Here is a 57,671-nt window from a genome sequence, read left to right on the forward strand (position 1 = left end):
CAAAGATCTTGTTGGTGACTATTGGCCTGGTGTTCACCTCTTCCCATCCCGAACAGAGAAGTTAAGCCCAGAACCGCCGATGATACTTGGGTCAAACCTGGTAAAGTAGGTAGTCGCCACAATACCACTCAAAAGACCATCCCAAAAGGATGGTCTTTTTTGCGTTTGAAGCATGGTATCAACTCCCCAAGGATTGCTGGCATTGCACAGCTGATCCTGAATACTTAATAGGAGCAGAGCAGGCAAGTGGGTTGAGCAGGTTCTAGCCTAAGGCCCAGGGCAGTCCAAGTCGTGCTAATCAAAATCTATAAAGTAAGTGTAGCGGCGCAGGTACTTGCCGGACGATATTCAAGCTGGAAGGGACCTCCACCTTGAAGAATCGTTCCTTTTCAGTATGTCGTAACAGTTATAAGGCTTTCAGCCTTGAATTGCACTGCAAAATCCGTCAAGCAGTAGCTAGAAATATAATCTCTCTCAAAAGAGAGATTATTCATGCACATACCTAGATGCAATTCTCCTCCTTTTCATGCAAGTGTATGCAAGCGAAAGTTTGTATCAAGCCAGTCAAGTTCCTAGGAGCAGCAACCTCCTCCAAAATTAAACGATAATCTCTCACAACTATTTAATCGAAATAATTCTGACTAAATAAGAAATATTAAAAAATTGTGTAAATATGAGGTTCAACTTCAAACTCAACGATACAGATGAAAAAAAGGGAGTTCTTAAAAGTTGCAGGTATGAGCGGACTCGGTATTACAGGACCTGCCAGAGTGTTAGGTAGCGATAACAAGCAACATTTAGTATCGGAAGATAGAAAGCAGATCTTTAATATGAGTGGTTATGCCGCTCCTAAACTTAACACTGTCCGAATTGGCTACATTGGTTTGGGAAACCGCGGCAGTGGAGCTATCAAGAGGATAGTGCACCTCGAGAATATAGAAGTAGTAGGAGTTGCAGATATCTTGCCAGATAAAGCGGCCGGTGCTAAAAAAGAATTAGAAAAGTCAGGACAACATCCGGAAATCTATTCAGGATCAGCAGATGCTTGGAAGAAGTTATGCGACAGAAAGGATGTAGACCTCATCTATATTTGCACTCCATGGGCTTTGCATACTCCTATGGCACTATATGCAATGGAGCAAGGCAAACATGTGGCAGTGGAAATTCCGGCCGCGCTTACCGTAGATGAATGCTGGAAACTTGTTGAAACGTCGGAAAAGACAAAAAAGCATTGTATGATGCTTGAAAATTGCTGCTATGATTTCTTTGAATTACTCACGTTGAATATGACGCGGCAAGGATTTTTCGGTGAAATTATTCACGTGGAAGGGGCTTATATTCATGATATTTTTGACTCTCTATTTCAGAAAGACAAACGGTTCGAATTGTGGAGACTGAAGGAGAATCTTCGTAACGGAAATCTATATCCTACCCACGGACTCGGACCTGTCGCGCAAATACTTGACATTAATCGCGGGGATAAAATGGACTATCTGGTGTCCGTGAGTAGTAATGATTTTATGATGCAATCGAAGGCAAGAGAATTAGCTGCAACTGATTCATACTTCGAAAAATACGCCCAGAAGAGCTTCCGCGGCAATATGAATACCACTACTATTAAAACCAATAAAGGGAAAACTATCATGTTACAGCATGATGTGTCTTCGCCGAGACCATACTCCAGATTGCACACCTTAAGCGGAACAAAAGGGTCAGCTCAAAAATATCCATTACCGGAAGACGGTACGCAAGGCAGAATCTCGCAAGGACATGAATGGCTAAATGCTACCGAGTTCAAGAAACTTGAAGCCAGGTATCAGCCGGAAATTATCAAACGAGTTGGAGAACTTGCGAAAAAAGTGGGTGGTCATGGAGGAATGGATTTTCTAATGGATTGGAGATTAATTGATTGTTTGCGAAATGGGCTTCCGCTCGATCAGGACGTATACGACGCTGCGGCATGGAGTGTTATATCTCCTTTAAGCGAATGGTCAGTGGCCAATAGGTCAAATTCAATTGATATACCCGATTTCACAAATGGGGCGTGGAAAAAGAACAGGCCGGTTGACATTACTTTGAAGGGCGGCGGCAATACGGGTGTAAAACCATAGAATTATGAAGATTGAGATTTTTGATACAAAAGAGGAATTAGGAACGACAGCTGGTGGGTATGTAGCCGAGTTACTTCGGGGGGTTATCTCTGAGAAAGGTTTCGCAAACATTATCCTCGCAACTGGGACAAGTCAATTTGATACGATCGATCAATTGATCAAGGAAAATAACATTGATTGGTCAGTAGTTACCATGTTTCACCTGGATGAATATATTGGCTTGCCCGTCAGTCACCCGGCTAGTTTTAGAAAATACGTGCAGGAGCGTTTCATGGCACACGTACCTGCATTAAAAGAAGCGCATTTAATCAATGGTGAAAATGATGCCAATATAGAAGTGGCCAGGGTTAGCGAGCTGATCACGCAATGTCCTATTGACATCGCTTTGGTAGGTGTTGGCGAGAATGGACATTTGGCATTCAACGATCCGCCGGCAGATTTTGACACTGAGGAGCCGTACCTGATTGTCGATCTGGACGACGCGTGCCGGCGTCAGCAAATGGGTGAAGGGTGGTTTCAGACATTTGATGAAGTTCCAAGACAAGCAATCAGCATGTCAATAAGGCAAATCATGAAATCGGATCATATTATCTGTTCCGTTCCGGATGCCCGGAAAGCTACGGCTGTGAAAAACAGTATTGAAAATGAAGTAAGCAACATATTTCCAGCCAGCATTTTGCAGCAACACAACAACTGTACATTCTTTTTAGACAAACATTCAGCCGATTCACTTTCTGAAAAGTCAAGATCAATTGGCCGGGATTAATAGGTACACAGGTACTTAGGGTAAAATATAGTGTCGCTGTTACTTTCTTAAAGAAAATTGACAAGCAATGGAAGCTACTTCCCTGTCCGAAGCAACTAAGGATCAAAAGGAATATCCGATCTCATCCTCGCGACTGGCGTCCATTGATGCATTGCGCGGATTTGATATGCTGATGATCGCCGGTGGGGGAGCATTTATTTTCTTGTTGGGAGGTAAAACTGGAATTGCATTTATTGATGCAGTAGCCGCTCAGTTTGAACATCCCGAGTGGAACGGTTTCACATTCTTCGACTTTATATTTCCGCTGTTTTTGTTTTTAGCCGGTACATCTTTGGCATTCAGTGTCTCGCGCGGGTTATCCAAAGAGATGAAGCAATCTGAAATCAGGAATAAAACTTTCTTGCGGATGCTGGTCCTAATCGCACTGGGTATTCTGGATAAAAATGCGCCTATTGACATTTTCGATCCCGCACATATTCGGTATGGGAGTGTCTTGGGCAGAATCGGATTGGCAACTTTTGTGGTCGCTATTCTTTACATGAACTTCAACTGGGGGCAAAGGTTGTGTATTGCGCTCGCCACGCTCGCCTTCTACTATCTCGCATTAATATTAATTCCGGTACCCGGCTTCGGCCAGGGCGATCTGACTTTTGAAGGTAACCTGGTAGGATGGTTTGACAGAACATTCATGCCGGGCAAGTTAAGACAGGGATCTTATGACGAACTCGCATTACTAACGCAGTTCCCCGCCATCTGTCTGACACTTTTCGGCTCTCTTGCCGGAGATATTCTATTGAAACCGACAAATGCAAAAAACAAAGTCTTGAATATGCTATTACTGGGAATCTCAGGAATAGTCCTGGGCCTGCTTTGGAATTTTGTTTTTCCAATAAATAAACACCTGTGGTCCAGCTCATTTATTATGCTGACTGGCGGAATGGCGTTTGCCTTTCTGGCAATATTTTACTGGATCATCGATGTGAAAGGATATGTCGGATGGTCGTTTTTCTTTCGGGTAATTGGGATGAATTCACTCGTTATTTATTTGGCAGTCAGGTTTGTTGATTTCAATAATTCTTCACAACTGCTCTTCGGAGGACTTTATAAATATGCGCCAGAAAAATGGCATGAGGTATATAATGCACTGGGCGGCTTCTTGTTAGTCTGGTTTTTCCTTTATTTTTTATATCGAAATAAAATCTTTGTCAAAGTCTAGTATGGAATCGGGACCATTGGAAGAGTCATTTGGAAAAATAAAACGAAGGGAATTCGTGAAAGCTGCAATTCAAACTGCCGCACTTCCTGTATTCCTGGATTTGCCCGATCCTGATTCTGCATATTTGAAACAATCACATATTAACAACCCGTCTCGAAATATGTCGCCCGAAAAAAGTGTAATAGGTCACTACGGTTCCTGGGCCAATTCTCTGCTTCCTAAAACACCTCCGTTGTCTTTCAGAAATGAAAAGCACACGGATTTGAAAAAGTGGCAAGCAGAAGCACTGGCCAAAACGAAAGAATTAATAGCAGCGCCGGAGCGAATCAAAACTCCAACAGTAACTGTCGAAAAGAAATACATTTTCGACGGACTTGAAATCGAGGAATTGTCCTGGGATTTAGGATACGGACGACCGACGAAGGCAGTCTTTATGAAACCGCAGGGGGCTAGTAAACCGCTACCGGCTGTATTGGGACTTCACGACCACGCGGGTATGAAATATTTCGGCTTGCGTAAAATCGTAAAAACGTCGGAGGATCAGCATCCAATTTTGAAGGAGCATCAGGAAAGTGACTACGGCGGAAAACCCTGGGCAAACGAACTGGCTAAATTAGGCTATGCAGTTTTAGTGCACGACACTTTTGCATTTGGAAGCAGGCGCGTCCATTTTGACGATGTGGAAGGGTTGAATTGGGGATATGTGGATACGACAGGAAAACATGATCAGGAGCCGGAGAAGACCGAAAATATAAACACATATAATGCCTGGTCTTCGGAACATGAGCATGTAATGTCGAAGTCGCTGTTTTGTGCAGGTACCACGTGGCCGGGTGTTTTCTTGTCGGAAGATCAGGTGGCACTTGATATTCTCAGCAGCAGAAAGGATGTTGATCCGGAACGTATAGGCTGTGGCGGTCTTTCGGGAGGCGGCCTCCGAACCGTTTATCTGGGCGGGCTGGATCCGAGGATCAAGTGCGCTGTATGTGTAGGTTTCATGACAACGTGGACGGATTTAATCCTCAACCGATCCTTTAATCACACTTGGATGACGTACACGCCGCTTCTCCCGCAATTCTTGGATTTTCCCGAAATATTAGGCTTACGCGTTCCATTGCCCACATTGGTTCAGAATAATAATCAGGATCAACTATATACTTTGCCTGAAATGAAAAAGGCGGACGAAGTTTTAAAGGAAGTATATAAAAAAGCGAAAGCGCCAGAAAAATACGCTGCGAAGTTCTACGATGGCCCACATAAATTCGATCTGGAAATGCAGAAAAATGCATTCGAATGGTTTGGGAAATGGCTTTCGTAAGATAGCTATAACCAGTTTACCTGAGAAACCGCCTTACCTGAATACTGGGCGAACAGCTCGGCCTGCTTTTCAACGCGCCGCTTTTTGATCTGAGTAAGTTTGCCGAAAGGATACATATCTATTTGCAGCTTATCCTTCTTCACAGCTTTTTTCCAGGTCCCTTCCACTTTTCCATCTATCACAATCGTAGGCATAAACATTCCGTTATTACCAGGGACAATTTTTTCGGCGTGCGACTTGTCAAGTATGATGGATCTGTCCGTATAACCGAGCATATATTCATCGAATCCAGGTAATAAAAAAGTGTTGTTTCCGGGACTTAGATCAGAATCCATCGGCGAATACCAGTAGGTTGTTCCGGCCAGATCAAAAGAGTCCAGCTTACTGGTAACTTCATTCAACCCTTTTCTTGCATCGGAGATTTTCAGGCCTGTCCACCAAACGAAATCATTTAAGCTGGCGGGGCCGTGGCTGGTGAAATAGCAGAGTGAAATTTCGGCCAGACTTTCCGTTTCGTCCAGTTTTCTTGGATTCTCAACCCACTCATCGAGTAGTGCATAGGTAGGTTGCTTCTCACTATGTGTGCCGTGACAAAGGACCTTTTTCATTGCCAAATAGCCGATAATATGGATTCCTCGCTGCCCGGAAGTTGCTATTCCTGCATTTTCAAGTAAAGCATAAATTTCTGCGCGGGTCAGTTGCTTGCCTCCTTGGAGGGCCGACGTCAGCAATTCAAAACTTTGGTCAAATACCTTTTCATTCAGTTCCAATTGCCTGTGACGACCTGCCGCCCCGGCGATAATTCTGGGAGCAAGCAAGCTCAGCATCCAATGTGCATCTTGGGCTGCAACAAAGTGTAGGGTGCCCCGCATCGGCCAGGTTCTGAGGATCGTTTTCTCACTTATAGCTTTCTCAATCTTCGCTTCACTGCTTCCTGCGGTCCTGAGCGCCAGAGACCATTTGGCACCTGTATAATCCTGCGCCTGCACAGCACCCAACCAATGTACCGTTTCGGAGATTGTCTTAAAACGCCGATTTGAAATTAGCAGATTGTGTAGCCTGAGATATCTGATTTCGCTGTGTTTCATCGCAATTGGAGATTAAGACAGGAAAAGATAACAAACTATAAGGCCAGGTAGGTTTCAGCCCATTTGAGATCTTCCGGAGTGGTGATCTTGATGTTTTCGTATGCGCCGTCAATCAGCTGAATTGGATACCCTTTCTCTTCCAAAACACTCGCGCAGTCTGTGAAATGTTCCTGATAGTCTACCGAGAATGCATCCAGCATCCAGGGGAGCCTGAAAGTTTGCGGTGTTTGAACGAGCCGGAAATGTGTCCTGTCGAGCGCCCTGTTTCCCAAATTCGGATCAATGCTCCGGATCGATTCTTTCAATGGTACGCTTGCCACTGCGGAGCCAAATTCAGCCGCTGTGAAAAAGCTTGCAGCAATAACTTCCTTTGATATTACCGGCCGCACACCGTCATGAACTGCAACATATCCTTCGACAGCATCGATACTACTTAGTCCATTTTTGACAGAATGAAAACGCGTACTTCCACCTGAAACCAGCTGATATCGCTCTTTGAACTGGTATGTATCACACAAATTTTCCCAAAAAAGAAACTGTATTTCGGGGAGCACTAAAATAATATGAAGGTCCGCAGAATAGTTTCGGAATGCCCGGATCGTATGCATGATTACAGGAAGTCCATTCACCGTGTGAAACTGCTTGGGAATATCACTTTTCATGCGGCTTCCACTTCCCCCTGCTACTATTACAGCGTATTCTTGCATAAAATCGGTCTGTTAAAAAAAATGATCATTTATGGATGAGTATTAATCTCAAACATAAATGATCATGTATAGACCGGAAAATTAATGCTAAATAATCAGCATTGCATCTCCGTAAGTGAAAAACTTATATTTCTCTTGAATCGCCATTGCATAAGCCTTCATCACCAGGTCAAATCCGCCAAATGCGCAAGCCGACATTAACAGAATAGATTCAGGAAGCTGGAAGTTGGATAATAATGCATTCGCGATCTTGAAATCGTAGGGAGGAAATACGAATTTATCTGTCCAGCCTTCCACTGCTTTTAAATGCCCGCTCGCTGATACCGACGATTCGATCGCTTTCAAAGAAGTAGTTCCAACTGCGCAAATCCGTTTTTTTCCATCGATGGCCGCATTTACAATACCGGCACTGGATTGCGAGATCCTGTAATTTTCCGAATCAGTTTTGTGCTTTGTAAGATCTTCTACGTCAACGGTACGGAAGGTACCCAATCCAACGTGCAGAGTTACCGGAGCAAAGTTCACTCCTTTAATTTCAAGACGTTTCATGATCGCCTTCGTGAAGTGCATTCCGGCAGTAGGAGCGGCCACGGCACCTACGTGCTCAGCAAAAATCGTTTGAAAACGTTCACGGTCAGCAGTTTCTACTTTTCTGCGGGAAATAATTTCGGGAGGAAGCGGCGTTTCGCCCAACTCATCGACCAGCTTCATGAATGCATCATTGTCGCCGTCATAAAGGAAACGGATAGTCCGGCCGCGGGAAGTAGTATTATCAATTACTTCTGCAACCAGGTCACTATCTCCAAAATAAAGCTTGTTACCAACACGAATTTTACGCGCAGGATCAACTAAAACGTCCCACAGACGCATTTCCCGGTTCAGTTCTCTTAGAAGAAAAACTTCTATTTTAGCGCCGGTTTTTTCTTTCTGGCCAAAAAGGCGCGCAGGGAAAACCTTGGTATCGTTAATCGCCATTACATCGCCGTCATCAAAATAATTGATAAGGTCTGCAAAGGTCTTATGTTCAATCTCGCCCGTCTTACGATGAACAACCATCAGGCGCGATTCGCCCCGGTCAGAAGGATGAAGTGCAATTAAACTTTGGGGAAGATCAAACTTAAATTCGGAAAGCTTCATAGCTGGAAAATCTGTGTATTACTTATATCGTAGATGAAAATGCCGGGTTAAAATAATGCTTCTTAGCATCGTTTGCGCCAGCTTTTTTACTGAAAATCAACCTCAATTCCTGTTGTATTCAACTAACAAAGAAAATTTGTAACCAGGAATACTGTAATTGAAATAATATTTACTATAATAGATCCTGTAAAAAAATTAAGAGCGCAAAAGTAGTGATTTTCCCGCGGAAATCCTATCGGCCAGGCACATTAGCCGTTTTAATGTCTTCTGTCTTTCCACCTAGACCTGACAGGTGCTGCAACCTCATGCTGAACATCTTTAACCTGTTTGTTATCACTCAAAAGGATAGCCGAAATAAGTCCCGCAACCGCATCTGACTCAGTATCCTTCCTTGGTTTTATCATATCCGGACTAAAATATCTGCTGATAAAATTCGTGTCAAAATCGCCTGACCGGAAAGCCGCGTGTTCCAATACGAAGCGGCAAAAAGACAAAGTTGTCCGTACTCCTGAAATCTGGTATTCATCGATCGCCCGGATCATTTTCTGTATCGCATCGTCCCTGTTATCAGCATAAGTGATCAGTTTAGAGATCATCGGATCATAATAAATAGGAATATCCATTCCCTGCTCAAATCCATCGTCCACGCGCACGCCATTTCCATCGGGCTTAATATAAGTAACCAATTTTCCGACGTCAGGCAGAAAGTTATTCAGCGGATCTTCTGCGTAAACGCGGATTTCAATGGAGTGCCCCTTGATAGTCAGTTCATCCTGCCGGATTTCCAAATGATTCCCCTCCGCGATCAGGATCATTTGTTTCACCAGATCGACACCTGTTATCTGCTCAGTCACAGGATGTTCGACCTGTAACCTGGTATTCATTTCAAGAAAATAAAAATTCTGATTTTCATCGAGGATAAACTCCACTGTTCCGGCGCCATAATATCCGCACGAACGTGCTACATCGATCGCGCAGCGGCCCATTTCTTCACGGATAGCGGGTGTAATGGAAACAGACGGTGCTTCTTCGATCACTTTCTGATGTCGTCGCTGAATGGAACATTCGCGCTCGAAAAGGTGAATGATATTTCCGTGCTGATCGCCGAGTATCTGTATTTCAATATGTTTGGGAGAGAGGATATATTTTTCGATGAATACCGAACCGTCGCCAAAAGAAGCGACCGCCTCACTGACAGCCCGATCCATTTGTTCGTCGAAATCGGCCTCACTTTCCACGACCCGCATTCCTTTTCCTCCTCCTCCCGCACTCGCCTTGATCAGAATCGGGTAACCGATCTCTGCTGCAATCTTTTTTGCCTCTCCCCGATCTGTAATCGCACTTTCTGTGCCGGGTACCATCGGGATATTGTACTTCGAAGCCGACTGCTTTGCCGCCAGCTTACTTCCCATAATCTCAATCGATTCAGGCGAGGGGCCGATGAAGATAACACCCGCTTCCTTTACCCGCTGGGCGAATCCGGCATTTTCGGACAGAAATCCGTAGCCAGGGTGTATCGCGTCTACGCCCAGATCGCGGCAGACTTTTAGTATTTTATCAATATTAAGGTAGGACTCCGAAGAAACAGCCGGTCCAATGCACACAGCTTCGTCGGCATAGCGAACGTGCGGGGACTTACGATCGGCCTCGCTAAAAACAGCGACAGTAGAAATATTCATTTCCCGCGCAGTACGCATGATTCTTAATGCAATTTCGCCACGATTGGCAATCAGGATCTTCTTGATTCGGGTCATGTAATCGGATGAATGTATTTGTCGACGCTCCTAAGTTAGCAAAAGCAGACTCTTTTATTCAGACTACTCACGCCTCAGAATAAATGGACGGTTGCCGAAGGATTTTTGAGCGCGAGCTTGTAGCATGATCAGCGAGCTGCTTCATGTATTTTAGAAATTATTTACAACCAAAACTAATTAAACCATGAAAACGAACCTGAAAAACAGTCTTGTTTGGCTTCTGCTGCCGACAATGCTATTGGTCAATACAGGATGCGAAGATGAAAAGAAAGCGCCGGTGCCAGAATCAAAGCCTGAGGCAGTGGTAAATGAGAGGCTGCTGAACGCATCGACCCTGGCGAGCGGGGTAAAGGACATTCAGTACAATGCGGACAAGCAGCCCAAAACTTTCTTTGCTGCGGGAATGAAAGTGGATGTTAGCTATGCGAAAGACAATGTAGTTTATTCCTATTACGGCAAGGAATTGCTTGCAAAGAAAGTATACGATTTGCAAAATGGATTGGTGAAGAACCTGACCGAATACAATTACCTGGGTAAAGTCGAGGAAAAGGGCTTTTCGACGTCATTTGAATATCAGGACGGCAAAATGATCAAGGAGATTACAACTATTAAAGATAAGCCGTTTGGCCACACGGAATATACCTATGATGCTGTCCACAAAAACCTCGCAATATCAAAAGCGTATGATCATTCCGGCAATTTGCTCACTACTACTACTTACGAATACACAGATAAATTGGATAAATCAGGCTCGCACAGTGAATGGTATATTTGGCTTGACGGCACGCTCTTTCCCAAAAAGGCCTTATACCTGGTTAAAAAAATAAGTACAGAGGATCATCTTGCAAAGAAAAAGTGGAACGTCAGTTATGAGTATGACATCGATGCCCAAGGATACGTGGTAAGTGGAAAAGGCACGAGGGATAACGGTTCATCGTTCGAATGGACCAATACTTGGCAGTAATCTTTCGTATTCTTAAACTTAAATCGATCCCGGCACTTCCTGTCGGGATTTTTTATTTACCACTTATTTTATTTCGGCTGCATTAACTTGCTACACGCAGTAACAGCTATGTTATCAGTATTTTACTAACTTACTGTTAGTTGGAAACATGACGGTCTTATTAAAGTACCGGTATAATTTTTTAATTTTGCATTTATCTAACATTAGTAATCATTGTTACCCACATAAATTAGAAGAGAGTGGATATTTTCGAGAAACTGCGCAACAACTCTGGTCCGATAGGAACTCCGGCAAAAATGCTGAATAGCCATCACTATTTTTCATTCCCGATGCTGGAAGGAGATTTGGGCCCGCGCATGAGGTTCATGGGACGTGAAGTATTGAACTGGAGTCTTAACAATTATTTGGGTCTTGCAAATCACCCGGAGGTAAGAGCTGCTGATACAGCTGCTACCGAAAAATGGGGACTGGCCTATCCGATGGGAGCCAGAATGATGTCCGGAAATTCAGTTCTCCATGAAACCTTTGAAAAAGAGCTGGCGGAGTTTGTAGGTAAAAAGGACGCTTTTCTTTTGAACTACGGCTACCAGGGCATTATGTCGGCAATTGAATGTTTGTGTGATCACCGCGATGTAATCGTTTACGACGCCGAATCACACGCGTGCCTGATCGACGGAGTTCGTCTTCACAAAGCCAAATTGGGGGAATATTACAAGTTTAACCACAATGATATGGTTAGTCTTGAAAAAAACCTGATCCGCGCTACCAAGCTTGCCAATGAAAAAGGCGGCGGCGTTTTGGTGATCACCGAAGGCGTATTTGGTATGTCTGGCAAAGTGGGCGACCTGAAAGCGATTGTTGAACTGAAAAAGAAATATGATTTTCGTCTGATCGTAGACGATGCGCACGGATTTGGTACAATGGGCGAAACCGGCGCGGGAGTTGGTGAAATGCTTGGCGTGCAGAAAGAAGTGGATCTGTACTTCTCTACGTTTGCCAAGTCGATGGCGGCGATCGGTGCATTCATTGCATCTGATGATGAGGAGATCATCATGTTCCTGAAATACAATATGCGTTCACAAACTTATGCGAAGGCGCTTCCGATGCCTTACGTGGAAGGTTGCCGCAAGCGTCTGGATATGATCAAGAAAATGCCTGAGCTTCGTGCCAAGCTTTGGGAAAATGTGAAAGCAATGCAGGATGGTCTGCGCAGCCGTGGTTTCAATATCGGCGAAACAGAATCTCCGGTAACGCCCGTTTTCCTGCATAGTGAAGGCGGCGTGCCCGAAGTGACGCGAATGGTGCGTGACCTGCGCGAAAATATGGGCGTATTCTGCTCAATCGTAGTTTATCCCGTAGTTCCGAAAGGGCAGATCATGCTGAGGATCATTCCGACGGCATCTCACACCCTGGAAGATGTAGAATATACATTAAATGCATTCACCACGCTGGCTGAGAAATTGAAGAACCGGGTATACCAGCAGGAAGATGTGCAGGTAGGGGTGGAGTAATTAGAAATATGCGTTATTTGCATTCAGGGGGCTTTTTTAAAAAAAGCTCCCTTTTTTTGTTTTAGATCGAGGTATTTTCGACTTTATTTAAATGTCTGATTACTAGATACTTAAATGATTGCAATCGATTAATTGTATTATAGAAGTGTTTTTTTTTGTTTTTTGGGTTGCTAAAATACTTTTAATTATTAAATTTCGGTCAAAACATGCGTTTTAAGCGTGTTAGAGGCATTTAAACTAAAAAACAAAAAGACATGGCACGATTCGATGAAGTTAGAGATTTGATCCTTTCACTTGAAGGTGATTTCGATAAGTTTTACAACAAAGAAAATCAAGCTGCAGGTACCCGCGTTCGTAAGGGTATGCAAGATCTTAAGACGCTGGCTCAGGACATTCGCGCAGAAGTTCAGAACAAAAAGAACGCTGGCGAATAGTAAGAAGCACACCGAAGATTTTTTGAACCCGGGTCAAACGTCCGGGTTCATTTCTTTAGAACTTCTCCTTATTGATCATAGTCGCCACTCCTTTCGTAGTTACCTTCTTCGTAGCCACATCCACAATCTCCGTCGAAATCTCGGCAATATGCTTTTCAGCATTGATCGACTGAATCTTGAAAACCGCCTTATATTCCGTGTCAACAAACATCGGGCGCAAAAATTCCAGCGTCTGCTTCACATAAATTGACCCGAAGCCTGGAAACTGCGTTCCCAGTACTTTCGTAAACACAGTTGCTCCCAGCATTCCGTGAATGATCGGGCGCTTGAAATTCGTGGTAGCGGCATATTCCGCGTCGAGGTGAATAGGATTATTGTCGCCGGTAAGGTCGGCAAAGCGCTGTACTTCTTCCTGCGTAATCGTAAATGGATATTCGAAAGAAGCATCAACAACAGGTTGTATTTCCATATTGGTTAATAGTTAGTGGATATGCGAATGCCTCAAAATAAGGTTAATTCGCGGATCGATCCAAGTTGCCGGTGGCCTTAAAACAAAAGAAGCCGCCTGTTAGGCGACTTCCCTTGTTGATCAAGCTATATGATTTTACTCTTCGGTTTCCTCTGTAAGTACTACGCCGTCGACCTCCGAAATTTTGGCAGACCTTGCGTTGTTTCGCTTATTCTTGAACTTTTTAACCTGCATTTTCAGTGAATCTATCGCCAGGTCTGTCGCTTCTTCAAACGTAGTCCCTTGCTCTTTCACAAACATTGTCCCACCCGGAACATATAATTTAACTTCAAGCAATTTGGTATGCGCCTTCGCATTCTCACTTTTGTCAAGCTTAAGAAATACCTCTCCACTAGTTATTCGATCATAAAATGTATCTAGTTTATCTAATTTCTGCTGAATGAAGTTCAACAGTTTAGGATCGGCATCAAAATGAATTGCTTGCATCTGCAGTCTCATAAGCACATTGTTTTAATGGTAAAACATATCGTTTAACTGCCAGCGAAAACCGAAAACCGTAACTTACTCAACTTGGAATGTTTATAAAAATTAAAAATTCCAGGTGTTAAACCGGCTTTCATATTTCCCTAACATTATTTAAGTAAGGCAAATATTAAGCCAATGTCAAGTAAACCGGGTTGTTTCTCCAGATATTTCTCGAATTAAAAAATTGCAGCAAAGGCGACCTTACGCTTCCTCCAGAAGGGTTCTGAAAGACACATATTGCCCATTAAAAAGTGAATGGTGCCGCTCCTGGAATTCAGACTGAAACCCGGTTTGATAGGCCAGAAAATCTTCCATTGTCCTGAACTTGAACTGGGTCGTGTAAGTCGCACCTTCGTTCTCAATTTCGGTCAAAAGCCTCAGTAGCTTGCATTCAAGCGGGATATTCGTTTCTAATATTCCTGGTATATGAGTGCTTTTCATGTATATAAGCCACTCTTTTTCAGCAGCGTAGCTGATATTGATCGTGATATTGTAGATAACCATAGTATAACTTGTTAACGGGACGCAAATATCAGGCTAATATTTCAGAATCGATTATGCGCGGTTGATATGTATTGCATTTGGGGGATGGTCGTTTGTGCGCTACATTTGCAAGCCTGCTTATTCACCATAACTGTTATTTACAATGAACATTTTGATACGAGCGCATTCAGGATTGCGATATGTCGTTCTCGCACTTTTGCTGGCTGCCATTTTCATCGCTTTCTCCAACTGGCGCAAAAACTCACGGGAAGACAGCAAAGTATATCTTTTTGCTATGATCGCGACGCACACGCAAATGCTGATCGGCCTGATACTCTACGCAATGAGCCCGAAAGTGAATTTTGATCTGATCAGCGAAAAAGTGTTCCGTTTCTATTCAATAGAGCACATTTTTATGATGATAATCGCAATGGTACTCATTACGATCGGAAGAGTGAAATCGAAGAAACTGGCGGGAGGCGATAAGCACCGGACCGTCTTGTACTTTTATGGAATGGGGCTCATCATTATCCTGGCCGCTATTCCCTGGCCATTCAGAAGTCTCGGAACAGGTTGGTTCTGAGGGAAGATTTAAATAAAAACGGCTATCAATCTTCGAGATCGATAGCCGTTTTTATTTATCCGAAAAGGTCGCTCGAAAGGTACCGGTCTCCCCGGTCGCAGATAATGCATACGATCACGCCTTCATCGAGTTCCTTCGCCAGCTCTATTGCCGCCCAAGTCGAGCCTCCGCTGCTCATTCCGGCAAATACAGCTTCTTCTCTCGCTAGCTTCCTGGTCATATTCACCGCATTTTCCTGCGTAACTTCAATTACCCGGTCCACCCGCTCGCGTTCGAAAATCTTGGGGAGATATTCAACCGGCCACTTCCGTATTCCCGGAATGCTAGCTCCGTCGGTCGGCTGGCAGCCTACGATCTGGATCGATTCGTTTTGTTCTTTTAAATATCTGGAAACACCCATAATGGTACCCGTAGTGCCCATTGAGGATACGAAATGTGTTACTTTCTGATCCGTATCCTTGTAAATTTCAGGGCCTGTTGTGCGGTAATGTGCTTTCCAGTTGTCAGGATTGGCAAATTGATTTAACATATAATACTCCCCTCCCGCTGCTTTTTCCTCCGCCAAATCCCGCGATATCTCCATATTTTCAGCAAGAATTACCTTTGCGCCGTAAGCCTCCATGGTCAACACACGCTCTTTGGTAGAACTTTGCGGCATGATCAGCTCTATTTCCAGATCGAACAAACGCGCGATCATCGCCAGCGCAATACCGGTATTGCCGCTCGTAGCCTCGATCAGTTTCATGCCTGACTTAATCTCGCCGCGTTCCAGCGCGCCCTGGATCATACTGTACGCCGCGCGGTCTTTCACGCTGCCGCCAGGATTATTGCCTTCAAGCTTTCCGAAGATTTTGACTTTCGGGTTAGGATTGATTCGTTTTAATTCAACCAAAGGGGTATTGCCTACGAGATCAAGGAGTGAAGACATTTATATATATGCTTTTTTACAAAAATTAATACAATCCTGCCCTAAGGTGTGGCAGTGAAAAAACCGAGGGTACCTACCAGAAAAGCCACAATGGAACTGCTGTGCGTACCGCCGGGTATAGTTGTCAGCTGCACGTCCGCACCCAATCCTTTCATGGTATTGTAAGCTTTTTCGGAATTAAAATAAAAAACCAGCTCATCGCTGCTACCATGATACAATCTCGTCGGCGTTTTAGGCTTCCAGTTGTACACGTCGTTATCCCCGATCGCATCAATAAAACCTTTATCAGTACCGTCGTTTAGCGCTTTTTTGAAGGAATCAGTCAGGATAGAATCAAAGCTTGTAGCTATCCGCACGTTCGCGCCGGACTTTGCAATCTCAGTTGCATAAGGTTCTTTAAAATAATAGGAAGCCGGTTTATTAAGCTTATAAATACGATCGTATGTGAGCAAAACCCACAGATAAGAAAAGTTATAGGAAGCCAATCCGTGAGTTGGGGTATTGACGATATATTTCATAAAAGCAGTCTTATCGTAAGCACCCGCGCCGCAGCTCGAAGCCCTCAGATTAAACTCACCAGCGGCCTCCTCTTCGATCTTTTTCTGCAAAGACATCGTCGCAAAGCCACCTTCCGAATAGCCGGCAATATATAGCTTCTCATCCCATTCCACTTCTTCCTGATCTTTCAAAAACTCTTTCGCGGCCCGAAGCATATCCAGTGAAGCCGACGCCAGGCTCGCCCGGTGCTCGTAAGGATGCGGAAGATCTTTCGAATCTCCGTAACCGATGTAATCAGGATACGCAATAATATACCCCATTGACCCGAACAAGGCACCAAAAGACGCAGCTTCGGAATCGTCGGCAAAATTGGAAGGAGCCGAAATATCCTCGCGAATGGTACCGTGCTGTACACTGATCATGGAAGCAGGCTGATCGGTATCAGGCAAAATTAGCGCACCGGAAGCCGTAATATCGGTTCCGTCGGTGTTTTTAGTTTTGTAGGAAAGTTTGTAAACCTTGATTCCGGCCTTCACATAACCGGCCAGCAGCGGGTTAATATCTCTCGCACGTTCCGTGATCTGTTCTTTGGAAAGCGTTGAAATATCCTCACTACGAAGCAGATACTGATTTTCTTCCTCCGGCTCCGGAGTTACAGGCGGCTTGTCATTGTTACAGGAGTTGAGCAGCAGTAAGCTCCATATGAGCAGGTGGGCAACGGTTCTCCCCGGGGATAGGGTTAATATTTTTCGCATAGATAAAATTACGGGTAAGCATTCATCTTATAACGAAGGCTTACCCGGTTTAGATCGTCACAATAATCTTTTTTGCAATTAAATTTTATCCATATACCAGCTGATCATCCGCGCAGTTGCATCCGGCCGCTCTACCATGCCCATGTGACCGGCTTCCGCCAGAATAAACGGATAGCTCCGGTTTGGGAATTCGGATAAAGTGATCAGGCTTTCAAACGGTATCAGCTTATCCTGCATACCAATTATGAACAAAACGGGGAATGGTAATGCCGCCAGAACGGCGGTCCGGTCGGGGCGGTTGATCATCGCAGTGATCCCTGCGATCAGCGCCTCAGCGGGTAGCTTCGAGTAATGTCGGATATGCGCCTCCACTTTCTCAGGAAACAATTCCTTATACCGGTCGCCGAACATATTCGGACCTGTATTTTTGATAAATGTCTCTGTTCCTTTACTTCTTAATATTTCGATAGCCTGATTTCGCTGAGCCTTTTTTGCATCATCGTCGGCATAGGCGGTGGAATGGAACAGGCCGAAACCGTCTAGCATATCCTGATATTTTTCAGCGAAAGCCAATGCAATATACCCGCCCATCGAATGCCCGATCAGCGTACATTTAAGGATATTGGCATTGGTCAAAAAGCGGTGCAGTTCGTCAGCATAATCTTCCACTGACTGGCAAAAAGTGAAGAGTGAAATATTGGGCCTGACAATCGTATAATACTCGTTAATGGTCGCGTCAACGTAGTCCCAGATCGTATCGTCAGCTCCGTGACCGTGCAGTAATACCAGGGTTTTCCGGTGTAGATTCATATATATCGGCTTTCATTGTTGAGAACTTATTTGCCTAAATATACAGAAAGCTGACGCTAATTGTGCCCTGAACTCCCGATTTTCGCCATTTCCTCCTCCCGCAATGCTCTTCTCAGGATCTTGCCGACGTTGGTTTTGGGCAGCTCGCTGCGGAACTCGATCTGCTTCGGCCGCTTGTATCCTGTCAGGTTTTCCTTACAGTATTCACGTATCTTTTCCTCGGTTAATGCGGGGTCTTTTTTAACAATATATACCTTCACCATCTCGCCCGATTTATCATCAGGAATGCCCACACAGGCTACTTCCAGCACACCCGGACATTGTGCGATCACGCCCTCTATTTCATTTGGATACACATTGAAACCCGAAACGAGTATCATATCTTTTTTCCGGTCGACGATCTTGAAAAAACCGTCCGGATCCTCGATACCAATATCCCCGGTTTTGAACCATCGGCCATTTTTATCTTCAAAAATAACTTTCTCAGTTTCATCCGGCCTATTGTAATACCCAAGCATAATTTGCGGTCCTTTTGCACATATTTCGCCTTTTTCACCCACAGGCAGCCAGTTTCCATCGTCACTCAGAATGCGCATTTCGGTGCTCGGAAAAGGAAGCCCGATCGTGCCTTGTCTGTGTTTGTCGTCGAGCGGGTTTACCGAAAGTACCGGCGAAGTTTCAGAAAGTCCGTAACCTTCCACCAGTATGCAGCCCGTTGTTTCTTCCCACCTGTCAGCCACTACCTTTTGCAAAGCCATTCCACCCGCAATGGTGATTTTCAGTTCGCTGAAATCTACTGAAGCGAACTCGGGATTATTCAGTAAGCCGTTAAAAAGAGTATTTAGTCCGGGGAAAATATGGAACCGGAATTTTTTAAGCTCTTTAATAAATGCCGGAATATCTTTGGGATTAGTGATCAAAACATTCAATGCGCCCCACTTAATACCACATAACCCATTGATTGTCATCGCAAAAACGTGGTACAAAGGCAGCGCGCCGACTAGTGTAAGCTGATTTGAATTGGGCGATTTCCGCATTTTGGACATCAGCCACTCATTTATTCCCTCCACATTCGCAATCAGGTTGCGGTGACTCAGCATGGCGCCTTTCGAAATGCCGGTAGTGCCGCCGGTATATTGAATGAATGCGACGTCAATACCAGAAACATTAGGTCGCTTGTAGGTAAGTCCCGCACCGGTTGCAATCGCCGTAGAAAAGCTGGTAGCCTGCGGAATATGGTAATCCGGGACCATTTTCTTTACATATTTAACTACCGCATTCACAATGAGCTTCTTGGGAAAGCCCATCAGGTCGCCGATCTCCGTAATAATTACGTGTTGTATATTGGTATTTTCAAGAACCTTTTGAAGATTTTGTGCAAAGTTCGCCAGTATCACGATCGCTTTTGCCCCTGAGTCTTTGAACTGGTGCTGCATTTCACGGCACGTGTAAAGCGGATTGGTATTCACGATCACCAGTCCCGCCCTGATTGCGCCCATCATAGCTACCGGATATTGCAGCAGGTTAGGCATTTGAATCGCAATCCGGTCACCCTGTTTCAGGCCGACACTCTGCAGGTAAGCCGCGAAGTTCCTGGAAAGCGCATCCAACTGGCTGAATGTGATCGCCTTACCCATATTCGTATAAGCTGGCTTTTCTGCATTTTGCTGAAAGCTGATCTCCATCATCTCAACGAGCGAAGAGTAAGCGTCCGGGTTAATTTCGAATGGAATACCTTCCGGATAATTTTTAAGCCACGGATAAGAATCCTTTGAAGACTCAATCATAATAGTGGGGGCCAAGGGTTTCAGAACTGCGTTCGGTAGCTTAATGTAAATAATTAAGCCAAAACTTTATTACTACAATGCAATTAATTTTCGCACGCAGCAATGTCATATTAAAACGAAAAGCCTGATTCTGCTATTATCTACGGGAAATTTCCCAGCGCCACAATAATCCATCTTCCGGATCATTCACATCTTCTGTCTGGGCAAAACCAATTTTCTCCAGCAGGCGGGCGGAGGCATTTTCTTCTGAAAGCGTGTGCGCCACTACTTTTAATACGCCGGATTGACGGAATGCGTGGTCAACAAGTCCCTTTGCAGTTTCAGTACCAAGTCCTTTTCCACGGTGGGAAGGCATAATTTCGTAACCGATTTCCACCATACCTGTTGAATCAGGTTCTCCCTTGTAGCCGCAGGATCCGATCAGTTGGTTGTCGGGCTTGTAAATAATAAGATAAACCCACCAGTTCCGAAGCGGCGGATGCGCTTTCCAGCGGTGGTAGGAAGGGGTAAAAGTATCGCGGAATTCGGTCCATTTCTTTGGAACATTCACGCCCATCACCCTGGCGAGTGTGTTATTTCCCAGACGGATCGCATCAAATAGGGTGTCGTCGCAGGGTACTATTCTTAAATTAGGGGTCTCAATCATATCGTGAATATCGACCCCCAATTTAAGAAACTATGAATTGTTTTCGTCGAAACGATCTGTAATTGCTTTTCTGATCGCCTGGTGCGGACGCATTCCCGAGCTCTTTGTCCGCGAAACAGCGCGGTCGGCTGAGGCATTCGACCGGGCGCGCAATGCCAGGTTGGAAACCGTCAGATGGCTGTCTCTCCACGAATCATATTCCTCTTCGCTCATCACATCGCGGCTCACCTTACCATGTGCATAACCATCACCAAATGATTGGATTCTGCTATCAGTAAGTGCATTGCGGCGTTCGGCTTCCAAGCTTTCTATCTCAGCGCGGATTGCCGCTTCTTCCTCCCGAAGCTCTTCCAGTTTCGGCAACAATGCGAGGTCATTTTCAAGGATGCTTTTTTGCGTCATGTGCAGGTTAAGCTGTTCCTGAAGTGGCTCCATTTGTTTCAAAATTCTTTTTCTGCGTCTTCTTAACCTGCCTAGTTTCGGGTCAATTTGCAGCCAGCGGTACCAAAAACCCTGCAACACCGGCAGCGCCATACCCAGCGAAACCGCACCCGCCACTGCAAATAACACCCCGCTTAGTACGAAAGAAAGCAGCGCCCACGGACTATTCACCAGATCCATATTCAGCTGATCCGAATTGCGCAATGCGCCTTCGATCTTATCAGTCAGCTCAGGACTGCTGATCGGCGCGCCTGTAAGTGGATCAACTGCATTGAGTTGCAGGTTTTTGACTGATTTATTGATTGCTTCTTTTAGCTTGTCTGTCCTATAAGCTTCATACCGGAACCAACCAAGAATAACCAGCGTAACGATCGCGAAAATTGAGAGTGTCAGTTTAAATCCGGCATATCTCGACCTTGCCTTCGGTGTTTCGTTTTTATGATAAGGTTCTTCAACGAGCCTGTCGTAAGCAGGTTTTAATAGAATAGACAACATCGCCAAACCAATTGCAAATGCCCACGCTTCATTCGGATTTCTGATATTCAGCGCATAAGCCACAATTTCGTGGGAAATGATCAGATCACCGGCTATGAAAGAAATTCCGGCGGCCAGAAATATTAATCCCGCAACCAATGAATAGGAAGGCGCTTTTTCAGCTCTTTTTTCCCGCAGCTGCTCCGATTGCACATCAATATCGACTACCGATCTTTCCAGATCTTTCATCTGCCGGGCGGTGCCGTTGAGGGCCATCATTTCGGCCTGCAACTTATCATAAGCACCCTTGTGCAGTTGCTGCGTTTCCTGGGTTCTGGTTTTCACAGCAGATAATTCTTCTTTTTTAGAGCCAAGGCGCTCCCGGATCCAGTCGTGATTGACATCGCTGGATAAATATGATTCGTAAACCTGGCGGTCAATTCCCTCGATACCACGTGTATAACCGTGCTGGTAATCGCCGTTTTCGTTTGGATTTTGCTCGTTCATGATCTGTTATCTTTTATTGATCAGGTGGGAGATTTGAAAAAATCAGGCCATCGGGCCGGTAGTGTCGCTTCAAAAAGCTACTTAATACCCTTCTGGATCAGGTTGAGCTGGCGGGTTGTAAGCTCATTTTTCATGCGGCGGGCGAGAAAGAACTCACTTTCGAAAAGTTTGATCAGCATATCGCGCTTCGCAAAAAGCCGGTCGCGCTCGGTTTCGGAAGCGCTTTGTTCCCGGAGAACCTGCCACTTTTTGACCCTTAATTCATCAATCTCTTCCTGTAATACCTGACAGTCAGCCTCCCAGTTGGAAGTATTGTCTCGATAATCGCGCCGGTCGTTCCTGATATTCAGCCACGATTGCAGATCCTTGCGGAGCACGGTGATATTGCTCAGCAGTAATTTTCCCGCAAATAGGAAAAGGAAGAATACGAATATAAAAAGGGCGAATGCCTGCCACCACGTTTGATACGTAATCACATTTGCAAATACAAAAAGTGCAGCTGCAAAAGGCAAACCCACTTCTTCGAGCAGCGATTTCCAGGTTACCTTCGATTCCGTATCATGAAACAATGAGATCTTGCCAAACAAACTGAACATTCCAGCGAGGAAAACGCCCAAAGCGATCCACGAATTATCTGCAAAAGCGGGCTTTAAAGATTCCCTGATCAGGAAAAAGTTGCCGATACACATCGCAATGCAAAGGCTGATCCCTATTAATGTTCTGGGTAAATGGTGCTCGCCGGCTAGCTTGTCCGCAGGATTTTTCAGCTTCTCCTGTAACTCTTCGATCCGGTTGTTTTTCTGACCGATAAACAGGTTCAATTCCTGGATCCGCTCATTCTGCTGTTCAATATTCGCAATATGCTCAGCTGAGAGATTAGAAAAGTACTTTTGGATTATATCTGTTTTTTCGTTCGGGTCAGATTCCGACAGTCCGAACAAAACGCCTTCGTCGCGCAGCATATCTTCGTCTTCCAGCCAATATGGGATTGTCACTTCCACCCGCTGCAATTCCCGTACTTCCGGCTCAGGCTGTGGTGCTGCATATTGAATAGGTGCAGGCCTTACCTCCGCGACGGGAATGTGTTTATCATCCGCGTAAATGGCATTTGATATGGGTTTCTGGTCGGTTTCGACAGGTTCGTCGTCGTAGTATTGATCCTCATCCGACGCTTTCGAACGGAACCAGTTCGCAATGTATTCAGTGAATTTGGCCATAGATTTTCATGGGTTAGCCTGCGATTATCCATGAAAACAGGGAAATTCACTACATTATTGTGATGACCGGCATTTAAATAGCGTAACCCGCTCGTAACTAGGACATTTCGAACATTTGCTTCAATGCCTGCCAGAGTTTTTTCTTCAAATTACGGTCCGCTTCAATCACTACCAGCGGGTCGGCTAACAGGAACCAGATCCCGTCGATATTTTTAGGGGTATAGGGCGCGAGCAGCAGGTCAAGGTGCAGCCTGATCAGCGGTACACCGAATGTGATGAAAAAATTGGTTCTCTTTTCTGAAAACACTTTCCGCGCATCCTGGCCGGGTAAAAAGCTGAAATTCAGAATATCTGCATGCTCGGTTGAATGGCCGACAGCTTTGAGGATATTGTCCAGAAAAAGCGCCTCCGAAGCGAGCATATCTTTTTGCTTCTGCTCGTCGATCAGGATCAGGACTTTGTGTTTAAGTTTTGGAAAATCAGGAGCGGCAGGCGGGGGAACAACCGGCGTCGCGGGCAATACTGTTTTAGGCTCGGCAACTACGGGCGCGGAAACTTCGGGTACCGGCGTTTTTGCCTGAGGTTCCGGTAAAGTTTTCGCGGAAACCTCTGCTAGCGCAGGTTTCGCCTCCACCGGAGCAGCAACAATATCTTCGGGCAGCTGAAAGAGCGTTTCATGCTGGTAAAGAATCTGGAAAAATGCAGAAGAGCTCATTGGTTTTCAGCTTAAAGTTTACCCACAGAATAGTCCGCAACACTCCATATTCCAATCCGCTGTTTTCTCGCCTGTTTTTCAAGATTCGCATATTCGGTACTGGTCGAATATTTCTTGAAATGCACAGCAAGTCCTTGTTTGACGAGTTCTTTATTCAGAACCCTCCCGTCGGGCAATACTACCTCACCAAGCAGCCTCCCATATTTGTCGAAGTTACCTGCGTGCCGGATCTGTATGGTTTTCCGAAAGCAGGCGTCGCTCGTAAATTGTTTGGCTACCTTATAAAATGGCCGGCCGCGCTCAGGCGAATTCACGTGCAAGAAGCGGATCCTGACCGGCATTCCGGAGCGGCGCCCCGCTTTTTTTCCACTAAATATATATTTCAGTTCGATCGTATCTCCATCCTGTATTCCAATTACCTCCGCCCGGAGCGGGTTCGGTAAAGTTTGTTGCTGGATGTAAGTTTCTTCTGAACTTGAATGGTTGACAAAGGCAGTTAATGCGAAAAAGCAAATCAGGAATGTCAGTTTCCTGAGGGTAAATTTTAAAAAAGATTGCACGCGTTTTTACTAAAATAAAAAATAGAAATAAGGAAGAAAAGCCGGGCACTATTGTTCCAGCTTGTACCATTTGACGTTTTTCAGCGGAGCCCGGCGGGTGGAGGCGATCGTTGGGCCGTAGTGTTTTTCCAGATAATCGAGTACAGGCTTCTCTGTTTCGCCCAGATCCCATAGGTTGTGATTTTGCTGCATCCAGCGGATCTTCTGTTTCCAGCCGTCGCGGGTAAACCTGTTGTTCAGGATCAGTTTCGAATTGTGGCAGTTCGTACACTGGGCCTTCACGAGGTACAGGTTTTCATCCGTAACCAGACCAGTTTCCTTGTCTTTTTTCAAGGTATCCGATTGCATTACAGCAAAGGAACGCTCTGGACTCAGCTCATTTACATTCGGGGTAAATGAAAAAAGGAATATCCCGATACTTGTTAAAAAAATCAATAACAGTTTCATAATGTAGCTTTTAGCCGACTTTCACCGCAATTCTCTCACACGCATTATTCAGGTAACCGCCAGGATTCCACGCCGGGATTACCATCGGCTGCGCATTACCTTTCGAGTCGGTCGCTTTCACCCAAACTTCATAATATCCGTTTGAAGGAAATTTAATATTTGTATTCCAATGCTGCCAGGCGAGCCGATTCGCCGGCGCTTCCAACTTGCATTCTTTCCAGGTAGAACCAAAATCGATAGATACTTCCACTTTCTTAACGGAAAGATCGCCTGCCCACGCATGTCCACGCATGGCAAGTTCTTTATCCGGCGCGATCATAGCGCCCGATTTTGGAAAAGTGATCAGCGACTTCACCGGCATTGACTCGATAATGCGGAAATACTGATCCGTTTGCGGAACATCTTCACCCGGCGCAACCGGACTTTTAGGCATTCTGTAACTATGTCCCTCCATTTTCGCCCCGTCGTGCACCTTGTTACGCACCGAAATACTGCTCAGCCATTTTCCTGAAACCGAAGCCGGCCAGCCACCGATTACCAGCCTGAGCGGGTAACCGTGAAATTCAGGAATATCCTTTCCATTCAGTTGCCAGGCGATCAGTGTCTCATTTTCCAATGCTTTTGCAATAGGTACCCCGCGTGAAATCGCTTCTTTTTTCGGGTCGCGGCTCAGGTGCTGGTCTTTGCCGTGATATCCAATATAAACTGCATCGTCTTTAATCCCCACATCAGCCAGAATATCCTTCAACCGCACACCGGTCCACGAGGCACAATGCACAGCGCCCTGCCCCCACTGGTTTCCAGAAGCCTGCGGCTGGAAACCCGACCGGCCATTCCCGCCACATTCAAGTACAAGCTGGTACGTATAGGTTTTAAATTTCTTCTTAAGTTCTTCCAGTGTATAGGTTTTCGGCGCCTTCGCAGATTCTCCGTCAATAGTAAGCGTCCACTTGCTTACATCGATTTTTTCTGGGATGAGTCCGTTATTTCGGATAAACATTTTTTCGACCGGCGTGATCTTGTCGTCCAGCAAATGCACCGGCGATTCCACATTCCAGGGTTTGTCACCCTGCACGATCATTTCCGGATTTTTACCTTTTAATGCGTCGCCTTCGTCCCATTGCAGGGGTATATATCCTTCGGGCATTTTATCAGCAAATACCATTTGACTGCCCAAAGCAGTGCCAAGAACAGTTAAGCCGCTCTTCTTCAAAAAACCTCTTCTATCTAATGCAGGCTTCATTTTGGATTCAGGAAAAATTTCTTGTTCGATAACCAAATTTAGATAATCCTGTCTGGTTACCTAGTCCGAAAGCTGATAATAAGCAAATTTTACACAAAAAAAGAGGCTACCAACCGGGTAGCCTCAAAGTCAAGAATAGTGCGTTGTAACACTTCGAACTTACTGTCACATACAAGTGTATGTATACGTCCAACAGGGGAAGATTTACTTAAGCTTTTATAAACGGACCTGCAATTGCAAGTACTGCTTCTTTGGTCAAAGGCTCGTCAAAAGCTTCTGAAATAGCTGCATCGGTCTTCGAAGCCAATCCTTTCAGGTCTTTTCCGCCTTGTGTCAGATTGTCTTCGCCAGCGTAGATAGCCGGAACTGCACCTTCTTTTCCGGTAATCCAGCCTTTCATTGCCGCATTTCCGGTAACTGAAGCAGCCAGTCTGCGTACAACTGCCGCGTGACGTGCTTCCACAGAGTGAACCTGCAATGCATATTCAAGGATCTGAGGATCGCCGATCAATGCGCCAGCCTGGCCTTTATAGGCACGAACACCGGTATCTTCCAGAGCGCTGGAAACGGTTACAAAAGTTTTATAGTTAGTGAAAACGTCTGCAAAAGCGCCGTTGTATTTGAAGTCAAACGTAGGTTTAGCAATTGCTTTCGTACCCAAAGCTTTCACAAGAAATGCAACGTGCTGCGTTTCGTGTTTACCGATCTGTGTAAAAATGGTTTTATCAGTTGCAGGAATAAGTCCTGCCGCTGCGTTACCGCCTTTGTAAAACTCATCTTCCAGGTATTCCAGCGTCAATGCATAGTTCAATACATCAATTGCACCTGCTGACTGTGCGAATGCTTTATTAACGATACTTGCAAAAACGGTCGGTACGGCCACAGTTGCCAGTTTTGAACCAACCTTACTCATAAAATGACGGCGGGTAGCATATTCGAGCCTTCCTAGTGCGTCACCGTCAATTTTTTGAAAATTGTCAATTATTTTAAATATATCCATGATTTCTGATTCAGATTAAGTGGGAAGATTATTTACCGACGTTGGCTCCTGTGATGGTTTCTTTTACATAACCTTTTACAGCATTCAGAATGTCGGCAGGCGCGATCGCCTTATCCATTCCATTTGCATCCAGGATATCATCACCGGCAAAATCAGCCGACTTAGGATTGATCATATCACGGATTACCGCCGCGTGACGGGCTTCCACTGAAACGATCTTGCCAGCCAATAACAGGTTTCCGCCGTCTTTCAGCAATTTGCCTGCTCCATTGTAAGCGGCTACGCCTGTATCTTCAAAAAGCTTGGCAGCTCCAAGTACCGCATCTTTTTTCGTGAAATCGATGCTCGCGAAATTTGGAGTAAGTCCTTTGATCGCTTTGTCGCCTAATGCAGCTTTGAAAAATTCTCTGTGAATGATCTCGTGGTCGCGGATATCCGTCAGGATCGTTTTTTCGGCGTCGGTCATTCCCATGTAAGGTGTGGTAATTACCTGCGAATAAAATGCAGCTTCCAGTTGTTCGAGTGCGTATGCATAGTTAAGTACACCCACGTCGCCTGAGCCCAGGTCAACAGTATCACCGTTGCCACCTGGCATTGGTTCCGTTTCATCGTCTTTACAAGCACTTGTGAGTGCAATGGTACCCAGCGAGGTAGCGATACCTGCTGCTCTCAAAAACGAGCGCCTGTTTACCGGCGATGTTTCCCCTTCTCTTTTACCTGAATTGGTTTCTGGTTTCAATAGTTTGTTCATAGCTTCAAAGGTTATTGAGCTCTCTCGTACATCGAAAGATTTGCAAAGACCTACGCCACTAAAAAGACTTTAGATCGAAAGGGGAAGAAAAAGCGGGAAACGATGTATTCAATAGCAGCAGGGCTAAAAAGCAAAAAGAGCCTATTTCTAGGCTCTTAATGGTTTCAGACTAACCGATGAAATTCTCAATAACGTTGAGTAAATAATGCCATCCAGGTATTCAATCAATGAATGTATAGCGCTAATTTTGGAGGTGAGCGTGTAGTATAATTTCTATTTACAGCTCTTAAATGAGTTCGACACAAATATAAGTGATTCTGTTTCGTTTCATATACCGCGATTCAAAATATTTTGAACAAATTTCTTAGTCCTCCACAACCTATGGCAGATTTAAGGATTTTGTTATAAAAATTCTGATTTTGTGTCCAGCAGTACATTTTTCTCGACTCATAGTCATTTCGAAAAAAGTGCTGTAAAATTTTTTTAGAGCGATGAAATCTGTTCTTTTGTCCCGGCTCTGCGGGCGTAAGTTCTTGCCTGCTGCCTGACTTTACATTAAAAACAAAACTATGCGAAAGCTCATTTTTGCCACTATTCTGGCCTTGCTCGCAATATGTAATCTGCCTTCCGGAGACCTCCGCGCCGCGAATCTTCCACATATAACCATCGACCAGGAAAAGGTGGCGGTTAGACCGGAAGATCTGCCCGAGGCAGTTAAATCGACACTTGCGTCCGATGACTACGCGGAGTGGAAAGTTTCCAGCGCCTATATTGTAAAAAGAGACAATAATGCGCAGTATTACGAGATCAATCTTAAAAAAGGAGAGGAATCGTCGACCTTGAATCTGGACAAATATGGCCGGAAAGTCGATTAGCCTTTTTCTGAATTAATTTTACAAAAGCTACAATTAAAAGCCGGGCATACTCCGGCTTTTTGAGCTTACTTTTTATAATTTTACGTTTATCCCGCTCGTTAGTAAGCTATTTATTTTTGACCTACTTAATATCCCATGGCTCATCTGCTCCTCGTTGAAGACGATACAACTTTCTCTAAACTGTTAACCAATTTTCTTGGTAAACACGGGCATCAGGTTAAGGTTAGTTCGAATCTGAAAGAGGCCAGAGAGATTATCAATAACGATCCCGACGGTCCATTCGATGTGCTTATGCTCGACTACCGCCTGCCGGACGGGAACTCGGTTGACTTCCTGAAAACGCTCCGCAGCGAAGGTAACAGGACAGCTGCATTCATCATGACCAGCTTCCACGATGTGCGTACTGCGGTGACTGCCATGCAGATAGGCGCATTTGATTACATTACCAAGCCCGTGAATCCGGAAGAACTCTTGATGGTTTTGAGAGAAGCGCTCAACAAGGGAGAAGCAGGCAGCGTGAAGGCGGCGCCAAAAGCGAAGGGTAATGCGAAAGTGGACAGTCAGTCGCTGGATTTTATTGAGGGTAAAAGCAAAATATCCAAGCAGCTCTACGAATACGTACGTTTAGTGGCACCGACAGATATGTCAGTGATCATTCAGGGCGAGAGCGGGACGGGAAAAGAACACGTAGCAAAGTCTATTCACAAGCTTAGCAAGCGCAGCAGCGGGCCTTTTGTCGCGATCGATTGCGGGTCGCTTTCAAAAGAACTGGCAGCGAGCGAATTGTTCGGGCATAAAAAAGGCGCATTCACGGGCGCTTTAATGGATAAGATCGGTCAGTTCGAGGCTGCCGACGGAGGTACGCTGTTCCTGGACGAGATCGGTAACCTGGGTTACGATGTTCAGATCAAGCTGCTTCGTGCATTGCAGGAGCGCATTATCGTGCCGATAGGCAGTACGCAGCAGGTGAAAGTGGATGTAAGACTGATCGCTGCAACAAACGAAGATCTGATTTCAAGTGCAGCTGCAGGCGATTTCCGGGACGATCTTTACCACAGGCTGAACGAGTTTAAAATTGAGGTACCGCCACTTCGCAAAAGGGGAGAAGACCTGGCCATATTCATTCAGCATTTTGTGGATAAGGCCAATAGCGAGCTCGACAGAAATGTGCGCGAGCTTTCGAAGGAAGTGCTGGATATTTTTATGAAATACGACTGGCCAGGTAACCTGCGCGAGCTCAATAATGTAATCAAAAGGCTTGTATTATTATCGAAAGAAGAAGTTGCGACTTCTGGCGCATTGCCGGCTGAAATGATCACTGCAATGGAAGATACCCCGAAAGCCAGCGGCTCGGACCTGAAAGCTTTGCAGGAAACGCATGAAAAAGAAATGATCGAGAAAGTATTGCAGGAAGTGCGCTACAATAAAAGTAAGGCAGCAAAACTCCTTAATATTGACAGGAAAACCCTGTACTACAAGATTGAAAAATATCACATCGAATAAGCCAAGGCTTTACCCTCGATCTGCTCGATTACACCGCGGGCTCTTTCAGTAACACGCTCCATTTCCGGCACAGATACCTGCGAAGGATCTTCCCGTAATGCTAACTCAAAGTTCCTGAATTGAGCGGAAAGCTCCCTGGCGCCTATCTGGCCGGTCCGTCCCGCCATTCTGTGCATGATTTCGGTTACTTTGTCCAGTTCGCGCGTTTCAATATGAAGTTGGAGAGCCTCCACATCTGTACGTGAATCCTTTACAAACTGTTCTAAAATCTCGCGCAATAGCCCCTCGTCGCCGAAAGTCATTTGGTTGAGCATCGTGAAATCCAGCTCCTCATGCTCAGGTTCTTCGGTAGCAATGACCTCAGGAGACGAGGATGATTCGAGGAGTTCAAGCAGATCCTTTGAATGGAAAGGCTTCATTAGATAGCCGTCAAAGCCGAGATTAAGCAGATTCGCCCGTTCTTCCGGTAGAGCCTGGGCTGTAAGCACGAAAACCTTGACATCGTGCCCGGCTATCTTGCGGATCCGTTTGCAAAGTTCAGCGCCATTCATACCCGACATACGCATATCGGTCAAAACAAACTTAACCTGATTGTCCCACGGCCTGCTTAGTACTTCTTCTGCGGACGAGAATGAGTTATGCGGAATGCCGTTCATTTCGAGAACGGAAGAGCACCATTTCAGGATGAAAGTATCGTCGTCGACCAGCCATACTTTACCGGTAACATGATAGCTTTTCTCCGGAGCTTCCTCTGTCAATTCCAGTGTGTCAGCTTTTTTCATACTGGTGGTTACAAAAAAAGTTGTGCCCTGCCCGGGGCTGCTCTTGACACGAATATTGCCTTCCATGCCTTCTACAAGCGCTTTTACAATGGTCAAACCCAGTCCAGTACCACCAAACCGTCTTGAAATAGAGGAGTCAGCCTGTTCAAATTGATTGAAAACCCGCTGAACCTGCTCTGGTGACAACCCTATTCCTGTATCGGAAATAGTGTACTCAACCTGTATTTTGTTGTTTAATTCAACACTGGCGACTCTCAGTACAACTTCTCCGGTATCCGTAAATTTGATCGCGTTGGTAAGCAGATTGTAAAGTACCTGTCTCAATCTGAACGGGTCACCGCAGAGATACAGGTTTGCGGGAAGGTTATTTTCCAACCTCAGTACCAGATTTTTGGTCGACGCACTTGGCTTCAAGACCTGTATTACTTCATTCAGCAACGGACTCATCGCAAATACACGTTCTTCAAAAGTAAAGCGGTCGGAAATAATGCGGCTGTAATCGAGCACCTCATTGACCAGGTACAACAAGTGCTCAGACGCGGAATGAAGCGTTTCGAGATCCTGCTTTTTAGGCTTCTCGACTTTCTTGAGTGCCTCCGTATATCCGATAATCGATTGGAGCGGCGTGCGGATTTCGTGGCTCATATTGGCTAAAAAGCGCTGTTTGGCCATGCTATGATATTCCGCTTCCTCTTTTGCCTCTTCTAATTGGCTTCGGTATGTATTACTTCGGGAAATATCCGCGAATATCAGGTAGGCGAGTAATGCAGTCAGAAAGAAAAAACCCAACATGACCCATTGCAGCATAGCCACACTTTTGGTCACCATTTGGTTTGCCTTCGAACTGTCCTGGTTAGATTGGCTCAATACCTCGCTCTCGACCTCCTGCATGACATTCAGCAGCTCGTTCACAAGTGCATTACCGGCTGTTGCCAGTTCTTTTTCCTTGTCTACGAAACTCGTAGTCCTCTTTTTCTGCGCCTTTTCAATCGCGTGAACGGCCTCGTCTACTTTCTCGATCGTACTGTCTTCCTGAGCGACCGAAATGGTGTCGACCTGCACATTCACTTCCTGTTTCTGAACAACTTTATTAGGTTGGACAGGTGCCTTTTTCGCTTTTTTATTACCCCCGAAAACCCTGTTAAAAAATCCTTTCTTTTCGGCCGCTTTTTGTGCCGAATCGGCCACTTCGGTATAAATAGTAGTAGTAGTGGTCCTTTTTTCTGTTTTGACTACGGTACTATCCGGTTTCAGTTTGGTCGTGATTAAACCGGAAATGTTCTTTACCTCGTCTTCAAGTGTTTTTGTGTCAACAAGCTTTGATCTGACTGTCACATAGTTGCCGTAGATTTTCTCTCTTTTGAGGAGGATCGTTTTCATGGAATCGATCCGGATGATCTGTAAATCATCCCCAATGCTCATGTCGCTCAGCGAATCAAGCGTGGCGACCAGCTCGACGGATTTGGCGAGTACCTGCTCCGTATGTTCCTCGTCGCTAGCTCTCCGTGCATTCTGTAAATGGTCGAGTTGCAGGATATTTTTGAAGATCTTGTTGACCAGTCTGAGTTTATCATTGGGCGTGGAGATCATTTCTACCCGGCCAAGGATTTCCTGAAAGGCCAGTTTACTGATCAGCCACGAAGCGCCTAATGCGATGGACGCAATGATAAATCCCAGAAAAATTTTGCCTTTAACAGATTTCAAGAAAGATGGGTCGCGTAAAGTGGACATAACAGACTTACCATATTCAATATCAACTAACGCATTTCAGCTGCAAAAACGTGCAGTTACAATGCATCCGTCTGATAGAGTGTGTGAATATAAGTGATTTTAAATAAAGAAAATATGTGGAGAAAACGCAGAAAAGGTTGCCCGGTAAACAGGCAACCTTTTCAAAACTAACTAACAATATGAATGCTATTACTTCGCAAGTGAGTTGATCCACGCAGCGATTTTCATGGCATCTGCTTTCGGAACCTGCGGCATTGGAGGCATTGGAGTTGCGTAGTCCGGCCAGTTCTCAGGCTTAGGACTATAGATCAGTTCAACGATCTTCTCATTGGTATATTTGCGTTTAGCAACATCCAGGTAAGACGGTCCAACGACCTTTTTGTCAGTTGTGTGACAAGCCAGGCAGGTATTTCTTTGCAGGATCGGTTTTACTTCTTCAAAAGTAGGCACTTTCGCTACGTCAGCTTTGCCGGCTGCGGGCTTGCCTTTTCCGTCTGGCGATACGTGCTCTTTCTCAGCAGTAGCTGCCGAAGCAGATGCAGTTCCGGGTTTCGTGCCGCCCGACCGTGTCGTCTTTAATTCCGATACTTTCAGTTTTTCACCGTCAGGAATATTGTTCAACGTATAATATGCATCGGGATGCACAAGCGACCAGCTGTTTGTAGCAGCTCTTACGCCTTCCAGTGATATTTTGTGAACATAATATTGCTTCATTCCAGCCAGTACAATGCGCACCTTTTTGTTATCGTCTGACACTTTTACGCCGGTCACCTTCACATCTTCAGTGTTGATAGGAGGGCTGCCGTAAACTGGGTAATGCTTGTACAGATAGCTGCTCACGTTATAAGAATCCAGATCTTCCGCTGATTTACGGTCAACCGGCATTGTGAATTCTATTTCAAATCCGTCGGGCTGCGCTTTAACAGTGTACATTTCGAAAGGCATTTTTCCATTCCATACCAATCGCTGCAAGCCCTGGTTAGCGTCACCTGCCGAACCCCAGCCGCGGTTTGTTTCACCCACGAACATCGATCCGTCTTTGTCAAATGCCATTCTCAATACACCCGATTGGAATCCGCTGCGGAAACCAATACTTGCCCCTTGATATTCACCTTTTACTTTTTCCAAAACCACGCGCATGATATTGCTCTGGCCCTGATCGCCCACAAATACCTGTCCGGTAAATGGACCGAATCCGCCTTTTGTATCATCCAAAATCAGCTCGGAAGTAGAAACTCCGTGTACACCATAAGGCAACCAAACTGCCGGCAGCTGTACCATATCATATTTTTCTTTCAACTGATACAGAAACTGGGGCTTCTCGTTCAAGGTATTCTCCGGCTTGATCGCACGGCCCTGCGCGTCTTTGTTCTGACGGTTGTCACGTTCTGCAAAGAATTGTTTTTCAGTCAGTTTCACAGGCGAATTGGGAAGTCCAGCCCATTTCAGACCGGCAGGGTGGCCCATAAAGCCGCCTTTCTTCACCTGGAAAATAGCGCCTGTTCCCATCCAGTCTCCCTGGTTGTCGGTATAGAACAATTCGCCGTTCAGCATACTGATACCCGCCGGGGAGCGAACTCCTGTTGCATAAGGTTCATATTTGCCATCATTTGTAATATGGAAGATCCAGCCTCTTGTCGGCACGCGGCTTTCGCCTCTCCACCATTCTTCGTCACCAAATGCAACGTTACCACTTACATAAAAGCTTCCGTCGGGCGCCAGTTTTGGTCCAAAAGAATATTCATGGTAATGTCCTGAAAGTGGCCATTGATAAACTGTTTCATAAACATCAGCCTTTCCATCGCCATTTTTATCGATCAGCTTCGTAAGCTCGCCGCGTTGTGCGCAATACAATGCACCTTCTTTGTAAGCAAGACCAAGGATCTCGTGCAAACCTGTCGCAAATTTTCTGAAATAAGGTGTGCGGCTGGTAGGGTTATCCACGATCCAAACTTCTCCGCGACGGGTTGAAATCGCCAGCGAACCATTTGGCATCGTCGTCAAGCCACCCACTTCAAGAATAATACCTTCGGGAATAGGCGGGGTGATCATCTTGTAAAAATCTTCTTCCTTAGGCGACTCCTGCGCTTTCAGCACGGTAAGCGTAGCCAAGAAAATGAATGCTATCTGAATTAATTTTTTCATTATCAATGAGGTATCTTAAAGGATTGGATCAGAACAGGATGGAATATTTTACTTCTCCATTGGAAACCGGAACCAGCAATTCCTGGCGTCCGTCGATGCTTCTGATTTCGGGTTTCATGTTTTTGTCGGCCAGCTGGATGTAATACGATTTGTTGTCCACCGCATACAGTACGTCTGAAAGCTTTTCGATATTCGAACCGTCGGCCAGTCTTGCGACAAGTCCTTTGGCTGGATTGTTCACTCTTACGATCCGGTCAAAATATTGATTATTCACTACCGAAACATAGTCTGTTACAGTAGAGCCAAATGCCTGGTACTGGAACGTAGGTACGTCCTGGTCGTCCAATACATATCCTTTTGGACGGTAGCCGCTGCCTGTTGTGTCAGTAGCCCATTTTGTTTTTCCGGAAGCTTTACCGAGGAGCATATCGTCGCCCAGCAAAGTCACACTTCCGCGCGGACGCGAAGATCCGTCGCCGCGATCGTGCCACATCGGGGTAGCGTCGAGGAATTCGCCGCGCCAAACTTGCAGCACGGTTCCTTTATCCATATCATAGGTATAATGCAGGTTAGTAGGGCTGCCCACTGAAACCGCATGTACTGCGCGCTGTCTTTTACCTTTATCATCTTTCCTGAAATCCATAAAACTGCGGGTAATCGTATTGGTGCCAGCCGTGATCAGGATCGGATCGGTCGCGCCCGCGGGCATTGCCGAGCTCTTGCTGTGGAAAGCCATTTCGCGGAAGCCAGGGCCACTTACCCAAAGTCCCAGTACCGGGCGCATCCAGCCGTCTTTTTTGTTATTAAATATCTCGATCGTGTGATCGCCTTCTTTCAAATTCACTGTGCCCATGCGGAATTCGTTATTGTTCTTCCACTGTGCATCGATCACTAATTTGCCGTCGATTTTCAGGTAAGAATTTCCGGAAGCTTGCAATTTGAAGTTGTATTCTCCCGCAGTCGGCGCATTGTATCTGCCTGTGTATACGTAAGAATAGTTGTTGTTTTCTTTCAAAATCTCCCAGCTCAAAGCTTCCGACTTACCTGTTTCAGCAGGCGTCATTTTGGTAAGATCTTCTGTCTCTGAAAGTGCACCGTAGTAAGTTTTGTAGGTCAGGTCGGTAAGTGTACCTGGTTTTTTATCAAAATTATTGATCACAATATTCTTGATCGCCAGCGAACCGTGGTCACCCTGAATGCGGATCGGGCCCATTGCTACGTCTTCTGCTGTCAGAGATCCGCGGGTCGGGCCGCTTACTTCTACATTTTCGTGGATCGTTACACCATTTAATATGATAGAAAGGAATACTGCATTCGAAACTTTTTTACCGTTGGCATCGAAACGCGGAGCCTGATAGGAAATCTTGATGTTCTGCCACAAGCCAGGCGCTTTTGCTACATTAAAACGGGGCGCATAGCCTTCGTATCCTTTCTCACCTTCCGGCTTTGAATCGTTCCAGCGTTCGTAAATACCGCCGCAATCGTTGTATTTGGCGCCTTTTTTACCCCAGCTGTCGAAAAGCTGCACTTCGTAGTTGCCTTGCAGATAAATTCCTGAGTTGGAACCTTTGGCCAGCATGAAATCCATTTCGATGTCCAGATCTCCGTGCTTGAAGTTGGAGATCAGCTCGTACTGGTTTCCGTATTTTCCTTTTTCATGAATGCAGGCCAGCACTCCTTTTCCGGGAGTTGTGGTCAGTACGTTTTCTTTTGAAATGTCAGCAGACGCACCACCAACGATTTTCCAGTTGTTGGATTGGGTGGTAAATGCACTGAGATTGTCAAGAGGAATAGGTTGCTGGGCATAGGCGGATTGGGTTACAATTATCGCTATGCCGCAAACGATCAATTGTAAAAATGTACATGTGACTTTAAACATACTTGGGTAAGCTTGGTAGGTTTTAGATTAACACTGGCCGTAGAACGCCGAAATGCGGTGCAAATTACGTGATAAGAATCGGGAAAATTGCATTTAATTAGATGAGAATCGCTAACCTTGCTACTTTTGATAATCGGTGCGTTCTTGCGCAATTTCCAATCAGTTTTATCTGACCAAAACAGTTTATTTTCAAAATGAAAAAATTATTTCTTACCGCGTTCAGCCTGGCTGCTGCATTTGCCGCTCACGCGCAGTTGCAACCAGCCAAACAAACTCCCGAATCAAGCGAATTGTGGAGCCCGGTACCGCGCGTCGTAACGCCCGGCAAAGCTTCTACCACGGTTTCTGGATTTACAGCTCCTTCTGATGCAATCGTACTTTTTGACGGAAAAAACCTGGATGCCTGGGTTTCAGGAAAAGACGGAAAAGCTGCTGCACCCTGGACAATAGCCGACGGTGCAATGACCGTAGCTCCGAAATCAGGTGATATTCAGACCAAACAGACTTTTGGAGATTACCAGCTGCACATTGAATGGAGAACACCTGCGAAAGTAGATGGCAACGGACAGGGACGCGGCAACAGCGGTATCTTCATGCAGGGTATTTACGAATTGCAGGTACTGGATAGCTACAACAATGCAACCTATTCAAACGGACAGGCGGGCTCTATTTACAAGCAAACTATGCCTTTGGTGAATGCAGCGGTTGGCCCGGGCGAGTGGCAAACTTACGACGTGGTTTACACTGCGCCGCATTTCAACAAAGATGGTCAAATGACTATCCCGCCTTACATTACCGTGATCCACAATGGTGTTTTGGTTCAAAATCACACGATGATCCAGGGAACTACGCCTTACATTGGTCAGCCGACGATTGAGCCGCACGGAAAAGGACCTATTAAATTGCAGGACCACAATAACACAACGAGCTTCCGTAATATCTGGATCCGCGAACTATAAGCCTCCGGCAGCCGATTCAGGTACAATAATTTTAAGGGCTTAAACGGTTTAAAGATCGTTTAGGCCTTTTTTTGTTGTTAATATATTCGAAATCAATAGCCACCCAAGCGAGACCATGCAGGAAATCGAGCCCTATTATAACTGGGAGAAACACTATATAGCCAGTCACGATGAGCGGTCGCCATTTTACGGCCGTACCTATAATCTTGACTATTACGAAAATGCGATTTACGGTTACTATATCCACCCGCTTTGGGACGAAATCGGTTCTGAGACGCTGTACGTGAAGATCATATTTGCAGATTATATCAAGAAATACGCGATCGTCGAAATGTTCGGGGAATGGAATGATGCGCTGCATAATGACATTATGTTTTTCAAGCGCCAGGTCGTGGATCCACTTGTGGACGAGGGTATTAACCAGTTTATTTTAATGGGTGAAAACCTGCTCGACTTTCACGGAGGCGAGGACGATTATTATGCGGAGTGGTTTGATGATATTGAAGACGGGTGGATCGCGGCAGTTAATTTCCGGGAACACGTGGAGGAACAATGGAAGAAGTTCAGGCTGGATTATTACATCAATTTCGGAGGTACCTTACAGATCGGCAACTGGCGAACGTTACAGCCAGAGCCGTTTTATGAGCTGGTTAAAAAATTGATGATTAGGAGGTTAGAGTAGAGAAAGCGCGTGCGTTTGCTTGCACCGTTCCCAACTCCTTTGTAGCTTACGATTTCAAGCTAGTCTACTTTTTAACCTTAAACCTTGTTTCCTATGGCCGAAAACGACAAACCACTTCCGGATGATGCAGCAGAATCGCTGGAAAACAAAACAGAAGAGCTGAAAGCAACAACCGCAGAAGCCAAGGATGAGATTGTGGAGGAGGTACTGGAAATAAAAGATAATGCGAACGAAGTAGTTGCCAATGAAGCCGACGAGCTGGAAATAAAAGCAGAATCAGCGCTGGCCGACGCAGAAGACACGGCCGACGGGATCAAAACAGAAGTGTATGAAACTGCGGAAGACCTGAAAGCAGAGGCGGAGTTGAAGATAGAAGAGTCAAAAGAAACGGTGGCTGAATTGCAGGAAGAAGCCACAGTGGAAGTGGAAGAGGTACAGGCTGCTGCCGAGGAAAGAGTAGAAGAGGTGAAGGAAGTTGCAGCAGAGAAGACGGAAGAAGCGAAATCTGCATTTGCAGGGTTGCGGAATGAAGTGGAGCTGGGCATTGCGTCCGGCAAGGAAAAAGCAGGTGACTTTTTTGATGATCTTGCCGAAAGGGCCAGTGAATGGAAAGAGGTCGCTGAGGATAAATACGAAGATTTAAAAGAAGATGCAGCCGAAGCGTACGAAGACGCCAAGGAGATTGCGGCGGAAAAGCTGGCAGAAGCAAAAGTGAAGGCGGCTGAACTGCAAGTGAAAGCGCAGGCGGAATATGAAGAACTGAAAGAAACGGCTTCTGAAAAAGCAGTCGAAACGAAAACAAAAGCAAAAGGTTTCTGGGCCAGATTGTTTGGAGGATAATATTTACACTATCCTGAGTGCATTGCCTGATCTTACGGTCAGGCTTTTTTTATCTAAAAATTCCAACGGTTACAACGAATCTTCGTGGATTTAGATCTAACAGATTATTCCGATTCACCTTATAACGACAGACACATGAAAATCTCCAAACCAGTTCTTCAGGCAGTCGCAATAGCAGTTGCGCTCAGTACCATTACCGCCTGTGCCGATATGGACATCAAGCCCGGCAAAGAAAAGAAGTCAAATGCACGAAAACTAGATCCGTGTCCAGCCTGCGGAATGGGTTAATCCGCTCTATACGATGTCCCGGATATTTTCTGCTATTGCCTGTAATCTGGATACGCATATCCTGCAAGCGTCTGTTCCGTTGTTTGAAATGGAAAAGGTGGAGGCGATCGAGTGGTCTTTTGATTCCCTTTTTAAAGTCGAAACCATTCCCGAGTGGTTTACAGATTTGGTCAAAGAATTTAGCGACCATAACAGACTGATCGGTCACGGCGTTTACTTTTCTTTATTTTCGGGTAAATGGTCGCCCGAGCAGCAGAACTGGCTTTCACAGCTCAGAAAGCTATCTGGCGAATTTCATTTCGATCACATTTCCGAGCACTTTGGTTTTATGACCGGCAGCGACTTTCACAAAGGTGCGCCGCTGGGTATTCCTTTTAATAAATCAACACTGGCGATCGGCCGGGACAGGCTGGCGAGGATCCAGGAAGCGTGCAACTGTCCCGTCGGTCTGGAAAATCTGGCGTTTTCATATTCTTACGAAGAAGTGAAAAAGCATGGGGACTTTCTCAATCAATTAGTAGAAAGTATCAACGGTTTCATTATCCTGGACCTGCATAACCTGTATTGCCAGTGCCACAATTTTGATATTGATTTTCAAGAAATGCTGTCCTGCTATCCTTTGGACCGGGTACGGGAAATCCACATTTCAGGCGGTAGCTGGGACAATGGATCGGAAGAAAGAACTGTGCGACGAGATACCCACGACGATTCAGTCCCTGAAACGGTATTTGAATATCTTGAAAAAGCATTGCCACGTTGCCAGAACCTGAAATTTGTGGTAATGGAACAGTTGGGTACAGCCCTGGATACAGTGGAGAAGCAAATCGCTTTTCAGCACGATTTTGTTAAAATGGACGGGATAGTGAAGTCATTTGACGGAGATCCGGGTAGTAATCAAACCAATAGTTTTCTCCCATTTGGTAAACATCCACTCGACATGCAGCCGGTAGAAGATATTGCGCTGGCAAGTCAGCAAATGCAATTATCCGCTATTTTGGAAACAGCTGTAAACCTGGATCACGCCCGGGAAATGCTGAATGCGTCCGATTTGAAGCATAGCGACTGGCATATCGAACAGTGGCAACCGCACATGCTGAAAACGGCGATCGATATTGCGCAGAAATGGAAAGGCGGATTTTAGAAGTTGGTTTCTTATCTTGATGGCACAATTTTGTAACCTGATCAGAGCAGAAGCCCTTGGCTTTTCGTTTCTCAACCAAAAAACCTTCTGATGTCACAGTCCACATTTTCACCTCCTTACAAGCATCCATTTACTCCCGACCCTAAATACAAAAAATCAGTAGCCTATTTTTCAATGGAATTCGCCGTCGACCAGGCGCTGAAAATATATTCCGGCGGACTGGGTTTTCTAGCCGGCTCCCATATGCGGAGTGTTTATGCTTTAAAGCAAAACCTGATCGGTATCGGAATGCTTTGGAAGCACGGATATTATGACCAGGGAAGGAAAAAGGACGGCAGTATGGAGCCCGAATTCCGGGAGAAAATGTACTCGTTTCTGACCGACACTACTATACGTTTTCAGATTCCTATTTTAGGGAAACAGGTTTGGGTTGCAGCCTATTACCTTGATCCGGAAGTATTTACGTCGGCTCCGCTTTTCCTGCTTACAACGGATACGGACGGAAACGACGACGATACGCGGGCAATTTGCTATTCATTATATGATGCGGACGTTACCCTCAAAGTGGCGCAATGCATGGTGTTGGGAATAGGCGGCGCGAAGCTTCTTGAAGAACTAGGCTACGAGCCGGAAGTATATCATTTTAACGAGGCGCACGCTGTATCGGCGATTTTTAGTTTGTATAAAAAACACAAAACAGTAGCCGAGGTAAAAAAGCGCGTGGTGTTCACTACACACACGCCGGAAGAAGCCGGGAACGAAAAACACGAGATACACTTTCTGGAAAAGCTGGGTTTCTTCTCGGGGTTGGATATTGAGACTGTGCGTAAAATAAGCGGCGTCAAGGAGAATATCTTCAATCACTCTCTGGCTGCATTAAGTTTGAGCCGCAAAGCAAACGGCGTTTCGAAGTTGCACGGTGAAGTCTCCCGGGATATGTGGAAAGCACATCCGAAAATTGCGCCGATCGATCATATTACGAACGCGCAGAATAATACCTATTGGGTTGATAAAGAGCTGGAAGAAGCGCGGATTGACAAAGATCTTGACAAAATTGCTGCCCGGAAAAAGGAGCTTAAAGCGGTACTATTCAAGACGGTCGCGGATCAATGCGGGAAAATATTCGATCCGAATGTACTGACTATCGTTTGGGCGAGACGTTTTGCAGCCTATAAAAGACCGGATATGCTCGCGTGGGACGTACAGCGGTTCACGAAAATCATGCAAAATGCCCAGCAGCCGGTACAGGTAATTTGGGCAGGGAAACCTTATCCGAAAGACGAAGGTGCTGTGAATACATTCAATAAATTGTTCTACATGAGCCACCATTTCTCGAATATGGCGGTACTGACGGGCTACGAGCTCGCTTTGTCAAAATTGCTGAAAGATGGTTCGGACGTGTGGCTCAACAACCCGGTCGTAACCCGCGAAGCTTCGGGTACCAGCGGCATGACAGCCGCAATGAATGCCTCGCTGAACTTATCAACTTATGACGGCTGGATCTGTGAATTTTCAAAAGACGGCGAAAACTCGTTCCTTCTTCCAGTTGCAAAGGGCGAAGATATTAACAAACAGGATTGTGATAATCTGCTGGAAAAGCTGGAAAACGAAGTAATTCCTACCTATTATAGCAACCAGGACAAATGGCTGCAAATGGTACTAAACAGCATGAACGACGTCAACGTCGAGTTCAACTCCGACCGCATGGCGCGGGAGTATTATGAAAAGTTGTACTAAGCCTTAATCTGCCCTGCTAAAATTGCAATTCCTTCTTCAAAGGAATGCGGTTCGTAGCCTAAAACTGCACTGGCTTTCGTGAGTATAAAGCCAGTGCGCGGCGGGCGGCGGGCTGGTTGGGTGAATGCGGACGCGTCGGTTGGGGAGATCAGGGATTTATCAAGATGAAAGTAGTCGGCGGCCATGATCGCCATTTCGTAGGGAGTAAGGAAATCCTTTCCGGAAATGTGGAATATACCTTCGGATTCCTGATCTGCAATTAAATAGCAGCCAATTGCCAAGTCTTCGGCGAGCGTTGGAGTCCGGTATTGGTCGGTTACTACCTTGATCGCCTTACCTTCCTCCAATGATTTTTTAACCCAGAGAATAATATTGCTCCGGCTCATATCGTGCGCTATCCCATATACGAGCACGGTTCTGGTGATCGCGAAACGGATTCCTGAACTTAATACCGCTTGCTCGGCTGCGTATTTGCTCCAACCGTAAAAGCTGATTGGATTCGGTTGGTCTTCTTCGGAGTAAGGGCCTGATTTTCCGTCAAATACGAAGTCGGTGGAAAGATGTTGGAGGAAAATATCAAACTTGCCGCACACCGAAATCAGATTTTCTACCGCTGTCACATTCAGCTTCCAGCAGGCTTCCTTCTCCATTTCGCATTGATCCACATTCGTCATTGCGGCGGTGTGGATCACTACATTCGGGCGAATTTGGGAAATTACTTGTTCCACTTCCTGCACGTCAGTGACATCCATTTCGAGAAACTCGTATCCCTCCTGAAAAGGTAACCGGTTACCACCTTTGGCCGTCGCGAACGTCCGGACATTGTCTTTTGCAACCAGCAATTCGACCAATTTCTGGCCTAAAAGTCCGTTAGAGCCGGTTATGAGTATCTTTTTCTGTTCCAAAGATCTGTTAAGCTTCGTATTTCCAGCCGTATTTTCTGGTGATTTTTTTCTTCTTCATGTTTTTCACCGAAACTTTTATCGAAACATCCTTCTCCGGCCGGTCTCTCTCGTTTTTTTCCAGCGAAGCAATTTTGTCGATCACTTCCATACCATCAATCAGCTGACCAAATACGGTATAAGATCCGTCCAAATGCGGCGTTCCACCTACGGTTTCGTACACTTTGCGCTGCGCCTCCGTCAGTTTTCGTGCCGCCCGCGCTGCCTGTTTGTCAAGATCGATCTTACTCCATTTTCTGCCTTCTACAATATAAAACTGGCAGCCACTTGACTCTTTTTTAGCATTATTGTCCCTTGCAGCCGCTAATGCACCTTTTTGGTGATACAGTTTGGGATTGAATTCAGCTGGAATCTTGTAACCGTTTTCACCTTTTCCCAGATTATCGTCTGGTTTGGCGTTTTTCGATTCAGGATCTCCACCCTGGATCATGAAATCGTCGATCACGCGGTGGAAGAGTGTTCCGTCATAAAAGTTCTCTTTCGTGAGTTTAAGGAAATTTTCTTTGTGTTTGGGGGTTTCATCGAACAGGATAAAACGCATTGTTCCCTGGTTTGTCTCGATGGTAACTACTTCGTCTTTTTTTGATTTTTTCTGAGCAGAGACGCTAAGTGAAAACAGGCACAGAAGTGCCAGAGCAATCGAATTTTTGTTTTTCATAGTACTATTTTGCGGCTAATACGTTTTTATTCGCTGGGTAAAACTGGAATTTTAAACCATAATCTTTCCCCTCAGAAACATCTTCCATATTAACTCCTACCAATTTATTATTCCACATGATTTTCTTGCCTTCCTCTTTTGGAGCCCCATAATTTTCGCTGAAATAGCGCTGACCGGCTCTCCAAAGCTGTTTTGTCGCTTCCGGGCTGTTGAGGTACACATCCACAGTGATCTTGTTGACTTTTTTATCCTTATCAAAAAAATACTGCACATCGATCGTTTCCAGGCGGGACGTTTCCTGCGTGTAACCCAGGTGATCCGGAGCTTCCTCGAACATTTCGAAAGTTTCCGCCGCTTTGACCTTACTCACCGGATCCCCGAAAGATACACCCCGCAATATGGTCTGCTCGCTGGCTTCCGACTCGCCCAATATCGTTTCGAGTAAAGCAGATTGATCGCTGTTCAGATCTGACGCCGCAGGTTGTTCTATCACAACCGAATCGGGAGCCTTTTCCGTCTTTTCATTTGTTTTGGTATCGCAACCTCCTGCTGTCAGCAAGAAAACGATTGCGCTGGCACCAATCATGCAATATTTCATAATAGTAGACTTTTTGTTCATTCAGTTAGGTTTTATGTCCGGTAAAATAGTCGTGCCTTTAAAAGCTCTTCCTATCTGCCCACGCAATTTAGCTATAAATCCATTTTCTGAAAATCAAATCAAAATTCCCTTGAAATGTTGAAAAAGAAGCGTTTCTCTGCCTGCGCATTCAGTGTTACATTGAACCGCATTACAATATTATAAAAAGTCACGAGGTCGAGGCCGGCACCCGCGCCATACAGCATTTTGTTACCCAATCTGGTGTTGCTTAGCTCAGGATAACTGTTTTTTACATAACCTGCATCTGCAAAAGTATTGAGGTAAGCTGCCAGCGGAACCGTATTGAACTGGCGGATAGGAATGAACGAAAGCTGTTTCTGGATCGCGAAGAGCCGGTATTTAACTTCGTTTTTGATCAATGCATAATCCTGTCCATCAACAACATACAGTTCGTAGCCGCGTACCAGGTCATTTCTGTAACCGAGCCCGATCGTTTGTAGATAAGGCTGGCGCTTTGGAAATGAAAGCCTCCCACGCAGCCCCGTATTAAAAAAGAACTTCCCGCCGAGAGGGACATATTTGCGGTAAGAACCGTAGAAATACAGCGTATTGATATTGTCGCTGGGAAGCAGGCCAATTTTAGAAGCTTGTAAACCAAACGTTTGCCCCTGCAAAGCATATTGCACATTATCCCTTTTATCGTAGCTGAAAGTGTAGGTCAGTTGCAGGAAATGCTGCCTTTTTCTTCCGTCGAGGATATAATTAGGATTGAGTATCGCAATGGTATCAGAGATCCGGGTTTGGCTCCACCTCAGGTCGAGCGAATGAAAAGTGTAGTATTTATTACGGCGCGTTAAACTGACATAACTGTAAAAACGCTGCCGGTTGATATCCTCGCTGCTCAGATATTGCAGCTTGTCCCGCCAGGTGCGGAATGCAGTAGTCTTATTGATAGAATAGGAAGCACCGATCGTAATGCCGGTCTTTTGTGCTTTATCAAGATAGGGGAGCGTGTAGGCAATTTCAAATTTGGGAATAAACCCGAATTCTGCCAGAAAGCGCAACTTATCAGCTCTGCCGGTTAAATTTCCGTAGCTCAGATAGGCCCCATATGTTGTTCGGGATAAATCTCTTTTACGCTCATACCACCATTCATTAAAATTCCTGTCAGCCAGCTGAAAAACGGGCAGCGCAATGAGATACCACCTTTCCTTCACGACTACCCGAATATCCGTATGCACAGAATCAGGATTAGCCTGCGTCAGCATTTCAACAGTGATAAAAAGATTGGTATTGACGACCTTCCTCCGGTCTATTTCGAGCTTTTCCTTTAAGGTCTCCGTGGAGAGACGGTCGCCGGTTCGAACTTCTATTTCACGAAGAATAATACTGGTGCGCGTCTTGTGGTTCCCCTCCACCTTCACTTCTCCTACCACAACAGTACCTGAGCTGTCAGGTGCAACGGTCTGAGAATGAGCGTATCCGGTAATGGTTAGGAACAAAAATAAATAGTAAAATCCTCTATAATACATTCTTAACAGCCTGGTTTCCATAACCGAAACGAATCTTTTCCTGAATATGGTGAAAATTTTGATAAAGCTTATCTCCCGCAGTAGTCCATAACCCTGCAACGCCAGTATTCTTGACATACCTAACAAGCCAAGCCATGTCACTTTCCCGGGTGGAAAAATTGATAGAGAAGCTCATAAGCAACAAGCTTTCAGGGGAAGAAGTGTCTGAACTGCTTGCCGGTATTACAAGCGAAGAGCAGCAGCAGGAATATTCGGAAGTTCTGGAAGCCTACTTTTATCAGCTTCTCAAAGAGGAGCAAAAACACGAAAATCAATCTGAAAAATCAATTTGAACCTATGTTTTTAACTACTACCAACTTAATACTATGAAACCGAAAGCGACTTTGAAAATGGCGGCACGATGTATGCTCGCTTTGCTCTTCTTTTCAGGAACGGATATTCCTGCGTTTGCAATTGGGCTCGCAAAAGCTATTGAAAATGGCCAGACAGCGGTTGACAGAATAAAAGGGACAGTTACTTCGGCCGTCGACGGTGTGCCAGTACCCGGCGTCAATGTGCTCGTGAAAGGTACCCAAACCGGAACCACAACGGATGCTTCCGGCAACTATACCATTGATGCTGAGGGCAGTAATGCAGTGCTGGTTTTCTCCTATATCGGCTTCAACACCATCGAAATGCCCATAAATGGCAAAAGTGTGGTCGACGTGGTGCTGGAGGAAAACGTGGCCACACTGCAGGAAGCGGTGGTGACAGCCCTGGGTATCAAAAGAGAAACCAAATCACTGGGTTATAATGTAGGCAAGGTCGAAGCGAAGGATATTGCGAACGTAGCCAATGAAAACGTGCTCACTTCGCTTTCCGGCCGCGTTTCCGGTGTGTCGATCAATCAGACCAGCGGGGTAGGCTCTTCTATCAGCATTATCATCCGCGGAGCAGCTTCGCTGAAAAATAACCAGCCGCTATTTGTAGTGGACGGTGTACCTCTGGCCAACAGCCTGGCCAACGTGAGCGAAAAAGGAAGTGGCAACAGGGTGGATTACGGAAATGCAATTTCGGATATTAACCCCGACGATATTGAAAGTATGTCGGTACTGAAAGGGCCAAGTGCTGCTGCATTGTACGGTTCGCGCGCAGGAAACGGGGTTATCTTGATCACCACCAAATCCGGCAAGAAAGGCAAAGGACTGGGCGTATCTTTCTCCACTTCCAATGTTTTCGAAAAGCCTTACCGGTTCCTGGACTTCCATTATAAGTATGCAAATGGCGACAGACCGTTTCTGGTCGATGAATCTTCTGCTTATTGGGGAGGAATGCCGCTGGATGCAGGAAACAAGGCGCCACAATGGAATAGCCCGCTCGATGAAAATGGCAATCCCGTTCCTACCGAGCTTAAATCGTATAAAAACAACATGAAGAACTTCCTGCAGACAGGGATTACTTCAACCAACAACCTCACAGTTTCGGGTTCTACGGACAAGTCGACGTACCGCGTTTCGTACAATAATATGGTCAACCGCGGCCTGATCCCAAACTCGGATCTGTACCGGAATGCGCTTACCATGGCGGGGACTTTCGATATGCATAAAAACCTGAAATTGAGCACTAACCTTAATTTTGTCAGATCAAATTCAAACAGCCGCCCGCAGACTTCCGAGCGCGACGGTAACCCGCTGCAAGCTGTATACTATTCGTCAAGCTACGATATCAATGACCTGAAAGGTGTCTGGAAGCCAGGTTTGGAAGAGATCGAACAGCTTACTGTTGCGAAAGGTGAAACGGATAACCCGTACTTTCTGGCTAATCATTTGACCAATGCGTATACACGTGACCGTTTATATGGTAACATTAAGCTGGACTGGACTATTGCTCCCGGCCTGACTGCATTTGCCCGCTATTCGCATGATATGTACGACGAGGACCGCGAAACGAAAATTCCATGGAGCTATAAAAGCATGGCGAAAGGCGGCTATTATCTGGAAAATATCGGCAGGAATGAAAGTAATGCTGACTTCCTGATCGCGAAAGCCATCAAGACACCAAGCTTTGATGTCACTATTTCGGCTGGTGGTAACATCATGCAGCAGAAGGGTAATAGTTCAAATCTGGGTGGTCGGGATCTTTCTGTACCGGGTTTGTATAATATCGGTAATATTCCTGTGGGGAACCGTATTGTAGGAAACGGCAGCTACCGGAAAGCGATTTACAGCTTGTATGCACTCGCTTCTGTTGGTTTTAAAAATCAATTATACCTGGACTTGACAGCGCGGAATGACTGGTCGAGCACATTGCCTGAAAGTAACCGCTCTTACTTCTATCCGTCTGCATCTCTGAGCTGGGTAGCGAGCACTACTTTTAATATGCCTTCCGCTATTTCGCTTTTGAAATTCAGAGGAGGATGGGCGCAGGTGGGTAATGACACCGACCCCTACCAGCTTTATCCGAACCTTGGAACAGGAAACTGGGGTGATTTGGTAACTGCCAATCTGGGTGACGTTTTGTTAAACCCAACCTTACTGCCTGAAATCGCAACTTCTACGGAAGGAGGTATTGATTTGAATATGTTCAATAACCGCCTGCGTTTCGACATTACTTATTATGACCGCGCGAATACGAACCAGATATTCAGTGTACCAATGGCGCCTTCGACCGGGTATAGTTCCAAGAATATCAATGCCGGAAAGCTGGTGAGCCGCGGCTGGGAAGTTGGGCTGGGCGGAACACCGATCAGTAACCTGAATGGTTGGAGCCTGGATTTGAATGCAAATTTCAGCCGCAACCGAGTGACTGTGAAAGAGCTGGCCCCTAACTTTCCGTTTTTTGAACAATGGGGAGAAAATGGCGCTGGTGCTTATACCTATGTAGGCGAACAGATCGGTAACCTTTACAGCCGCGGTTTTGCGACGGTAACTGATAAAGCTTCGCCTTACTACCGCTGGCCGATCATTGCTTACGACGAAAAAGGTAACGGCGATATGGACTGGCAGACTTTAGGCGGCCGCGAGACCAACGTAAAAGTTGGAAACTATAACCCCGATTTCCTTGTAGGCGCGCAGGCGACCCTTTCTTACAAAAGATTTTCGCTGGGTTTGAGCTTTGACTGGCGTCAGGGAGGTGAATTTATGTCATTTACTTATCGGTACGGAGAGTCGGACTGGAAATCGCAGCGGCAGATCGACAACCTGATCCCGGGCGGATTGTACAGCCCCGACGAACTGGTTGCACTGCTGAAATCGGATCCTGAGAAATACATTATCCCGCAAAACGGCAACTTCCCGAGAGTAGGCGGCCACACAACAGCTACGGGCGGTTTTGGCGAAGATGGTGACGGTGCATTTATTCCTGGTGTTTGGCAAGATGCTAAAGGTGACTACCACGAATGGCTGGGCGGAGCAGGAACAAAATTCTTGCCGATCACCAATATGTATCCCTGGGGCTTCAACCAGCAGGTTACGTTCGACGCTTCTTTTGTAAAATTGAGAGAGGTTACACTGAACTACAAGATCCCAATGCTTTTTGGCACGATCCGCAATGCAAACCTGTCGCTTTATACAAGGAATATCATGTTGTGGACAGCTTCTCAAATCGGTATCGATCCGGAGAGAGCGTTCTGGGCTGATCCGCAGCGAGGTGGTTTCCGTCAGGGTATTGAAAGGCAAAATGTAATGCCGTGGACGATTCCTTTCGGTTTCAAGTTGAACTTCGACTTCTGATTTTCATAAAAACCTTATTCATACTTAATCACAAGGCGATGAAGATTTTAAAATATATACCCAAAATAGCTTTCGTTTTCATGCTGCTCGCAGTATCCTCTTGCGACGATTCGCTGACAGAGATCAATGAAAACCCCAATGGAGTGGACCCGAACAGCGCCAATCCGAACCTGGTAATGCCGACGGTAATGAGCGGCGTGGCCAACCGGTATGTGAAGCTGGGTTACGGCAGGATTGCAGGCGTAGTACAGCATACCCAGGAAGATGCCTGGAAAGACGGATTCAATGACTATAACTGGACGGAGGAAGACGATGAATGGAAAGAATGGTATGGATATCTGAGAAATAACAACTTGCTGTATAACAGATCGGTGGAGTTGAATTACAAATTCCAGGAGGGTGTGGCGCTCACAATGCGTGCATTCATTTTTGGAACGATCTCCGATCTTTGGGGTGACGCACCTTACACTAATGCGCTCAAAGGCGACGCTGGAGAAATGCTTCCCGCATTTGATAGCCAGGAGGTGATCTATAAAGGAATCATTGAAGATCTGAAAGCGGCGGCTGCTATTTTTGGAACTACTGAAAATGAGCGTGATGCGGCTTTTTATGATATTTATTTCAATGGTAATACCCAAAAGTGGCAGAAGTTTGCCAATACACTTTTGCTTCGCTACTATATGCGTATTTCGAGCAAGTTGCCGGACGTTGCCAAAGCCGGTATCGAATCGGTGTACACCTCAGGTATTTATATGAAGGATGCAAGTGACGATGCCGTGATGGATTTTATCGGAACTGACGCGAACAATTCGTGGCCAAATGCAGTCGCTTACGATGTGAGTGAATCCAACTGGAGAAGAAGAAGACCTGCTGCTACTTTGATAAATAACCTGGTGGCGAACAGCGACCCGCGTTTGAAAGTTTGGTTTCAGCCTGTGCACGTGAGGTGGGTATCGGACCCTGCGCTGGCAACCGGAATGGATGAATTTATCCGGAAAGATGGTGTGATTCAGACTGGTATTAAATCGCTGACCCAGATGGAATTGAAAGCTGGTATCGCTGCCGGCCACAAATACACCCGCCATTTTAACCCAACCAAATACAAGCCAAGCCATCCTGATCTGTTTAACGGACCGCTGAATACAAGCGAATATGTAGGTATTCCGGCCGGTATGACCGATCCTACGTATTACAACGAAAATCCGACAACCGGACAACAGGTTCAGAATCAGCATGCTTCGCAGCTTAGTTATACTTATCAGGGAGTTAAAGGCGGTATTTTAAAAGCCAGATTAGCGTCGGCTTCTGAGACTTCCTTTATTCTTGCGGAAGCTGCGCAAAAAGGCTGGGCGGCTGGTAATGCTGAAACGCATTATAATAATGCGATCAAACAGTCGCTGCAAACCTGGGGAGTAGCTGATCAGTATGATGCTTTCTTGAAAAGTGTGGCTTATAAAGGCACGCAGGCGCAGATTATTGAACAGAAATGGGTAGCGAGCTGGACTATGGCGACGGAAGCCTGGTTTGATTACAGGAGAACAGGGTTGCCTGCGCTTGTTCCAGGTGTAGCCCCCACTTCCCGCGCATTGCCTTTGCGATTTATTTACAGCAATAACGAGTTGAACAACAACGGCGCAAGTGTGAGAAGTGCTATTGAAAAACTGGAAGAAACAAGCTTCTCGGGCGTTCGCAAGAAAAACAGTCAGTGGTCGAAACCCTGGCTGGTACAGGGAACAGGCAAACCCTGGTAATTGATTTTTAAACTATAAAATGAAACCGGGGCTGTCTGTACCGACAGTCCCGGTTTTTTAATGTGCAGGCCAGCAATTATTGTCGACTTTTTTAAATACAAAAATGAAAATTATACGATTTGGAATGCTTGCATTGCTGGCTGCGGTAACGCTGCTTTCGGCGTGCAAAACGGAAAAGGAGCGAGTAGACGGGACTGTCAAGGAAGTAATTGATCATGCAGTGACCCGGCTTTACAAAACACTCAAACCTGCCGAGCTGGATACGATTTCGGAAAGGTATATCCTGCAATTCCTGAGTGCGGGCGAGCGCGAGATTCTGGCTACCAAATTCTGGACGTTTCATACCAATGTGCCTGTAAAAGTTTCTGTCATGCGGGATACCGCGCAGAAAGTGGTACCATTTTGGCTGGAAGAAACGGGCTTTAAGAAAACCGAGCTGGTGGTAAAAAATGAAGAATATACCTACGAAGTCTGGCAAAAGGACTTTGAAAAAGGGAATGTTGAGCTGGGAATTAACGGTTTCGATAAACATCGGCCTGTTTATTTTATTAGTGTAGCTCCGCTGAACAGCGATGATAAGCTGGAAATAACGCAGGTTTATCCGTCTAAATATAATGTAAGCACCATGAAAAAGGGAGCCTTTACCTATCACGATTGGGACGGACTGGTATTGACTGAGGTACCTGCTGAATTAATAGGGCAGGCATTATTTACAACAGTCAGGGGCCGGGCCCGTGAAGCGCATTTGGTAAAAGCTTTCAGGACTACTGATACACCTTCGTCCGCGCATCCCGACCAGGTAATACTCACATGGAGCGGCGACCCGCGCACGACCGTCGACGTGCAGTGGAGGGCCAGCGCCGAAACTACAATGGGCAAAGTGAAATACTGGGTTTCCGGTACCACTGACACGCTTTTCAAAGATGCTTCCGCATTCAAAATGGAAGACAGGCTCTTGCAAAATGACAGGTATATTAAGCGTTTTACGGCTAAACTTGTCAATTTGAAACCGGGTACTGACTATGGTTACAGTTTAAGTTTTCAAAAGGATAATTGGGAGGCGAAGGCTTCATTCAAAACGGCCGCCGATCAGAAGGACAACTTCTCATTTATCTGGTTTGGTGATACGCATTTCTCTGAGATTTGGGGAGATATGGCGCAAAAATCGTTGCTAAGACACCCGGAAACAGCGTTTTTCTCAATAGCCGGTGATCTGGTGACAACAGGTTTGCACCGCGACGATTGGGACCATTTGTGGAATTATTCTGGAAAAACCTTTACTACCCGCCCGCTCATGCCGGTTCCGGGTAATCACGATAGTCAGGACGGATTGGGTGCGGGCATGTACAAAGCGATGTTCAGTCTGCCAGAGAACGGGCCGGCTAATCAGCCTTCCGAAATGACTTATTCATTTGAATATCAGAATGCTCTGTTTTTGATGCTTGATCCTACATTACCAGTTCCTAATCAAACCAAGTGGGTTGAGGACCAATTGAAAAGCAGCAAGGCGAAATGGAAATTTGCGATGTTCCACTTTCCACCTTACAATTTTGAAGAGCCTTATGATGAGATTATGCGCGAGTGGTGCTCACTGTTTGATAAATACCACGTGGATATGGTGATGAACGGGCACATGCATTACTATCTGCGGACGAAACCTATGTTTGCCAATAAAGCAGTTGATAGTCCGGCGAAGGGTACGATTTATACGATGTCGATCAGTATTCCTGGCAAGCAGGAGCGGTGGCCGAAAGAAGAGTATGCAGTGAAAAGGTACAAGGACGGACCTCTGTATCAGCACATTTCAATAAAAGGTAACAAGTTGCATTACCGTTGCCTGGATCCGGAAGGTGTTTTAAAAGATGAATTGATCATTGAAAAATAGTCACTCAAATCTGACTTGTGCACCGTGCAGCTCACCGTGGGAACTGATCGCCAGGGCTGTAAGAATAGCTAGAAAGGCAAGTGCAAAAAGAAAATTGACAGTCCACCGATTAATATTCAAACCCCGGTCAGTAAATGCCGGGGTTAGCTTTTTGATTGTAAATGCGATAACCAGAAAATTGCAGATATACAAATATTGTTCGATCCGGTAAAGACTCATAAAAGCGGCGGTGATCAAAATGCTGTAAGAAATGTACATTCCGAAATAGCTCAGGAAATATATGTAGAGCGAATCGGAGCTCAATTTGAGGTACAATGATCTGGTTTTCAGGTAATGGTAAAGCCAATATCCGCCAAAAGCAATGGCGAGCAGAAACGAAATCCACTGAACGTTTTCTACTGTTAAAGCAATATCAACCAACGGGCTAGCATTTTTGAAAATCTCAGTCAGTCGATCAGTTTCAAAAGATTGATCCCAGACGATCAGCGGAAATGCCAGTAAGACTAGTAGGAGTGGCGCAATAAGCGAATTGCGGTTCGAATCGGTTTCTGTAACCTCCCATTTTGAGGTGAAAGTACCGTAAGCCATTCCTATCCCGCCAAAAAAGCCGATCGAGTATTCCATTACATTCCAGAAGTTGAATTTGATTCCGGAAGAATGGCCCATTACTTGGAGGAAGTTTCCAAATGCGAAACCAAAACCGGCTGCAAAACCCGCCATTACAGCCACGCGGATCGCAGCATATTGCTTGTGCCTGATCATGTGCCAGAGCAATGCGACTGTCATTCCGAAACAGGCAGCCCAGGCTTCGGAGCGTGGCGGCGTCATCAACCAGCCCATTTCTTCTATTAAAAAATAATAGAAGATGATCGCTCCGGCAGTCATTTCAACCAGCAACTGCGGCCAGTTGGCAGGCTTGGCGCGGGAAGAAGCGAGCGTGAGCCCGAATAATCCGCCACCTATTAACCCGAACAATCCCCCGATTACAAACAACATTGCGAGTCCGTAATACACATTCCCAAAGTCTAGCCCACGCCCATAACCGACCACTTTTCCGTAACTGATAATGCCGCCGATTCCCCAGCCAATTGCTGAGGCAAGTGTCAGCTGAAATGCTTTGGCGTACCAATCCTGCCTTTTTGAGAGCAATACAATAGCCAGTCCGCCTACTGCCCCGGCCCAGGCTGCTCCTTGTTCGTGTCCGAATTGTCCGCGTACCGCCCAGGCAGTCCCGAAGGACATTCCTGCGAGGACGATGGATAATAACAACGGTCGGTTCATCATAGATTGGCAGGGTAAAATGTTGTGTGGGGAATACTTGGCGGTTTGCAAAACGGACTACGGGGCCGGCTGGCGAAGTCTTGTAGTAGTCCAAAAAACCCGTCGGTCAGTATACCAAAAGAAACACACGAGCTATTCAAACACCAATTATGAACGAGAAACTGGCTATAAACGGCGGACCAAAATCGATTGAGAAGAATTTTAACTGGCCCGTTTACGGCGAGCCGGAAATATATGCAGTCGCCGAAATCGTGGCGAGTGGGAAATGGGGTAACCCTGATTGCGGGGATGCAATAGCCAGGTTTGAGACTGAATTTGCAGCTTATTGCGGAAGCAAATATGCGATTACCTGTGTGAACGGATCTGTTTCGTTGCGCCTCGCGCTAATTGCCTGCGGCGTGAAGCCCGGCGACGAGGTGATTGTGCCGCCTTATACTTTCATTACCACTGCATCTTCGGTCATTGAATGCAACTGTGTGCCAGTTTTCGTGGATATTGATCCTGATACTTACAACATCAGTCCGGCTGCGATTGAGGCGGCGATTACACCACGTACAAAAGTGATTATTCCGGTACATTTCGGCGGACTCGCCTGTGATATGGAAGCGATTATGTCCATTGCGGAAAAGTATAATCTGAAAGTAATTGAAGACGCTGCCCACGCTCATGGCGCGGAGTATAAGGGTAAAAAACTTGGCTCTATTGGTCACGTCGGCAGTTTTAGTTTTCAATCTTCCAAGAACCTGACTTCCGGAGAAGGCGGGATCGTGATCACAAACGATGATGAATTGTATGCAATGATGCATTCGCTGCGCAATGTCGGTCGCATTGAAGGCGGCGCCTGGTACGATCACTACAATCCGGGCTGCAATTACCGCATCACCCAAATGCAGGCGGTACTGCTTTCGGAGCAATTGAAAAAACTGGAAGCTCAGACACGTACAAGAAATGAAAACGGGCTTTACCTCAATACTTTATTGGAAAAAATAGCAGGTGTAGAGCCTTTGAAACGGGATGAAAAGATCACACTGCATTGCTATCATATTTACATTTTCAAATACGATCCGGCTTACTTCGGCGGCTTATCCAAGGCAGATTTTGCCGAAATGCTGGCCGCCGAAGGAGTTCCGAGTTACAAGGGCTACCCGCATCCATTGTACAAGCAACCCCTTTTCCAGAACAAAAACTTCATGTGCTACGCCATTCCCGACCACGTCGACTACACCAACGTGCATTGCCCGGAAGCAGAAAAAGCTTGTAGCTCCGACGCAGTCTGGATTTTACAGCACGCAATGCTGGGCGATAAAGCGGATATGGAAGCTTTTGCCAATGCGATTTTGAAAATACAGTCGCGATGAATGTTTAGTTAAAATTGATTTTTAATCTTTTTCGACTTTAATCCTGATTCCCTCGCTATGTGCTGAGAATTCGGGCGCGTACATGCATTGAATGCTGGTAATTCCATTGCTGAAATCTCCCTGGTGGTTGACAAAAAGAGGATATTCGAATACATAAGTGCCTTTTTGCAAATTGCTGAAAAAGAAATTGGTACTCGCGTCTTTGGTCGATTCGTAGTAACCCAGCCCGTTTTGCCATTTATAGCCACTGAGCACATTCACGGGTTCCAAGGCAGAGGCGCGCATATCTTTCATGTGCACATATTCCATGTCGCGATCCACACGTAGCTCAATGCGGACTACAATTTTATCACCTACTTTTAAAACATCACCCTCATTAACCGCCGACAACAAAGGGCCGCGATCTGTCTTTTTCTCAATAAAAAGCTTTTTTGATAGCTTCAATGGCGTATCCGAAAAGGTAATCTTGTCCAGATCTTCAAAATACTGCCAGTAAACAGCGCCCCAGCTTGGCGACTTGGAAGTATTGTCACCACGCAGTTCAACCTGAATATTTCCCATTTCAGCGGCCACTTCACTTTTCTGGAAAGATTGCTTCAAATAGCCAGTTCCAGATTCAGCAGTTTCAGCTTTAACTACTTGGTTACCTAGTTGAATAACGGGCGTTTTATCTTCCGTCAGCCATTTATTTCCTGTCATCAAAAGCGCATAACAAGCTTCGGCTGTTGCTTTGGTGCTTTCCCAATTATTAGTTTGCTTATTTTTAAGCAGCCACGTTTTCAAATCATCTACGGTTTCATTGTCGCCTTCTATTTCCTGAAAAGCCTCAATGAAAAGCGCCTGCCGCTCGATGGGCGCCTCGTGCCACCACCAGCTGCGGTTGTGTTTCCAGTACATGCCCAGTTCCTGATTGTTGATAGAAGTCTCACGAAGTGATTTCAGGATTGCCCTGGCCGTAACTTGGTCCCGGTTCCGGTTTAATGCCAATGCAATAAGCCCCTGCGAATATTTCGATTGGTTAATCCAGGTAGCCTTGGCGCGCTCCATGAAATATTGATAAGCTTTCCGGGCATTCGCTTCGACCGGCTTGTCGAGGAAAAAGCTTCGGAGATAGATATATTGAAACTGGATTGGTCCGGGCGTATACTTAATCAGGTCAGCTTTTTGCTTGATAAGATCTTCATAATCTGCCTTGATCTGTTGGTCCAGGTAATTAAGAGCCTTATTTAGCAGCGGTTCAATACTCCGGTTTTTAGCTGCAAAGAAATGGCCGGTTTTTGCCAGGTGCCCGATTCCTGATACAATATACTGGGTAATATACCGATCGTCGCGCCCTCCTTTGAACCATGGAAATCCTCCGCTTTCATTCTGCATTTCTTTCAGTTTCGCGAGGTTATTTTCCTGCTCACTGCTCATTTTCATCAGATCAAAAAGCAATGCAATATTCCTTTTCTGCTCCGCTTCTGATTTGGCAGCAAGCACCCACGGTGTTTCTTCCAGCAGCAGCGATTTCAACTCCTGGTTTTTTT

50 protein-coding genes and 1 rRNA gene (1 of these 51 running past the window's edge) are annotated in these 57,671 nt (G+C 45.7%); 22 read left to right on the top strand and 29 right to left on the bottom strand.

The window, feature by feature from the left end; all coding sequences use genetic code 11:
• Positions 1–10 precede the first annotated feature (10 nt).
• From rrf to KOD92_RS14590, 5 genes are all read left to right on the top strand, one after another.
• A 5S ribosomal RNA gene (rrf, locus tag KOD92_RS14570) occupies positions 11–122 on the top strand.
• Positions 123–704: 582 nt separating this feature from the next.
• Positions 705–2,111, top strand: a complete 1,407-nt coding sequence (locus KOD92_RS14575) for a Gfo/Idh/MocA family protein (RefSeq protein WP_215234319.1) — start codon at positions 705–707, stop codon at positions 2,109–2,111.
• 4 nt (positions 2,112–2,115) lie between these two features.
• A complete protein-coding gene (locus KOD92_RS14580) occupies positions 2,116–2,877 on the top strand; it encodes a glucosamine-6-phosphate deaminase (RefSeq protein WP_215234320.1) in 762 nt (253 codons plus the stop codon).
• 67 nt (positions 2,878–2,944) lie between these two features.
• Positions 2,945–4,093, top strand: a complete 1,149-nt coding sequence (locus KOD92_RS14585) for an acyltransferase family protein (RefSeq protein WP_215234321.1) — start codon at positions 2,945–2,947, stop codon at positions 4,091–4,093.
• Positions 4,094–4,148: 55 nt separating this feature from the next.
• On the top strand, positions 4,149–5,411 hold the full coding sequence (locus tag KOD92_RS14590; RefSeq protein ID WP_229254677.1) for a dienelactone hydrolase family protein: 1,263 nt from the start codon (positions 4,149–4,151) through the stop codon (positions 5,409–5,411).
• A gap of 5 nt (positions 5,412–5,416) precedes the next feature.
• On the opposite strand, the gene KOD92_RS14595 is transcribed toward KOD92_RS14590, so the two are convergent.
• The 4 genes from KOD92_RS14595 to accC form a co-directional block, all read right to left on the bottom strand.
• A complete protein-coding gene (locus tag KOD92_RS14595; protein ID WP_215234322.1) occupies positions 5,417–6,499 on the bottom strand; it encodes a winged helix DNA-binding domain-containing protein in 1,083 nt (360 codons plus the stop codon).
• Between the two features lie 35 nt (positions 6,500–6,534).
• Positions 6,535–7,206: a 2-C-methyl-D-erythritol 4-phosphate cytidylyltransferase gene (locus KOD92_RS14600; RefSeq protein ID WP_215234323.1), complete on the bottom strand. Its 672-nt coding sequence runs from the start codon at positions 7,204–7,206 to the stop codon at positions 6,535–6,537.
• Positions 7,207–7,293: 87 nt separating this feature from the next.
• Positions 7,294–8,343 carry a tRNA preQ1(34) S-adenosylmethionine ribosyltransferase-isomerase QueA gene (gene queA / locus KOD92_RS14605; RefSeq protein ID WP_215234324.1) on the bottom strand — a complete coding sequence of 350 codons (1,050 nt, stop codon included), beginning with the start codon at positions 8,341–8,343 and terminating at the stop codon, positions 7,294–7,296.
• Between the two features lie 257 nt (positions 8,344–8,600).
• On the bottom strand, positions 8,601–10,097 hold the full coding sequence (gene accC / locus KOD92_RS14610; RefSeq protein ID WP_215234325.1) for an acetyl-CoA carboxylase biotin carboxylase subunit: 1,497 nt from the start codon (positions 10,095–10,097) through the stop codon (positions 8,601–8,603).
• A gap of 184 nt (positions 10,098–10,281) precedes the next feature.
• Here accC and KOD92_RS14615 point away from each other — a divergent pair, with 184 nt between their 5' ends.
• The 3 genes from KOD92_RS14615 to KOD92_RS14625 all read left to right on the top strand — a co-directional run bounded on the left by KOD92_RS14615 (position 10,282) and on the right by KOD92_RS14625 (position 13,006).
• The gene (locus KOD92_RS14615; RefSeq protein ID WP_215234326.1) at positions 10,282–11,061 is read left to right on the top strand and encodes a hypothetical protein; all 780 of its coding nucleotides are present in this window, start codon (positions 10,282–10,284) and stop codon (positions 11,059–11,061) included.
• Between the two features lie 239 nt (positions 11,062–11,300).
• Positions 11,301–12,572, top strand: coding sequence for an aminotransferase class I/II-fold pyridoxal phosphate-dependent enzyme (locus tag KOD92_RS14620; protein WP_215234327.1), 1,272 nt, complete (start codon positions 11,301–11,303; stop codon positions 12,570–12,572).
• Between the two features lie 254 nt (positions 12,573–12,826).
• Positions 12,827–13,006 carry a histone H1 gene (locus tag KOD92_RS14625; protein WP_215234328.1) on the top strand — a complete coding sequence of 60 codons (180 nt, stop codon included), beginning with the start codon at positions 12,827–12,829 and terminating at the stop codon, positions 13,004–13,006.
• A gap of 55 nt (positions 13,007–13,061) precedes the next feature.
• On the opposite strand, the gene KOD92_RS14630 is transcribed toward KOD92_RS14625, so the two are convergent.
• The 3 genes from KOD92_RS14630 to KOD92_RS14640 form a co-directional block, all read right to left on the bottom strand.
• The gene (locus KOD92_RS14630) at positions 13,062–13,475 is read right to left on the bottom strand and encodes a MaoC family dehydratase (RefSeq protein WP_215234329.1); all 414 of its coding nucleotides are present in this window, start codon (positions 13,473–13,475) and stop codon (positions 13,062–13,064) included.
• Positions 13,476–13,610: 135 nt separating this feature from the next.
• Entirely contained in the window at positions 13,611–13,973 is a 363-nt protein-coding gene (gene hpf / locus KOD92_RS14635) for a ribosome hibernation-promoting factor, HPF/YfiA family (RefSeq protein WP_215234330.1), read from the bottom strand.
• A gap of 228 nt (positions 13,974–14,201) precedes the next feature.
• Positions 14,202–14,504 (bottom strand): DUF4286 family protein, encoded by a 303-nt coding sequence (locus KOD92_RS14640; protein ID WP_215234331.1) that lies wholly within the window; start codon positions 14,502–14,504, stop codon positions 14,202–14,204.
• Between the two features lie 142 nt (positions 14,505–14,646).
• Here KOD92_RS14640 and KOD92_RS14645 point away from each other — a divergent pair, with 142 nt between their 5' ends.
• A complete protein-coding gene (locus KOD92_RS14645; RefSeq protein WP_215234332.1) occupies positions 14,647–15,066 on the top strand; it encodes a cytochrome B in 420 nt (139 codons plus the stop codon).
• Positions 15,067–15,121: 55 nt separating this feature from the next.
• On the opposite strand, the gene cysM is transcribed toward KOD92_RS14645, so the two are convergent.
• The 13 genes from cysM to KOD92_RS14710 form a co-directional block, all read right to left on the bottom strand.
• Complete coding sequence (gene cysM / locus KOD92_RS14650; protein ID WP_215234333.1) at positions 15,122–15,994, bottom strand: cysteine synthase CysM; 873 nt, start codon at positions 15,992–15,994, stop codon at positions 15,122–15,124.
• 41 nt (positions 15,995–16,035) lie between these two features.
• Positions 16,036–17,247, bottom strand: coding sequence for an alpha/beta hydrolase family protein (locus KOD92_RS14655; RefSeq protein ID WP_215234334.1), 1,212 nt, complete (start codon positions 17,245–17,247; stop codon positions 16,036–16,038).
• A 78-nt stretch (positions 17,248–17,325) separates the two neighbouring features.
• Positions 17,326–18,057: an alpha/beta fold hydrolase gene (locus KOD92_RS14660; RefSeq protein ID WP_215234335.1), complete on the bottom strand. Its 732-nt coding sequence runs from the start codon at positions 18,055–18,057 to the stop codon at positions 17,326–17,328.
• 56 nt (positions 18,058–18,113) lie between these two features.
• The gene (locus KOD92_RS14665) at positions 18,114–19,844 is read right to left on the bottom strand and encodes an AMP-binding protein (RefSeq protein ID WP_215234336.1); all 1,731 of its coding nucleotides are present in this window, start codon (positions 19,842–19,844) and stop codon (positions 18,114–18,116) included.
• Between the two features lie 136 nt (positions 19,845–19,980).
• Positions 19,981–20,490 (bottom strand): GNAT family N-acetyltransferase, encoded by a 510-nt coding sequence (locus KOD92_RS14670; RefSeq protein ID WP_215234337.1) that lies wholly within the window; start codon positions 20,488–20,490, stop codon positions 19,981–19,983.
• A gap of 30 nt (positions 20,491–20,520) precedes the next feature.
• Positions 20,521–21,912: a hypothetical protein gene (locus tag KOD92_RS14675; protein WP_215234338.1), complete on the bottom strand. Its 1,392-nt coding sequence runs from the start codon at positions 21,910–21,912 to the stop codon at positions 20,521–20,523.
• Between the two features lie 77 nt (positions 21,913–21,989).
• Positions 21,990–23,129 carry a hypothetical protein gene (locus KOD92_RS14680; protein WP_215234339.1) on the bottom strand — a complete coding sequence of 380 codons (1,140 nt, stop codon included), beginning with the start codon at positions 23,127–23,129 and terminating at the stop codon, positions 21,990–21,992.
• A 97-nt stretch (positions 23,130–23,226) separates the two neighbouring features.
• Positions 23,227–23,844: a hypothetical protein gene (locus KOD92_RS14685; RefSeq protein ID WP_215234340.1), complete on the bottom strand. Its 618-nt coding sequence runs from the start codon at positions 23,842–23,844 to the stop codon at positions 23,227–23,229.
• A gap of 11 nt (positions 23,845–23,855) precedes the next feature.
• The gene (locus tag KOD92_RS14690) at positions 23,856–24,404 is read right to left on the bottom strand and encodes a thermonuclease family protein (protein WP_229254678.1); all 549 of its coding nucleotides are present in this window, start codon (positions 24,402–24,404) and stop codon (positions 23,856–23,858) included.
• A gap of 48 nt (positions 24,405–24,452) precedes the next feature.
• A complete protein-coding gene (locus tag KOD92_RS14695; protein WP_215234341.1) occupies positions 24,453–24,851 on the bottom strand; it encodes a hypothetical protein in 399 nt (132 codons plus the stop codon).
• Positions 24,852–24,861: 10 nt separating this feature from the next.
• Positions 24,862–26,094: a sulfite oxidase gene (locus tag KOD92_RS14700; RefSeq protein ID WP_215234342.1), complete on the bottom strand. Its 1,233-nt coding sequence runs from the start codon at positions 26,092–26,094 to the stop codon at positions 24,862–24,864.
• Between the two features lie 208 nt (positions 26,095–26,302).
• Positions 26,303–27,094, bottom strand: coding sequence for a ferritin-like domain-containing protein (locus KOD92_RS14705; RefSeq protein WP_215234343.1), 792 nt, complete (start codon positions 27,092–27,094; stop codon positions 26,303–26,305).
• A gap of 28 nt (positions 27,095–27,122) precedes the next feature.
• Positions 27,123–27,845 carry a ferritin-like domain-containing protein gene (locus KOD92_RS14710; RefSeq protein WP_215234344.1) on the bottom strand — a complete coding sequence of 241 codons (723 nt, stop codon included), beginning with the start codon at positions 27,843–27,845 and terminating at the stop codon, positions 27,123–27,125.
• A 569-nt stretch (positions 27,846–28,414) separates the two neighbouring features.
• On the opposite strand from KOD92_RS14710, the gene KOD92_RS14715 reads away from it, so the two are divergent.
• Positions 28,415–28,720, top strand: coding sequence for a hypothetical protein (locus tag KOD92_RS14715; RefSeq protein ID WP_229254679.1), 306 nt, complete (start codon positions 28,415–28,417; stop codon positions 28,718–28,720).
• A 135-nt stretch (positions 28,721–28,855) separates the two neighbouring features.
• Positions 28,856–30,223, top strand: a complete 1,368-nt coding sequence (locus tag KOD92_RS14720; RefSeq protein WP_215234345.1) for a sigma-54-dependent transcriptional regulator — start codon at positions 28,856–28,858, stop codon at positions 30,221–30,223.
• Here KOD92_RS14720 and KOD92_RS14725 read toward each other — a convergent pair.
• The 3 genes from KOD92_RS14725 to KOD92_RS14735 all read right to left on the bottom strand — a co-directional run bounded on the left by KOD92_RS14725 (position 30,211) and on the right by KOD92_RS14735 (position 36,760).
• The gene (locus KOD92_RS14725) at positions 30,211–32,736 is read right to left on the bottom strand and encodes a hybrid sensor histidine kinase/response regulator (RefSeq protein ID WP_215234346.1); all 2,526 of its coding nucleotides are present in this window, start codon (positions 32,734–32,736) and stop codon (positions 30,211–30,213) included. The genes KOD92_RS14720 and KOD92_RS14725 overlap by 13 nt on opposite strands.
• Before the next feature lie 189 nt (positions 32,737–32,925).
• On the bottom strand, positions 32,926–34,881 hold the full coding sequence (locus KOD92_RS14730; RefSeq protein WP_215234347.1) for a c-type cytochrome: 1,956 nt from the start codon (positions 34,879–34,881) through the stop codon (positions 32,926–32,928).
• Positions 34,882–34,909: 28 nt separating this feature from the next.
• Complete coding sequence (locus tag KOD92_RS14735; protein ID WP_215234348.1) at positions 34,910–36,760, bottom strand: family 16 glycoside hydrolase; 1,851 nt, start codon at positions 36,758–36,760, stop codon at positions 34,910–34,912.
• 194 nt (positions 36,761–36,954) lie between these two features.
• Between KOD92_RS14735 and KOD92_RS14740 the strand changes: the two genes are divergently transcribed.
• The 6 genes from KOD92_RS14740 to glgP all read left to right on the top strand — a co-directional run bounded on the left by KOD92_RS14740 (position 36,955) and on the right by glgP (position 42,407).
• Positions 36,955–37,719 (top strand): 3-keto-disaccharide hydrolase, encoded by a 765-nt coding sequence (locus KOD92_RS14740; protein ID WP_215234349.1) that lies wholly within the window; start codon positions 36,955–36,957, stop codon positions 37,717–37,719.
• Positions 37,720–37,834: 115 nt separating this feature from the next.
• A complete protein-coding gene (locus KOD92_RS14745) occupies positions 37,835–38,401 on the top strand; it encodes a hypothetical protein (protein ID WP_215234350.1) in 567 nt (188 codons plus the stop codon).
• A 93-nt stretch (positions 38,402–38,494) separates the two neighbouring features.
• On the top strand, positions 38,495–39,241 hold the full coding sequence (locus KOD92_RS14750) for a hypothetical protein (RefSeq protein WP_215234351.1): 747 nt from the start codon (positions 38,495–38,497) through the stop codon (positions 39,239–39,241).
• A gap of 84 nt (positions 39,242–39,325) precedes the next feature.
• Entirely contained in the window at positions 39,326–39,529 is a 204-nt protein-coding gene (locus tag KOD92_RS14755) for a chryseobasin-related MNIO class RiPP peptide (protein ID WP_215234352.1), read from the top strand.
• Positions 39,530–39,542: 13 nt separating this feature from the next.
• The gene (locus KOD92_RS14760; protein ID WP_215234353.1) at positions 39,543–40,670 is read left to right on the top strand and encodes a multinuclear nonheme iron-dependent oxidase; all 1,128 of its coding nucleotides are present in this window, start codon (positions 39,543–39,545) and stop codon (positions 40,668–40,670) included.
• A gap of 90 nt (positions 40,671–40,760) precedes the next feature.
• Positions 40,761–42,407, top strand: coding sequence for an alpha-glucan family phosphorylase (gene glgP / locus KOD92_RS14765; RefSeq protein WP_215234354.1), 1,647 nt, complete (start codon positions 40,761–40,763; stop codon positions 42,405–42,407).
• Here the strand turns inward: glgP and KOD92_RS14770 are convergent.
• The 4 genes from KOD92_RS14770 to KOD92_RS14785 form a co-directional block, all read right to left on the bottom strand.
• A complete protein-coding gene (locus KOD92_RS14770) occupies positions 42,404–43,312 on the bottom strand; it encodes an SDR family oxidoreductase (RefSeq protein ID WP_215234355.1) in 909 nt (302 codons plus the stop codon). The genes glgP and KOD92_RS14770 overlap by 4 nt on opposite strands.
• A gap of 7 nt (positions 43,313–43,319) precedes the next feature.
• Entirely contained in the window at positions 43,320–44,027 is a 708-nt protein-coding gene (locus tag KOD92_RS14775; protein ID WP_215234356.1) for a peptidylprolyl isomerase, read from the bottom strand.
• A gap of 4 nt (positions 44,028–44,031) precedes the next feature.
• Positions 44,032–44,625 (bottom strand): hypothetical protein, encoded by a 594-nt coding sequence (locus KOD92_RS14780; protein ID WP_229254680.1) that lies wholly within the window; start codon positions 44,623–44,625, stop codon positions 44,032–44,034.
• Between the two features lie 119 nt (positions 44,626–44,744).
• Positions 44,745–46,274 (bottom strand): BamA/TamA family outer membrane protein, encoded by a 1,530-nt coding sequence (locus tag KOD92_RS14785; RefSeq protein WP_229254681.1) that lies wholly within the window; start codon positions 46,272–46,274, stop codon positions 44,745–44,747.
• 17 nt (positions 46,275–46,291) lie between these two features.
• Between KOD92_RS14785 and KOD92_RS14790 the strand changes: the two genes are divergently transcribed.
• From KOD92_RS14790 to KOD92_RS14805, 4 genes are all read left to right on the top strand, one after another.
• Positions 46,292–46,489 (top strand): hypothetical protein, encoded by a 198-nt coding sequence (locus tag KOD92_RS14790; RefSeq protein WP_215234358.1) that lies wholly within the window; start codon positions 46,292–46,294, stop codon positions 46,487–46,489.
• A 33-nt stretch (positions 46,490–46,522) separates the two neighbouring features.
• Complete coding sequence (locus tag KOD92_RS14795; protein ID WP_215234359.1) at positions 46,523–49,867, top strand: SusC/RagA family TonB-linked outer membrane protein; 3,345 nt, start codon at positions 46,523–46,525, stop codon at positions 49,865–49,867.
• Positions 49,868–49,905: 38 nt separating this feature from the next.
• The gene (locus KOD92_RS14800) at positions 49,906–51,618 is read left to right on the top strand and encodes a SusD/RagB family nutrient-binding outer membrane lipoprotein (protein ID WP_215234360.1); all 1,713 of its coding nucleotides are present in this window, start codon (positions 49,906–49,908) and stop codon (positions 51,616–51,618) included.
• A 103-nt stretch (positions 51,619–51,721) separates the two neighbouring features.
• On the top strand, positions 51,722–53,503 hold the full coding sequence (locus KOD92_RS14805; RefSeq protein WP_215234361.1) for a purple acid phosphatase family protein: 1,782 nt from the start codon (positions 51,722–51,724) through the stop codon (positions 53,501–53,503).
• On the opposite strand, the gene KOD92_RS14810 is transcribed toward KOD92_RS14805, so the two are convergent.
• Positions 53,504–54,787, bottom strand: a complete 1,284-nt coding sequence (locus KOD92_RS14810) for a hypothetical protein (protein ID WP_215234362.1) — start codon at positions 54,785–54,787, stop codon at positions 53,504–53,506.
• 146 nt (positions 54,788–54,933) lie between these two features.
• On the opposite strand from KOD92_RS14810, the gene KOD92_RS14815 reads away from it, so the two are divergent.
• Complete coding sequence (locus tag KOD92_RS14815; RefSeq protein WP_215234363.1) at positions 54,934–56,142, top strand: DegT/DnrJ/EryC1/StrS family aminotransferase; 1,209 nt, start codon at positions 54,934–54,936, stop codon at positions 56,140–56,142.
• Between the two features lie 21 nt (positions 56,143–56,163).
• On the opposite strand, the gene KOD92_RS14820 is transcribed toward KOD92_RS14815, so the two are convergent.
• Positions 56,164–57,671: the 3' portion of an alpha-2-macroglobulin family protein gene (locus tag KOD92_RS14820; RefSeq protein ID WP_215234364.1), read on the bottom strand. 4,546 nt of this gene lie beyond the right edge of the window; 1,508 of the gene's 6,054 nt are visible here — the last part of the coding sequence; its start codon lies off the right edge, out of view; it ends in the stop codon at positions 56,164–56,166.

Source organism: Dyadobacter linearis, from assembly GCF_907165045.1.
In the GTDB taxonomy this organism is placed as follows: Bacteria; Bacteroidota; Bacteroidia; order Cytophagales; family Spirosomataceae; genus Dyadobacter; species Dyadobacter linearis.

Coding starts and splice junctions, on each gene's coding strand:
- KOD92_RS14585 (WP_215234321.1), top strand. CDS start 2,945: ATGGAAGCTACTTCCCTGTCCGAAGCAACTAAGGATCAAAAGGAATAT.
- KOD92_RS14720 (WP_215234345.1), top strand. CDS start 28,856: ATGGCTCATCTGCTCCTCGTTGAAGACGATACAACTTTCTCTAAACTG.
- KOD92_RS14760 (WP_215234353.1), top strand. CDS start 39,543: ATGTCCCGGATATTTTCTGCTATTGCCTGTAATCTGGATACGCATATC.
- KOD92_RS14600 (WP_215234323.1), bottom strand. CDS start 7,206: ATGCAAGAATACGCTGTAATAGTAGCAGGGGGAAGTGGAAGCCGCATG.
- KOD92_RS14790 (WP_215234358.1), top strand. CDS start 46,292: ATGTCACTTTCCCGGGTGGAAAAATTGATAGAGAAGCTCATAAGCAAC.
- KOD92_RS14780 (WP_229254680.1), bottom strand. CDS start 44,625: ATGAAATATTGCATGATTGGTGCCAGCGCAATCGTTTTCTTGCTGACA.
- KOD92_RS14740 (WP_215234349.1), top strand. CDS start 36,955: ATGAAAAAATTATTTCTTACCGCGTTCAGCCTGGCTGCTGCATTTGCC.
- KOD92_RS14730 (WP_215234347.1), bottom strand. CDS start 34,881: ATGAAAAAATTAATTCAGATAGCATTCATTTTCTTGGCTACGCTTACC.
- KOD92_RS14800 (WP_215234360.1), top strand. CDS start 49,906: ATGAAGATTTTAAAATATATACCCAAAATAGCTTTCGTTTTCATGCTG.
- KOD92_RS14575 (WP_215234319.1), top strand. CDS start 705: ATGAAAAAAAGGGAGTTCTTAAAAGTTGCAGGTATGAGCGGACTCGGT.
- KOD92_RS14640 (WP_215234331.1), bottom strand. CDS start 14,504: ATGGTTATCTACAATATCACGATCAATATCAGCTACGCTGCTGAAAAA.
- KOD92_RS14805 (WP_215234361.1), top strand. CDS start 51,722: ATGAAAATTATACGATTTGGAATGCTTGCATTGCTGGCTGCGGTAACG.
- accC (WP_215234325.1), bottom strand. CDS start 10,097: ATGACCCGAATCAAGAAGATCCTGATTGCCAATCGTGGCGAAATTGCA.
- KOD92_RS14715 (WP_229254679.1), top strand. CDS start 28,415: ATGCGAAAGCTCATTTTTGCCACTATTCTGGCCTTGCTCGCAATATGT.
- KOD92_RS14615 (WP_215234326.1), top strand. CDS start 10,282: ATGAAAACGAACCTGAAAAACAGTCTTGTTTGGCTTCTGCTGCCGACA.
- KOD92_RS14630 (WP_215234329.1), bottom strand. CDS start 13,475: ATGGAAATACAACCTGTTGTTGATGCTTCTTTCGAATATCCATTTACG.
- KOD92_RS14685 (WP_215234340.1), bottom strand. CDS start 23,844: ATGAGCTCTTCTGCATTTTTCCAGATTCTTTACCAGCATGAAACGCTC.
- cysM (WP_215234333.1), bottom strand. CDS start 15,994: ATGTCTTCACTCCTTGATCTCGTAGGCAATACCCCTTTGGTTGAATTA.
- glgP (WP_215234354.1), top strand. CDS start 40,761: ATGTCACAGTCCACATTTTCACCTCCTTACAAGCATCCATTTACTCCC.
- KOD92_RS14810 (WP_215234362.1), bottom strand. CDS start 54,787: ATGATGAACCGACCGTTGTTATTATCCATCGTCCTCGCAGGAATGTCC.
- KOD92_RS14680 (WP_215234339.1), bottom strand. CDS start 23,129: ATGGCCAAATTCACTGAATACATTGCGAACTGGTTCCGTTCGAAAGCG.
- KOD92_RS14775 (WP_215234356.1), bottom strand. CDS start 44,027: ATGAAAAACAAAAATTCGATTGCTCTGGCACTTCTGTGCCTGTTTTCA.
- KOD92_RS14710 (WP_215234344.1), bottom strand. CDS start 27,845: ATGAACAAACTATTGAAACCAGAAACCAATTCAGGTAAAAGAGAAGGG.
- KOD92_RS14675 (WP_215234338.1), bottom strand. CDS start 21,912: ATGAACGAGCAAAATCCAAACGAAAACGGCGATTACCAGCACGGTTAT.
- KOD92_RS14815 (WP_215234363.1), top strand. CDS start 54,934: ATGAACGAGAAACTGGCTATAAACGGCGGACCAAAATCGATTGAGAAG.
- queA (WP_215234324.1), bottom strand. CDS start 8,343: ATGAAGCTTTCCGAATTTAAGTTTGATCTTCCCCAAAGTTTAATTGCA.
- KOD92_RS14785 (WP_229254681.1), bottom strand. CDS start 46,274: ATGTCAAGAATACTGGCGTTGCAGGGTTATGGACTACTGCGGGAGATA.
- KOD92_RS14660 (WP_215234335.1), bottom strand. CDS start 18,057: ATGAATCTACACCGGAAAACCCTGGTATTACTGCACGGTCACGGAGCT.
- hpf (WP_215234330.1), bottom strand. CDS start 13,973: ATGAGACTGCAGATGCAAGCAATTCATTTTGATGCCGATCCTAAACTG.
- KOD92_RS14725 (WP_215234346.1), bottom strand. CDS start 32,736: ATGTCCACTTTACGCGACCCATCTTTCTTGAAATCTGTTAAAGGCAAA.
- KOD92_RS14750 (WP_215234351.1), top strand. CDS start 38,495: ATGGCCGAAAACGACAAACCACTTCCGGATGATGCAGCAGAATCGCTG.
- KOD92_RS14705 (WP_215234343.1), bottom strand. CDS start 27,094: ATGGATATATTTAAAATAATTGACAATTTTCAAAAAATTGACGGTGAC.
- KOD92_RS14695 (WP_215234341.1), bottom strand. CDS start 24,851: ATGAAACTGTTATTGATTTTTTTAACAAGTATCGGGATATTCCTTTTT.
- KOD92_RS14745 (WP_215234350.1), top strand. CDS start 37,835: ATGCAGGAAATCGAGCCCTATTATAACTGGGAGAAACACTATATAGCC.
- KOD92_RS14700 (WP_215234342.1), bottom strand. CDS start 26,094: ATGAAGCCTGCATTAGATAGAAGAGGTTTTTTGAAGAAGAGCGGCTTA.
- KOD92_RS14580 (WP_215234320.1), top strand. CDS start 2,116: ATGAAGATTGAGATTTTTGATACAAAAGAGGAATTAGGAACGACAGCT.
- KOD92_RS14595 (WP_215234322.1), bottom strand. CDS start 6,499: ATGAAACACAGCGAAATCAGATATCTCAGGCTACACAATCTGCTAATT.
- KOD92_RS14795 (WP_215234359.1), top strand. CDS start 46,523: ATGAAACCGAAAGCGACTTTGAAAATGGCGGCACGATGTATGCTCGCT.
- KOD92_RS14625 (WP_215234328.1), top strand. CDS start 12,827: ATGGCACGATTCGATGAAGTTAGAGATTTGATCCTTTCACTTGAAGGT.
- KOD92_RS14665 (WP_215234336.1), bottom strand. CDS start 19,844: ATGATTGAGTCTTCAAAGGATTCTTATCCGTGGCTTAAAAATTATCCG.
- KOD92_RS14655 (WP_215234334.1), bottom strand. CDS start 17,247: ATGCGAAAAATATTAACCCTATCCCCGGGGAGAACCGTTGCCCACCTG.
- KOD92_RS14670 (WP_215234337.1), bottom strand. CDS start 20,490: ATGATTGAGACCCCTAATTTAAGAATAGTACCCTGCGACGACACCCTA.
- KOD92_RS14645 (WP_215234332.1), top strand. CDS start 14,647: ATGAACATTTTGATACGAGCGCATTCAGGATTGCGATATGTCGTTCTC.
- KOD92_RS14735 (WP_215234348.1), bottom strand. CDS start 36,760: ATGTTTAAAGTCACATGTACATTTTTACAATTGATCGTTTGCGGCATA.